This is a genomic window from Microcoleus sp. N9_B4 (genome assembly GCF_036701635.1).
In the GTDB taxonomy this organism is placed as follows: domain Bacteria; phylum Cyanobacteriota; class Cyanobacteriia; order Cyanobacteriales; family Microcoleaceae; genus Microcoleus.
In genome coordinates this window covers 1-57,355 of sequence record NZ_JAUBRC010000035.1, presented here as the reverse complement: position 1 = coordinate 57,355, position 57,355 = coordinate 1, and the positions used below count along the sequence as shown (strand labels likewise).

Here is a 57,355-nt window from a genome sequence, read left to right as displayed (position 1 = left end):
CCCTAAATCCCCCTTAAGAAGGGGGACTTTGAGAATACTCTTGTCCCCCCCTTAAGAAGGGGGGCTAGGGGGGATCTGGGCCTAATCGTTAAACAGTATACCGCTACTACATTTGACGTTAAGTTGACACCAATGCCCAATTCCCAATGCCCAATTCCCAATGCCCAATTACCAATTACTAATTACCAATTCCTTACTTAATCACTTGCCAATCCATAATCCGCCACTGTCCGTCTTGACGGATCAAGTCGTAGCGCACCCGCAGGTTTTCATTGCGCGAAGAAACGAGTTGAGAACGATCGAACACTTCGGCTTTTTCCGCGACTTGGGCTTCAACTTGGGCGCGATCGGGATTAGTCGGATTTGTGGTAACTCCATTAACTTGCAACTTGTGTACATAACGCTGGTGAGCGTTGTTACGCTGTTGAGCTTCTGCCATCAATTGCCAGCGAGACAAAGCCGGTTCTGTCAGAACTTGCCCTAATTCTGCGACAGCGTGATTGGGGCCCAAAGCCGCTGCTTTCGCCGATAGCCAGCTTTGAACTATTTGTCGGGCTGATTCCTCAGTGATTGCTCCCGACACTGCGCCTGTGGCACTCGGCTCTGGGGTCGCGGCCAAGGCAGGGATTTCTAGAGGCGGTTCTTCCAGGCGGACGAGGGCTTGCTCTCCTTGGAGGGGGCCCGATAGGGCTTGCATCGCGCTAGCCAACAGACTGAGTATTAACCACAGGAATAACAGGCTCAGGACACCTGCGACTAGAAGCAAAGCCAGCCTGTTTGGAGGCATGGACTTGACTTGGGTGGTAATTTCTGCAGCCTTGGTGCGCGCCCGATCGACAAAATCGCCCTTTAGCCCATTGCCACTGGCTCCGCTGCGCCCTGAATGTTGGCGTCTGCGATGTTTGGAAGTCGAGTCTGCGGGGTGTGGCACTGTAGCTATCGGGAGAGAGACGGCGGCAGCAGCGGGGCTCGGCGCGGCCACCGTTGCCGGGGATTTAGCGCCCGAGGTTGCGGTGGAAGCGTCGCCCGGTACGGGTGTCAAGGTGACGGTACTGGCTCCCTGCTTGGCTGTGGGTGGCTGTGCGGGTATGGCAGCGGGCGATCGGCCTGCTGTCGGCTGCAGTCGCCCTGGGGGCTTGCCGGAGCGGGGCTGCACGACGACCCATTCGTTGGCGGTTTCTGCGTCCTGTGGCAAAGCTTCTAGGTAAGCTTGTACTTTCGGGTCGGCAAAATAGTCTTTCAAGGACACTGACTCGTTGGCCAAGTCCCGGAAGTGGGGAAACACTTCTTCTTGTAGCCAGTGTTCGGCGTACAAGCACAGTCCGGGCAACAAGTCGGGTGAATCTTGGGAATGTTCGCGAATGAAGGCCAGGGGTTCTTTTTCCGAACTGAGTTCGAGGGCTCTGCTGGCTTCTTCTGTCTGGCCCAGAAGCAGGGAACAGACGGCTTTTTCCAGGTGAACGTCTTGGCGGCGACCGAGCTGCATCAGCATCAGCTTGGCCCGACGGATCATCGATGGCTGTCTGGCGGCAAATCCTTGGGCTAACAGGGTGTAGACCGAGAGGTAAGTGGCGACTGCGGAGGGGCGGCCGGCTTCGGCTTCAAATAGCGCCTGCTGCTCGCTGCTGGTTAGGTGTTTACGCATTTGCTGCACGAACCGGAGGAAGTCTTCTATTCCTAAACCCGATCGATCATCTCCCGAACCGTCGATACCGCCTCGTTCTTGAAGCATTTCTCGCAGGATTTGCAGTCCCCGGCGACGCTCAGCGACTTTTTCTTCGGGGAGTGATAATAGCTCTAAAATGTTGTACGGACGGAGTTTGTATATGTCGGCTTGCATTTCACCCCTCACGCTTGCAAATAGGCTTTCGCGCAGCAGCAATTCTTGACCTGCTTCTAATGATTTTGCGGCATTTTCGTACTGACCTTGCTGCCACTGTTCGCGGCCGAGTTCTAGACAGGCAAGGCTGACGGTTAAAACTATATCTGGCCTCACGAGCTGGGGGTCGCCGAAACGACCTTCTGCGATCGCGATGCTGCCATTGTTAAGATACGGGCGACCCAGCTTCTGTACGAGTTCGTATTCTCCCAGTTCTTGCAGTATGAGCAGGGCTCCTACGAATTGGTTGTCATCGATTTCAATACTTGGAGTGTGGGGGTCGGGAGCAGCCTCTAAAGCCTTGGACTCTGCCGGAGCGGTTTCTCCTGCGTCTTGCAGGACTGTGGCCGTGCCTGCTGAGGTTTTTGACCTCTGGTGCTTGGCTTCCTGTGCGGCTTCCGACTCTCGATCGTAAGTTTTGGCTAAAAAACTGGCATCGTAAGCTTTGCGCCCCTCTGAGTCTGACAGAACGGCGCAGGCTTCATCGAGCAGTTGTTTGCGGGCGACGATCGCAACTTCGGAATACTCCCGGCGCGGAAGCTGTAAAGTTCGATCGCGGTGAGCCTGCTGCAACTGTTCGGCAGTAGCTTGAATCGGTAGACCCAAAATCCGGTAGTAATCTAGTGGAATTAACATAAGTTAAAGAACTGTCCACTTCCCCAAAGCGCTAGCAACTGAATTAGCCTATCTTAAGTGACATACTCCCGCAAACCAAATCAAAAATTCTGGTGTTGGCTTCCAACCGCCCCATTCACGGTATGTTGGACTTGCCGTAGAGATACTCTGATTTTTTCCCTCTACAGCGTTTTACAGTGAGGAAAATGCAAAGGCCCACTGCCCGTCAGCTAAATGAGTTGTCCAACTCTTGAGCATTTTCGGGTTTGAGAGTAATGGAATTATATCATTCGTGTGCATGGGGTTTAGATGGGAGTTGCCTCTCCGAGTCCCGGCAATCCGCCCCGCCTGCCAAACTCATTTTAACAATTGGTGAACTGCTGCGGAGCCAAGGTGCGATCGTTTTCTGCTGCGGTTGTGTCCCATCTCGGTTTAAATTTAGATGTCTAGGAAGCCGATCGTCGGGTATTAATTATTTATGGTTCAGGAACGGACTTTACCAGTTTTTGACGCGCAAAGCGTAAACATTTCTCGGGATGAGGGCTTAATGCTCTACGAGGATATGGTCTTGGGGCGCTACTTTGAGGACAAGTGTGCTGAGATGTACTACCGGGGCAAAATGTTTGGTTTTGTCCACTTGTACAACGGTCAGGAAGCTGTCTCTACTGGCGTGATTCGATCGATGCGCCGAGATGACACTGATTACGTCAGCAGCACCTACCGCGATCACGTTCACGCTTTGAGCGCGGGCGTCCCGGCGCGGGAAGTAATGGCGGAGTTGTTCGGGAAGGAAACTGGTTGCTCGAAGGGCCGCGGCGGTTCGATGCACATGTTTTCGGCCGAACACCGACTGTTGGGAGGTTATGCTTTTGTGGCTGAGGGGATTCCTGTAGCTACGGGGGCGGCTTTTCAATCGAAGTACCGCCGCGAAGCTTTGGGGGATGAGAGTTCTGATGGCGTGACTGCTTGTTTTTTTGGCGATGGTGCTGCAAATAACGGGCAGTTTTTTGAGTGTTTGAATATGGCGGCTTTGTGGAAGTTGCCGATTATTTATGTTGTGGAAAACAACAAATGGGCGATCGGGATGGCCCACGAGCGAGCTACTTCTGACCCGCTAATTTACAAGAAGGCTCATGCTTTTGGCATGGCTGGTTTTGAGGTTGACGGGATGGATGTTTTGGCGGTGCGGGAAGTGGCGAAAGAAGCTGTAGCGAGGGCCCGGGCAGGCGAGGGGCCGACTTTGATCGAGGCTTTGACTTATCGCTTTCGCGGCCATTCTTTGGCTGATCCTGATGAGTTGCGTTCTAAGGAAGAGAAGGAATATTGGTTCCCCCGCGATCCGATTAAGAAGTTGGCTGCTGATTTGATCGATCGAACTTTGGCAACTGCTGAAGAATTGAAAGAGATCGATAATAAAATTCAAGCAGTAATTGATGATGCAGTGGATTTTGCTGAGAAAAGCGCTGAGCCAGATCCTAGCGAATTGTATCGGTTTATCTATGCAGAAGATGAGTAAGCTGTTGTGCATTTAACTTGTATGTTTAGGGCAACCAGGATGCCCAACCCCTACTCCCCACAATAGTGATAGAAGCCCGTAGGGACACGGCGAAAGCCTTTGTCCCTACAGCACTTCCTAAACCTGGAATACGCTGTAAGACTTACGTACAAACTCTACTTGTAGGGGGTGCACTGCGAACCTTACTACCATAAATTGTGGCTATAATCAAAGGCAGACTTTATAGACGAAAAGAGAGGCGATATGATAAATCTCGATCGCGATCTAACTCAAGCCAGCAAAAATATGGGTGCAGTTCGAGTCAAAGTCAAGCTAACGAATGCCATTGATGAAGCCTTAGTGAGTCGAGGAGTTCTCAATCCAAATCTGTTGCGCGTTTACGAAGCAGAAGCACTGATAGATAGTGGCGCAGTCAGAACTGCGTTACCTGCGGATGTAGTAGAGCAGCTCGGTTTAAGAATTCGGAGTCAGGAAATAGCAAAATATGCTGATGGCAGACAAGAAACAGTAGGATTGACTGAACCTATTATCATTGAAATAGAAGGGCGCGAAACGATTGAGGCGGCAATGGTTTTAGGCGATATGGTGCTAATCGGCCAAACTGTGTTAGAAACTTTAGATTTGCTAGTAGATTGCAAAAATCCGCGTTTAGTTCCCAATCCCGAAAATCCCGACAGGCTTGTATTGAGAGTTTAATACTAAATCCAGCTTAAATACCTCCCCGGCGGCTAGCGAATTTTGGATAACCTGCTTTCCCGGAACGATATCGACTAAACGCATCTTTCAAGTCAATCAAAGCATTTTGATAAACTCGACTAGACAACTGGTTCATCCAAACGAATTTAGGCTGTTTCTTGACGTGGTTGGTGAGAACTTTTTTGACTTCGTTGAGTACCTTCGAGTCGGAAAGCTTCCCCTCACCATAGATTTGGGTTCGCAGGCTTAATCCAAAATTAAATACTACGCGCCAAAATCCTACGTGTTTTGCCATCAAGGTCGCTTCATTGTTATTCAATTTTAGCGCTCGTTAGACGCCAAACATAGTTATACTTACTCGGAGCTGCTTACTTGATTAACTATAGAGGAATCCGAACAAGGATCTATACCCTCTACAATATTCTTAACTTTTGCTTTATATTTCCGCAGTCCGTAGAGGCGGGAAGAAAAACAGTGGATTATTGAAAGCAAGTCTTGAGTCAATTCTTCATGCGGTGAAAGGCTTTCGGCGTTGGCGACGATAATTGTCCCGCCATTCCACTCTAGAATTTGCTCGACAAGTTCAAAACCAAATCGGCACAGCCTATCTTTATGGGCCACGTACAGCACCCTAACATCGCCCAGCATCGCCCATTGTAAGATTTGCAGGAATTTGGGACGTTTGAAATTGAGTCCACCCCCAATCTCCTGAATGGAGTCTGTGATAGCAACTCCTTGCGCCAAGCAGAATTGTTCCATAGCTTGTGTCTGACGAAGTAAGTCTTGTTTTTGTCCAGTGGACGAGACGCGACAATATACAATCACCCGATGGGGTGGCGTTTTACCGGTCTTTAGGTTCCGGACTATATTTAGGTGACTTTCTGAATAAACACGCTGATTGCCCAGTGTCCTCTCAGGGATTAACTTGCCTTCCCTTTCCCAGCGCCGTAACGTAGAGCTTGAGACTCCCACTAATTTTGCGAATTCTGCCACTTTCCACATAGAACTTTCTCTCGGCGATTAACTATGGATAAGTTTAGCAAATTATTTGGCACTTAAGTCTTGCTCAAATGCCATAGTAGCCCCTAATCATAAGGATGGTCGCATCGGGTGAGCGGCATCCCCTAGTAAGGTGATTCTCTCTATCCCCCCATTGGGATACTGGTTCCCGCTCAAAGACGCCAGTTTCCACAATGGTGGTAGGAGCAGTTGCTCGAATAACCCTTTCAACAAAGGGAGTCCATTGGTCAAAAACTTGCAGAACCATTTAAAAGTAGTTGCCTTTGGAATCGAATCAAGCTGACAATCGAGAGGTTCTGAAAATGGCGTGAGATTGTCAGAACCAAGCTGATCTTTAAATAATTGTGCTTGATCCCTTACCATCTCCCTCGACTTCCCAAGTCCTAACTTATTTCTTTTATCTGCTATTCCTTGATTTAGAGAAGGATAAACGCCAGAGAAGTAGGCGCGAAATAAACACAGTAAAACCCCGACTGGACACTCTCAGTTATAAGCTTGTTAAATATTGTTATCCAAGGAACTTTAGCCCAAGAACCATTCCAGGCTGAAGCTTTTACGCTATAGATTTCGGGTAATTCCAATTAAGCACTTATTGATTTCGCCACTACATTTCTGACATAACTAGCAAAGAAATGTCCCTTGAAGTTGTCATTACTGACTAATGGATATTTGCAAAGGATTTTTTCAATGGACTCTGTAAGCGCCCGAATCAATAATTAAGGTTGCATCTTCAATTTAATTATCGTGCCTCACCAACCAGGGCGAACGCATCTAAATTGTATGTTAGCAGAACCTGGTATATTGGAGAATGATTATTGAGTACCTACCAAATATTTAATCAAAGTTCGTTCTTATGAAGATCAAACCTAAAATCACCATTGCCGACCATTTTGCCGACTTAGAAGATCCAAGAATTGAGCGAACAAAACGCCATCAATTAACTGATATTATTACCATCTCAATTTGTGCCGTGATTTGTGGTGCTGATACATGGGTGGATATCGAAAGTTACGGTCACTCTAAATACGAATGGTTAAAGAAATTTTTAGAATTGCCGAATGGCATACCGTCACATGACACAATTGCGCGAGTATTTTCTCGCCTCAAGCCGGAACAGTTTCAGAAATGTTTTTTGAACTGGATTCAATCTATTAGTTGCTTCAATCCAGGAGAAGTGATCGCAGTTGATGGCAAAACTCTTCGCCATTCTTACGATCGGGGAGGAGACAAAAAAGCCATTCATATGGTAAGTGCTTGGGCAACCAGTCAAAGATTAGTTTTAGGGCAAGTTAAAGTCGATAAAAAATCTAATGAAATTACGGCAATTCCGGCTTTATTAAAAGTATTAGAATTAAATGGAAGCATTGTCACCATTGATGCGATGGGCTGTCAGAGGTCAATTGTAAAGTTAATTGTTGAACAGGGGGGAGACTACGTAATCACCTTGAAAAAGAACCAGCCATCCCTATATGCCAGAGTAGAGGAGTTGTTTAAACAAGCAATTAGCCAAGGATTTTCTGGCTTTACACATACGGTTTATTCGCCCAAACAAGAAAACAATCACGGTCGCTCAGAAATCCGACATCACAACCATGTTAAGTGATATCAAAGAGCTGATTGACCCCGACAATCAATGGGAGAAACTTGACAGCATAGGTATGATAGAATCGGTGCGAATGGTGAAGGGGAAAACGACTATCGAAATTCGTTATTACATTAGTAGTTTACCAAATAATGCTCAAAAGTTTGGTGAATCAGTACGCAGCCATTGGGGGGTTGAAAATTCCTTACATTGGGTATTAGATGTGGGTTTTCGCGAAGATGATTGTCGGATTAGAAAAGATAATGCTCCGCAAAATTTTGCGATTCTTAGACATATCTCTCTCAATCTTTTAAATCAAGAAAAAACCTCAAAAACTGGAGCAAAGAACAAGCGACTTAGAGCCGGGTGGGATGATGAGTATTTGACTAAAATCCTCGCTGTTTCAGTCAACTAAATTCTCACAAACAACTCATTGCTAACTATTATACAACTTGTAAACAGTGGTTGTAAGCTTTTTATTGTCTCAAAAATGGCAGCCAGTAAAAATCACCATTAATTAGTTCCTCTTTTCTCTTAAAAGTCATTACAAAGTGTGTTTATAGCTTCTAACAATGGTGAATTTATCTTAAAATATACTCATCACTGATGAACAGTGTTCAATAAGATGCGTTCCCCCTGCCTCACCAACAGCTTTCAAATATTAACTCTGCCGATAACCCTTGATGATACCGCAACTGCGGTATAACATTCTATACTAGGTGTTAACTGCAGCAAACAAACACAACATTAGCCGATCGCCCCTCCTGTTATCGCAGTAAATACAGCGCCGCCCCCAACCCGCAAATCTCCCTTGCAGAAAGTACCAGAAATGTGATACGGTTGAAGCTTGTGTCCAAATAACACCAGTCCATGCCAAAACTCAAAACTCGCAAAGCAGCCGCAAAGCGCTTTAGAGCGACCGGCAGCGGTAAGATCGTGCGCCGCAAAGCTTACAAAAGCCACTTGCTACAGCACAAAAGTTCAGCTCGCAAAAGCCGTCTCTCTAAGCTGGTCGTCATTGACGAGACCAACGACGCTAACGTGCGGTTAATGCTTCCATACTTGTAAAGTTTAACGGAAATTAAAGATGACACGGGTAAAACGCGGTAATGTCGCCAGAGCGCGCCGCAAAAAAATTCTCAAATTAGCCAAGGGTTTCCGAGGCGCACAGTCGAAACAGTTCCGCACAGCTAACCAACGGGTGATGCAGGCCCTGCGTAACGGTTATCGCGATCGCAAAAAACGCAAACGCGATTTCCGTCGCCTGTGGATTGCTCGGATCAATGCCGCCTCGCGCCAACACGGCACGAGCTACAGCAGACTGATCGGCAACATGAAAAAAGCCAACATCGAAATCAACCGCAAAATGCTGGCACAAATGGCGATCATTGACCCCGCAACATTCGGTAAAGTCGTGGAAATGGCTAATCGAGCCGCAGGCTGAAAGTTCGCTTGATTTTCAGAAGGCAGAAAGCAGAAGTAAGAAAGATTTAACTGTCTGCCAGAGAAGGAAAACTCCTGATAAATTTAGGAGGTTGAGACAAACTTTCCTTCTTTGTTCTTACTTCTGGGATCTTGCTTTTTCAGAAATCGCGATCGGGTCAGTCGATCGCTATTTCCTTGTTTTTTATACAGTTGCAGAGGCAGATATCAGAGATTTCTACCGCCTTAAAATAAATAAAACCTTCCACAGACCTACCTAATTTTAAGAAAAACATGGATAGTAATTTGCTCATTATTTACTTGTCAGTCCTGCTCGCTATACTCGGCAGCACTTCCTGGTTTGTGGTGCGCCAGATTCTCAAAACTCGGAAACTGGAAATGTCTTTGGAACGCTTAGAAAATAAGCTGACAGTTGAAAAAGGAACAGCACAGGAATACTACGAATTAGGAAGTATCTATGTAGATAAAAAGCTTTACTCCCAGGCGATCGTACTGTTTCAAAAAGCCCTGAAAGCCAAAGACTTAGAAGGGGAAGAAAATCAAGCCGTTATTTACAACGCCCTCGGTTTTGCACACTTTGGTCAAGAACAGTACGACATCGCAATCCGCCACTACAAAGAAGCCCTGAAGTTGCAGCCAGAATACGTTACATCTCTCAATAATCTGGGTCACGCCTACGAGCGCAAGAAATTAACAGCTCAAGCCTTGGAAATGTACGAACAAGCTCTCGCCTGCGATCCAGACAATGCCACTGCCAAACAGCGAGTCGAGTCCCTCCGGAAGCGTTTGGTAATCTATAATTGAGTGCCCATGTTAGGAGCAATAGAGATCCCGCAAACCTGGTTTCATTCAGAAACCGGGTTTTTTCTTCACATAGTTCAAGATACTAAACTATCCAACACATTAATGCGTTAGTTTTTAAGAACAGGAATTCCGAGTCAAGCTCGATCGCACACCGTCCCCGCACTTTAAATTAATGTCAAGATAAAAGCAGTACCTGCAATACCGGTCAGTCCTAACAATAGAAGGAGGAGAACGTAGTGACATCAATTCTCGTTGTCGAAGATTCGTGGTTGACTCGCAGGGTAATCTGCAAAATTCTCCGAGCAGAAGGATACGAGACTTGGGAAGCATCCAGCGGCCCTGAAGCTCTAGAACTGCTCGGCACTAAAACCCCAAACTGTATGCTCTTAGATCTGCTGATGCCGGAAATGGAAGGTCGGGAAGTCCTGCAAGCCATGCGCGATCGAGGATATAAAATTCCAGTGATCGTAATTACCGCAGACATCCAAGCAAGCACCCGCTCCGAGTGCATGGAACTCGGAGCGATGGCTGTCATTCACAAAATGCCCAACTCAGACGAACTAATCGGGTGGATCAAAAAAGCTCTCAGTGTCAGCCAGGAGGGCACCCAATGAAATTAAGCACTCGACAGCTCGATGCTTTGCAGGAACTCGTCAACATCGGGATCGGTCAAGCCGCAGGGGTTTTGAACGACATGATCGACTCCCCGATTCGCTTGCAAATCCCCTACCTTCAAATTCTGACTCCCACCGACGTGGAAGAAGAGTTAGAGCAGCACCTCAACGGCGAGCAAATCGCCGCCGTCCAGCTCAAATTCACAGGCTCCTTTGGAGGCATTGCCCAGCTAGTCTTTCCCACCAACAGCGCTGCCTTGCTGGTGACCATGCTCACAGGGGAAGAAGTTGGAACTCACGATCTCGATTCAGTCAAAATTGGTACGCTGAGTGAAGTGGGAAATATTGTAATTAACGGGGTTATGGGTGCAATCAGCAACGTACTTCAGCAGCGCCTGAACTACTCAATTCCCACTTATAGCGAAGGGACGATTGCTAGTTTGCTGATCTCTGGCGGTTTAGCTACTGATACAGTTGTTTTATTAGCCCAGACCAGTTTTATGATTGAAAGGCTTCACATTGAAGGAGATATTATTCTTATTTTCAATGTTAATTCCTTTGACACCTTGTTGACTGCTATCAATCAACTTGCCGGGGGTCTATGATTGAGGAAAGCAAAAGTATTAAGGAAAAGTTTGGGGTTCTCGACAGCGTACCAGTCGGCGCCTGCTTGCTGCAAGATGATTTTGTGGTGCTGTTTTGGAACACTTGTCTGGAAGAGTGGACAAAAATTCCCCGCAGCCAAATATTGGGAACAAAGATCACAACTCATTTTCCTCACCTCAGTCAGCTAAAGTACGCCACTCGCTTCAAGCAAATCTTTGCAGGAGGCCCACCAACAATTTTTTCTTCTCAAATTCACAAACACCTGATTCCGGCAACTTGGCAAGACGGCCAACAGCGAATTCAGCAAACTACTGTGACTGCTGTGCCAGCCCTAGAGGCCGGCATAGAAGAACAGGAGATTAGAGACTGGGTTCTCCAGACTCTTGAGTTAAAACCAGACGGTACTGTCGGAGTCGGATCACCAAGAAGTGCTTTTGTGTCTAGGGAATCTCCACCCTCAGTTTCGTCATCAATATGGCCGGGCGTCAATTCCCCATCGTTCTACGCGCTGCTGGTGATTCAAGACGTGACCGACCTCACCCATCGCATCCAAGCTTACCGCACAATGCGGGATCAAGCTTTGGAAGAAGTGCAAGTGCGTCAGCGGGTGGAGGAAGAATTGCGATCGAGCCAGCATTTCATCCAGCAGATTGCTGACGCGGCGCCTTATTTACTGTACATCTACGATTTGACCGAACAGCGAAACGTTTATGTCAACGGTCAAGCTTCTAAATTGCTGGGCTACACTCCCTACGAAATTTTACAGATGCAAACTGCTTTGTACTCCAGTTTGGTGTACCCAGAAGATTTGCCGAGGCTCAAAGCCCATCAGCAAAAATTTCCCTCGACCCAAGACGGGCATATTTTGGAGTTGGAGTATCGCCTCAAACATCGATCGGGCGAATGGCGCTGGTTTCGCTGCCGCGACCAAGTTTTCGCCCGCACAGCCGACGGCTGCCCCAAACAAATTTTCGGCACTGCTCAAGATATCACCGAGTACAAGCGGGCAGAAGAGACGCTGCGGCAGCAGAACGAACGAGAACTGCTGATGGCGACGATTACTCAGCACATCCGCCAGTCTCTGGATTTGGGCGAAGTGCTCAACACGACTGTCACAGAAGTGCGCCAGTTTCTTCAGGCCGATCGAGTGATGATCGTCCGCTTCAACTTCTGTAAAGGCTGTCTCTGCGCCGGCCCGGCGACGGGGGCGGTGACAGTGGAATCTGTAGCTGCCAACTGCCGGCCGATGCTGGGAGAAACCTTGGAAAATTTCTGTTTTGACGAGTTCTATCTCGAAGCGTACCAACATCGAGCGATCCGACCGATCGCCGATGTCTTGGCCGCGGATTTGCCGCAATATCAAATTGACTTGCTCGCACAATTCGCGGTGAGAGCTTATTTGGTAGTGCCTTTAGTGCAAGGAGAAGAGTTGTGGGGGCTGCTGATGGCCCACCAATGCAGTCCCCGGCAGTGGATGCAGTTAGAAGTAGAGTTGCTGTCTTCTCTGGCCACCCAGTTGGCGATCGCCATCAAGCAAGCAGAACTATACCAGCAGTTGCAAGCCGCCAACCTCAAGTTAGAGCGTTTGGCAACTTTAGACGAACTCACGCAGCTAGCAAACCGCCGCCGTTTCGATCAGTATTTAGAAATGGAGTGGCGCAGACAAGCGCGGGAACAAACGCCCATGTCCCTAATTCTGTGCGATATTGATTCTTTTAAAAGTTACAACGATACTTACGGGCATCAAGGCGGAGACGAATGTTTGCGACAAGTCGCCGCAGCGATCAGCAATGCAGTCAATCGCCCCGCCGATTTAGTAGCTCGCTACGGAGGCGAAGAATTTGCCGTTATTTTGCCCAATACCGCGATCCAAGGCGCTGTGCTGGTAGCCGAACACATACAGCTCAAAATCGCAGCTTTGCAGCTTCCGCACGCTGGTTCTCAGGTGAGCCCGTACGTCACTCTCAGCCTGGGCGTAGCGAGTATTGTTCCTGGATCTGAATCTGGAGCCGAAATTCTGATTGCAGCAGCCGACCAAGCGCTTTATCAAGCTAAACGACTTGGGCGCGATCGTATCCAACTTTACCAGCCTGATCCTGCTGCTGGCAAGGCGAATGGTACAGGCACTTCGATACTTCCTGTAGATTTTTCTCTACCCAACAGTAATTTGCCATCTCCCACCAACGCTTGACGAATTGCCATATTTGTGGATTCCGAGTAGTTATACCACTCCGCAAAAAAAAATGCCACTGTAAGCCCGTGATCCAAACCCTAATATCCCTCTGCTGTAACTTATCGCCACAACTCCAGCACAACCAACTTTCTTTCTGAGCTCCGTTACATCAGAAGAAAGCGAATCCGTTGCCGAACTTCCTTCTTCAACATCTGCTATATCCTTGAGGGTTGCAGGTTCGGGATGCTAAAATCGAGCCGTACCATTTATCTATTGGTATTTGCTTTCCGATCCGAAATCCTAAGTCTTCAATAATTTGTCGGGTTTCCGCGTGAGTGTGACCAGACCACAAGTGATATTATAAAGAAAGGTTTTGCACAAGTTGCCAAGTATCTCGATCTTCAAATAACAGCCCTTCTGCACCTTCGCAGTCTACTTTGGCTAAATCGACGTTACCACCAATTCGCTCGATCGCCCTGCGAAATGATATCATTGGTATTTCGCCGCTTTCGCTAACTGTCGATCGGGTTTTTCCCGAAACTTCCCGAATGTCGAGGACTACTTTACCATCTCGGTCTCCTACTGCTTCCATAAAATATGTAAAATTTGCGATTTGAGATTGATGTTTGAGGTAATTTTCTAGGTATGGATTAGCTTCGTAGGCGTGAATTACGGCCTGGGGAAACCTGTTCCTCGCAGCAATCGGAAATAAGCCCACATTGGCTCCAATATCAATAATTGTCATCAGCGATTCAGATAGTTGCTCGACTCCGTAGCAGTCGTCTAAAAGCACTTCTATAAATTCTCCGTCCATGCCTTTCTCTGAAGGCACGTTTACTTGATGCAGTTTTCCTTGCACAATTAATTGTTCGGGCAATTGAAAGTTATACCAATTTTAAAAAAGAATGCAACAGTATTCTTGTCCCCCCCTTAGCAAGGGGGGGCTAGGGGGGGTCGAAGAGTGTTGCACGATTTTAGAGAAATGGTATTAGCAACTCTGTTAAATTTAATCCCTAACTTTTTGGCTCGAATTTGGCGCTGCACGAGTTGCTGAAGTTTATGGACAAGCATAGGGAGAGATGGAGATTTGTTTTAATTTTAAAATAACGTTAGATGATGGAAAAGCCTGTAGGTAATAATTCACATTTTGCACCGCTTGTAAATCGAGTTTAAGTCTGGAAATTGAACCTGAAGGGAAGAGTTTTAGTCAACAAATCCGGCTGATTGCGAGTTTGTTGAGAAGGCGCTAGACATCATTACAGAGAGTTATTTTTTTGTTCATAAGAAGAGGAAATCGAGAGTAAATATGCTTTAATATATGTCAAAATGCGCTTCAAAACACGGAATTGAAAAATGTTAGAGTTCGATGGACTGCTCCCAACAATTGAAGAGTTAGTAATGCTCCACCTTCCCAGGGCTGGGGAGTCGGAAATTAACTAGCGGTTGAGGGAAAAATTCGCCAGCCCGCGAGTGAATGCTTGGCTCGATCGTGCAAACAATGCGATCGCCCTAATTCCCGACCGCAATCCCCAAAAGTCGATCGCCATTACCGCTGACAAAGACGAAATTCGCACCCTAGAGAATCTAGCACTGATGCAGGCTCTACTCGATAACAACTCAGAGTGCTTCCTATTTTTGACACAGTAGACTTTTTGCCTGAATCTTGAACACCTGGGTTTTAGTACCTGCTTATACGTCCGGTGAGGCTGGCCACCACCGCCACTAACTCGGCAGCATCTACGGGTTTGGTCAAATGCATCTGAAAACCGGCTAATAGTGCCTGCTGACGATCGTCATTTCGGGCATAAGCCGTCAGCGCGATCGCGGGTAGCCTACCGCCCCGCAGCGCTTCAAGTTGACGCAACTTGCGGATCAGCGAGTAGCCATCCTCATCCGGCATCCCAATATCGCTCACTAAAACATCGGGGCTGCGATCGGTTCCGGTTTCGATAATGGTCAAGGCCTCCTTGACGGAAGCCACAGCCATGACATCAGCACCATACTTTTCGAGAATCGTGCTCAGCAACTCTAGCGCGTCAGCCTCGTCCTCTACAACTAAGATTTGTAAGCCTTCAAGGGTCGGCGAGGCCTGAAACCTCCCATGCGCCTCGACGATCGAGTTTAATGGCTCTGGATCGCTCGGTGGTAGATGGATAATCATCACGGGCAGTTTGACTGTAAAGGTCGTCCCCTGTCCTATCCCTGGACTCACTACCGTTACAGTCCCGCCATGTAATTCAACTAATTGACGCACAATGGCTAACCCTAAACCCAACCCCCCATAACTGCGAGTAGTCGTGCTGTCGTGCTGGCTGAAGCGATCAAAGACAAACGGTAGAAATTCCGAGCTGATGCCTGCCCCAGTATCGCTGACAGTAATTTCAACATGGGAATTAACCCGCTGCAAACGAATCTGGACTCGCCCGTCTTTAGGCGTAAATTTGAGGGCATTAGAAAGTAGATTCCACACAACTTGCTGCAACCTATCGGCATCACCCAAGAGCGGGGCAACTTCAGAATCGAGCACGCTTTGCAGGCGAATTGACTTTGCCTCAGCCGCCAACTGTACAGACTCAATCGCCGATTCAATCACCGACACGAGGTTGACAGGACGGACTCGGAGGCGCAGTTTACCTGTGATGATGCGAGAAACATCCAGGATGTCTTCGATGAGCTGGGCTTGAGACTTCGCGTTTCGCTCGATCGTCTCCAAAGCCCGCGCCACCTTATCCTCACTCAGGTTTTTCTGCCGTAACATCGTTGACCACCCTAAGATGGCGTTGAGAGGAGTTCTGAGTTCATGAGAAAGAATCGAGAGAAACTCATCCTTGGCACGGTTGGCTGCCTCTGCCTCTGCCCGAATTATTTGTTCACGCATCAATAATTCATCTTTGGTGCGATTAGAAGCTTCCAGTTGGGCAGTGCGTTCCTGCACCCGTTGCTCTAGCTCCACATTAATCGCCTGGATACGGCGGCGACTCTCTTCTAGTTCCTGGTTTGTAAGGGCAAGTTGGGCTGGACTGGGCGTATCGAGTGCCACTGGAATTAAGGGAATCAATAAAAAGGTGAACGTATAGAAAGACCAAACACCAGTGATAGCTTTGATCAGTCCTGAAACCCAATAAATGGGGTGCCAAAGTGTCACTATTTCCATCAGGTGCGTCGTGCCACATAAGGCAAAGATAAAAAAGAAACCCACCAGCAGCGTCACCGTGTCGGCAGGCAGATCCTTACGCTCATTTGTAAAGTAAACAATGGCAACCGCCACCGAGTAATAAGCGAGGGTAGTCAAGGCATCGGACGTTATGTGCAGCCAGACTAACTCCGGTTTCCAGAGGTAACAATGCCCGTGAGGAATGAAATTATTAGAAAAGAAGGTGCTCAAGAAGTCAGGCATATTAGTTTACGGCACTGTCAAGTTAATTTAGGGGGTGTCATCAATTCAACCAGATGACCGCAGCAGCCAGAAGAATCGCACGCCGGAAAGTTCACCGCCCTAGGGTGACAGCGCGTCGCGATTGCCGGATACTGCTTCAGCTTGGGAAAAAAGTTCTCAATCAAATGACGGGCTTTGTACAATTGAGCATCGTAAGTTTCCAGGGTCTTGCAATTGCGGCGAGGTGAAATCACGGTGGTCTTGCCCTCGGATTTGAGGCGGTCAATCACACGCTGATCAGGATCATAGCCCTTGTTAGCCAGCAGTGTATCCGCCACCAGTAATGGCTGCAGTTGGTCGCCTCCTACTCGCGTCACCAGTTTGTCGGGGGTGAAGTGAAACCCCAACGGATTGCCCAACGCATCCACGCGCTCGCATGAATCTTGTTACTCAATCGCCCTTTGCTGCCTCCAATTGCTTCATTCCTACGCTCCTCAAAAAGCTCAGCAGGAAGATGTTTCTTTAAAGTGGGAAAATGCCTGAATTAAAACTAAGTGTACCGCCGGGGAAATAGAGAGTAAATCTGCTTTAATATATGTCAAAATTCGCTCCTAAAAACGAAAATCAAAAATGTTAGAGTTCGATCGCCTGTTCCAAACAATCGAAGAATTAGTAATGCTGCACTCACCCAGCGGTGCGGAATCGGAAATTAACCAGCGGTTGATGGAAAAATTCGCCGCCCTAGGAGTGAATGCTTGGCTCGATCGCGCGGACAATGCGATCGCCCTAATTAAGGGTCGCAATCCCGAAAAGTCGATCGCCATTACCGCCCACAAAGACGAAATTGGCGCCCTAGTTAAAACAATAGGCGAGAGTGGCCGGGTGGAAGTCCGCAGATTGGGCGGCTCGTTTCCTTGGATTTACGGCGAAGGCGTGGTGGATTTGCTCGGAGACAAGCAAACAATTAGCGGCATTCTCAGCTTTGGTTCCCGCCATGTTTCTCACGAATCTCCTCAGAAAGCTCAGCAGGAAGATGTTTCTTTAAAGTGGGAAAATGCCTGGATTGAAACTAAGTGTACCGCCGAGGAATTAGCCGAGGCCGGAATTCGACCGGGCACGCGGATGGTGGTGGGAAAGCACCGCAAGCGCCCGCTGCGGTTGAAGGATTGGATCGCGAGCTACACTCTGGACAACAAGGCTTCAGTGGCGATTTTGCTGGCTCTGGCGGAATGTTTGAAAGAGCCTGCGGTGAATGTTTATTTGGTAGCGTCGGCGAAGGAGGAGGTTGGGGCGATCGGAGCTTTGTATTTCACCCAGCGCCAGCCGTTGGACGCGCTGATCGCTTTGGAAATTTGCCCTCTGGCACCGGAATACCCGATTCGTGACGGCGAAAACCCGGTTTTGCTGGTTCAGGACGGCTACGGAGTCTACGATGAAGGATTGAACGCCCAATTGCGCGCCGCCGCCGCAGCATCGGATGTAGAGGTGCAGTTGGCGGTAATTAGCGGTTTTGGGAGCGATGCTTCGATCGCGATGAAGTTCGGCCACGTAGCCCGCGCCGCTTGTTTGGCTTTCCCCACCCAGAACACCCACGGCTTTGAAATTGCTCATCTCGGGGCGATCGGCAATTGCGCCGCCATCCTCAAAGCCTACTGTGACGAGCTTTGGGACGAGTAGAAAAAAAAGTTTCGCAAAGTAGTTGACAGATTGGGAAAGATTAGTTAAGGTAATAAAGGTGCGGAACACAAGCAAACGCAACGACGCGCCCCCATCGTCTAGAGGCCTAGGACACATCCCTTTCACGGATGCGACGGGGATTCGAATTCCCCTGGGGGTATTGAAAATTTAACTCTGATATCAAATCGATATCTAGTATGTAGGGTGGGCATTTGCCCGCCCTTATTGCTATTAGGACTTACGCACGGATAGCCAGAAACCGGGTTTTTGCTGAGAAGACACGTGAGATCCCGCAGCAACGGCAAAAATCGGCTTGATTTAGTTTGGTTCCTGGTGCATAGTTGAGCGATTTACCCCGGATTATTGAGCGGATACATGGGCTCAATATAGTTGAACACTTAGACAGCTAATAGCAGCAAAGGGAGTGCGATGTACATACCTGTTACTTTCGACCACAGCGGCATCCAAAGGAACGAAGCAATAGAAATAAAAGTTAGAAACTTTAAAGACTTAAACTTACAGGAAAGACATATTGAAGAGTTCTTACGCAAAAACATTAATTTGCTCTTTGGGGATGACCAAACTCTTCTAGTTGTAGGTCAACAAGTTCGTAATGCGAGTAACGGGATTAGCGACCTGACTGCCATCGATGCAGATGGCAATATTGTTCTAATCGAGATTAAACGCGACGTACAAGACATCAAAGCCAGAAAAGAACCTTTTGAATTTCAAGCTATCAGGTATGCCGCGAGTTATGCCAAAATTTCTACACCTGAATCCCTTGTAGAGTTGGTCTATAGTTCGTATATCGAGATCCACAAAGATGAGTATGAATTAGGTGATTTGACTCCTAGTGAAAAAGCGAGACGAGAGTTGAATAAATTCTTGTCAAGCAATGACGCACTCAAAACCTTTAACAAAAAACAACGAATAATACTTATAGCCTCATCCTTTGATGAGCAAACCCTTTCTGCTGTTGCTTGGTTGATTGCAAATGGGGTAGACGCTATCTGTCTTAATATCACTCCTGTTTTTATAGGAGAGCAAGGTTTTTTGAGTATTGAGAAAATTTTGCCTCCGGCACAACTGGATGATTTTTACGTGGGTTTAGCCGGAGAATCTTCTACAATCAAGGAAGAAATTATATCCACTGCTTCTGCCTTTAATAGAACTTGGCTACCTCGAATGGACCAGTTGTTTGAGTGGGAATTAATCAAAGCTGGGGATAGCCTTGAAATTAAAAATTTTGAAAGCTCTGAAGCTATAATAATTGATGATACATTTGTCAGATTTAATGGGGAAGAAATCTCCTATAATAATTGGGGAAAGAAAGTTACTGGTTGGTCTTCTATAAATATTTATGAATGGGCAATGCTTAGTTCGATTAAGAAGACATTACATGAACTAAGGATGACAAAAATGGCAGAGTTGGAAGCAAAAGCCAGGCAAAGTGAAAAAGTTTAAAACGAAGATGTGGGATAGATTACATACAAAGTTGTGAGAAGGGATATTAGATCGTGTCCGCTCGATCGAAATTCCTGTAGTAGGTTGGGTTGAACTTAGTGAAACCCAACATCAACTGTTGTTGGGTTTCATTATTATATAACAATCATCAATCCTGCAACTTCAGCAACGGTTCAATCTGCTGCCTTTGAAACTGCAATTCATCCGCCAAAGGCTGGTAAATTTCCCGATCGCCCGATTCATTGCAATAATCCCACAAACCATTGTAACAGTGCCTATCGTCGTCCCAACCCGGATGGTTAACAATCGGATACAAGCAGATTCCCTCTATCGGAACTCCTGCTTTCATCGCCGCCATTACCTCAGTGCACACATAATTAAACCAGACAGGTCTAAAATCGTCTTCAGTGCCTGTTTCTGCTACGAATAAGGGGCGGCCGTAGCGCTCAAACACTTCTTGCAGCAGTTCGCGAAACGGGCGGTACAGCGGATCGGTGTATTTCATCGGCTCTTCATTGTGAATCCACTGATTGCGATCGTAATAATTCACCCCAATAATATCGAGATATTTTTCCTTACCGCCCAGTTCCGGGCGAAAACGTCCAGCTAACATATCCCAAGCTTGATATTGAGATAAGCGATAACCTTCCGCTGCGTCCCGATCCTCCGGTTTGTCAGGATCGGCAATAATGTTAATTGTGGGATCGATTTGAACGATGCGAGTGCTGGGATTGACTTCCCAAACTGATTCTATCGCTGCGATCGCAGCTTTGATTAACTGGATTTTGAGCTCGTCTCCCCGCCCTTTCGCAAACGGATTGATGTAGGCGACATCGCCGCCGGCCCAAGCAATAAATGAAATTTCATTGACAGGTGTTACAAAAGGTGTTTGGTCTGTTTCCTCAGTTAGCACTTCCATAAAAGCGCGCACCATGCTTGCAAACCTGGACACAAATTCGGGACTGAAAATATCAATATCGTCAGGCCAGCCGTAGTGAAACAAATCCCAAATTACCTGCATTTTCATGTCGCGGGCGGCGCGGATAATTGGCAGGGAACTGGAAAAATCGTATTTTCCGGGCGACTGTTCAATTAAGTGCCAGCGGAGGCCTTCGCGGACTGTGTAAATGCCTTGCTGTTGCAATCGCTGGTAGTCGGCGACTGCAAATTTATCGTGGCCAGTAGCGGCGGTTACGTCGAGACGCTTTCCTGATAGCAATTTGTGGGTGGAACATTCAAAACCGCCCATGAAAAAACTTTGAAACATCAATCGAATGGGTAATGGGTCATTGGGCATTGGGCATTGGGCATTGGGCATTGGGCATTGGGCATTGGGCATTAGGAATTTAGAAATTGGTAATTGTTAACTAATAACTAATAACTAATAACTAATAACCGATCCCCCATGCCCCATGCCCCATGCCCCATGCCTGATTAGCACTGAGTAATAGCTTGCGGCTGTGAACTTTCTTCGGGAATATCCCAGCCGAGAGTTGCCGCCGCGATCACCTCTAGGGGAAACTTGGGAGTGCGATCGGCATACAGCAAACCGTTAGCTTCTTGGAAAGTATCGGTTAACTGCGTGTAACAAAATCCGCTGAACATTTCCACTCGGTTTACCACCTTCAACAGCGCGCAGTAGCGCCTTTGCAGTTCGATCGTGTCCGACGCGCGCACGTAGCCCCAAACCCTGTAAAAATCAGGGTTTTCGCGACCGGCGCAGGCAATGCCACCAAATTCTGTCAGCATCATCGGCTGTCCTTGGTGCGGGTGGCCGTCGAGGGTGAGGACTCGCCCGCCGGGACGCCCGCGATCGAACAAATCGGCTAGCTGGACTTCGGGCCCGTAGCGCTTGGCTAGGGTTTGCGGGTTGTTGTCGTAGTCGTGAATCGCCAGGATGTCGGTATCGATGCTTTCCCAGCCGTCGTTACCGATGACGGGGCGAGTCGGATCGAGGGTTTTGGTCAAGAAATACAGCGCTTGCACGTAGTTGCGGTGGGCTGCGGCTTCGACTAAATTCGGAACTCCCCAGGATTCGTTGAACGGCACCCAGACTACGATACAGGGGTGGCTGCCGTCGCGGTCGATGACTTCTGTCCACTCCCGCGTCAGCCGTTGCACGGCTTTGGGAGTGAAGCGGTAGGCGCTGGGCATTTCTTCCCAAACTAGGAGCCCCAGCACGTCTGCCCAGTACAAAAATCGGGGGTCTTCGATTTTTTGGTGCTTGCGGACGCCGTTGAAACCCATTGCTTTGACTAATTCGACATCGTGGCGCAAAGCTTCGTCGGAGGGTGCAGTCATCAGGGTGTCTGGCCAGTAGCCTTGGTCGAGTACCAGTCGCAAGTAGTAGGGGCGGCCGTTTAGCATGAAGCGATCGCGCTGGATGCTGACAGTCCGCATGGCGGTGTAGGATTTAATCTCGTCGAGTAGTTTGCCGTCGGCCCACAACTGCACTTGAGCGTTAATTAGCGTCGGCTTTTCGGGACTCCACAGCAGTTCGTTGCGGTAGTCGTCGATACCAGGGTCTGAGAGGGCGATGCGGCGGTGGATTTCGCCGTTGATAACTTCGTAGGTGTCGTTGACTAGCAGCAAACAGCCGATCGACAGTTTAACTTTAATCTGGATTCCCGACTGGCGATCGCCCGCGACAAACGCTTCAAAACCGATTTCCCAGCGTTCAAACTGCGGAGTCCAGCGGATGCGCTCGATATAAGTGTGAGGCACCAATTCTACCCAGACTGTCTGCCAAATACCGGTCGTGCGCGGATACCAAATACTGTGGGGCTCTATTTGCCAGTCTTGCTTGCCGCGTGGTTGCTCCAAATCTTGCGGGTCGTCGTGGGCCCAGACTGTCACCCGCTGCTGCCCGTTGAGGTTCACAACTGCTGTAATGTCTGCGGTGAAAGGAGTGTGTCCGCCTTCGTGTTCTATGACAAACTGACCGTTCACCCAGACGCGGGCGCGGTAGTCTACGGCCCCAAAGTGGAGGAGAACTCTGCCTTCTGTGTGGGGTACGTCAAATTCGCGTTCATACCAGCAGTTGGCGTGAAAATTCGTGTCGCCGATCCCGCTTTTTGCGGATTCTGGAGCAAACGGCACTTCTATAGTGTGAGTCCACTCCGAAATATCGATCGGCTGCACACAGTGGCCCGCGTCATCGTAAGCAAACCTCCACTGACCATTGAGACAAATCCAGTTGCTCCGGCGCAGTTGGGGGCGCGGATAACCTGTTTTCCGTCCTTGAACTGTCACCTTACTATCAAGAGTTGCAGACTCTTCTATCTCGCAGTTTTCTAGTTCTCTACCTAACCAACTCATCGGCACATCTACCCAAAGTTATATTTATAGGTTAGCTACAATTACCACCACTTTGACAAGTTTTTTGCTGATTAATTTGCAAAAGTTCTGCCCATTAAAACAGCCTCATCTGAAGGCTCTCTTGTGCTGAAGTCATTAGTCAGAAGAAGAAACAATAAACCAGGAAGAAAAAACCAGGAAGATTTTTCGTATACCCCCCTCCCCCCCTCTCCCTCTAGCTAGCTAGACTTGGCAAACCTTCTAACGGTTCAGTTAGCTCACTTTTGAGATAAAATTCTTCTGCAAACGGCAAACACTGAAATATTTGCTGTAGTCCCGTGAGTTCAAATAGAATTCTAACTTGTTCGCTCATGGCAGATATCAAAAGTATACATTCGCTGTCTCTAACTAATTTCACGATCGCCACTACAGCCATTAACTCGGAATTTTTCAGGAAATTTATTTTTGAAAAATCCAGCATAAGAATTTTGCCACCGCTTTCAATGAGGCGCTGTATTTCTTTCTGAAACTGAGCAAATTGAGAAACTTCCAAAACCTCATGAGACAAAACTATTTTAACGATAACGTTCATTTTTACCTCAATGCTTGTTTGAATTATTAAATAACTTTTGATAAAAACCTAGTAAGGTGCTCCATCAGCACCTTACCTTTTTACCAGGAACTCGCAACTTCCAGCTACTTGCTAACAGATTTGATGTTGCCGTTGCCGTTGCCGTTGTTGACAGCAGCGACTTCTAGAGAAGCTGCGGCTGGGCGAGGGGCAACTCCATTGGATGAGCTTACATTAGAGGCAGAACCGTTAACATTTTCTACCAATTCAATCATCGGCTTGGTAGTAATTTGTGTGTAAGTTGTCAGAGCTTGAGCAACCACTTGATCCATGTTGTAATACCTGTAAGTGGCCAGCCTTCCCACGAAAGAAACTCCCGGAGTTGCATCAGCCAATGCCTTATATTTCTTGTAAATTTCGGCATTTTCTGGACGCGGAACTGGGTAGTAAGGGTCTCCCTCAGCTTGGGGATATTCGTAGACAATGCTAGTTTTTAGATGCTCTTGTCCGGTGAGGTATTTAAACTCGGTACAGCGAGTATATAAATGCTCGTTAGGGTAATTTACCACCGGTGCTTCTTGGTGTACAGGTACGTTCAGCGTTTCGTGCTTAAATTCCAAGGAACGGTAAGGAAGTTTGCCGTAGCAATAATTGAAATAGGAATCGACTGGCCCGGTGTAAATCATTTCCCCGTAAGGGATAAAACCCTCAATCTCCCGGTAGTCGGTATTCAGCATCACCTTGATGTTTGGGTGAGAAAGCATCTTTTCAAACATCCGAGTGTAGCCGTGCAGGGGCATTGCTTGATAGGTATCGGTAAAATAGCGATCGTCCCGGTTAGTGCGAGTAGGTACGCGCGCAATCACTGAGTTGTCGAGTTCCGACGGGTCCATTCCCCACTGTTTGCGGGTGTAGTTGCGGAAGAATTTCTCGTAAAGTTCGCGACCGACTTTGCTGACAACTACATCTTCGGAAGTGCGAATGTAATCCTTTGGTTCTGCTACTTTCGCAAAGAAATCTTCAACTTCAAATGAGGTGAGATTCAGTCCGTAAAGTTTGTTTACGGTGTTGAGATTGATCGGAATTGGCAGCAGTTGACCGTCAACACTGGCGAGGACGCGGTGTTCGTAGGGCCGCCAGTCTGTGAACCGCGAAAGATACTCGAAAACAGGGCGCGAATTGGTGTGAAAAATGTGGGGGCCGTATTTGTGTACGAGGATGCCATGATTGTCGTAGTGATCGTATGCGTTGCCGCCGATGTGGTTGCGGGTATCAATTATCAGGACTGTTTTTCCGGCTTCATTTGCGAGTCTTTCGGCAATGACGCTACCTGCAAATCCCGCTCCGACGATTAAATAGTCAAACATTAAAACACCTCTGATTTTTAGTAAGGTAATTGGGAATTGGTAATTGGTAATTGGGCATTGGGCATTGGGCATTGGGCATTGGGCATTGGTAACAACTCACAAATAACCAACAGTCAACAGCCAACAGCCAACTGACTACTGACTACTGACTAATGACTACTGACTAATGACTTCTGCCTTGTGCCTTCGATCGCACTTTCGATCAACCCCAGCATTTCGCCCCAGGTATTGTCCCAAGAATTGTCTGCTAAAAAGGCATCTACTTCACTCAGCCACTTGGTGCGAACGTCCGAACTTTCGCTGAGGATTTCTTGGGCACAAGCAACGAATTCTTCCGAATTGCTAGCAATCCGAACCAAGCCGTTGTCTCCGTAAGGCCGCACCACGTCGCGGATAGGAGTAGAAATCACAGGTTTGCCGGCAGCGAGGTATTCTGGAGTTTTCGTCGGACTAATAAACTTAGTCGATTCGTTAATCGCAAAAGGCAGCATGGCGATATCCCATCCGCCAAGATACGCTGGCAATTCTTGATAAGATTTGCCGCCGAGATAGTGGATATTTGGGTGAGTTGGCAGAGTTGTCGGATCGATTTTCACCACCGGGCCAATGATGACTAAATGCCAGTCTGGCCTTGCTTGGGCCATGCCCGCCAGCAGTTCGATATCCATGCGTTCGTCTATGACGCCATAAAATCCCAAACGCGGGTGAGGAATATCTTTTTGATCCGCCGGTTCTTCTGAAAGATTCCTGGCTGTCGCAAAGTGTTCTTTTTCGATGCTGCTAGGGAAGGGGTGAATGTTGGGGTGCTGGTGCTGTTTAGCTTCGTAAAGGTTGTGTCCCCCGGTAAATACTACGCTGGCGCGCTTTAATAATTGGTTTTCATTGGCTTTTAAATCCGGGTGCGCGCCTTGAAATGCTGACAGTTCATCCATGCAGTCGTAGACTAGAGCTAGCGGCTTTAAGTGGCTTGTGAAACTGACAGCCATTGGTGTGTAATACCACAGAATATACTGGCTAATTTCTGCCGCTCGAAACAAATCATCTAGCATGGCTTGCTGAGCAGTTTGTGCTGTTGCTTCGCTGGTTCCTTCGCTCAGGTGGGGTACTATTACCCAGACTCCGCTTTCGTGGATGCTGACATCAAGCCACCAATCTGTAGCCGCGCTAAACACAGGTTCTTCTACAAAGAATACGCGACGTTTTTTGGCACAGCGGCTCAAGAGATGTTGCGGACGCTGATAGACAAAATTCCACCGCAAATGAGACAGGCAAACTAAATCTGGTGCATCTAAAGCCTCAGTTTTTGATAAGTTGGCGCGCAATGCGGGCGAGGCAGCGAATTGAGAGGGCGATTTGGCTGGATCTATAGAGGTAAATCGGATCTCCCATGCTCGATCTTTATTGCTATAATTATTGTTTACTGAGTTTTCTGGGGGCGACATATTAGCCTCTGGAATTTGTCAATGAAAATTTGTCAGTTAAAAGTGGTCAATAGGATATATTTCTCAGCCGTGTCTTACTAAAAGCCGCAAGCATAAATCTGAGAACTTTTATTGACGAGCAAGCGCCGCATTCAGTGAGCCAAACAAAGAAACTGTTTAGCTGCGAAAAAAACAGGCTTATCTACTTTTTTCAGAATTGAAACTTAGAGATAAGTTAATATTGTTAGACTTGCTATTGTTGTTAAATGTAACCCAGTTTTTCTGCCCTAACTTCTATCTGAAGGATGACTTTTATCTCAGGAGACACCTAGCTAGCAAGCTGGGTTCAAAAGCCGTTAAAATGCCGATCTACCTTGTAAAATGACTCTTAACTGGCAGGTACGGGGTGAAACAAGAGCGAGTTTTATTGCTTTATTTGAAGATGATAGAAAATTTGCCATCAAGTTTATGTTGCTTTTTGATTTGACCAACCTTGCTTTTTTTAAATCATCCGATCGCTATTAGGGAAAATTTGTATCCTAATATACAAGGTTTCGTCAAAGATTTCTTACTTCCGATAGATTAACAATTAACAGTTTATGCAGTGGGGTTAAACTGACACAATATCACCTATCTCAACAATATCAAAGAAAACAGGTAACGGCAACGATAAACCTAAGATTTTATGCGAGTCTGTGCCAAGAAACCAAGATGATGACATTTGCCCTGTGGGCGTCAGTTTAACCTCGCGCCCACAGCACAAATGTCAATCATCCCTCTAAGGGCGGGTTCGCCGATATCTGCAATCAAACGCAAAATATCCACGTAAACCCGCGACTAGAAAATAGCAGCAACTTTACAGTCGGCGGCTGTCAATTTTGGCGATTCCCCCTCCAAAGGCAAAATCTTGCACCGTCGAACTCTTTAAGAAATCGTGAGGGAAACCCAATTCAATTGCACTTACTTTGTCTAACTGCTGCATTTGTTCCGGGGTTAATTCAAACTCCAAACAAGCGAGATTTTCCTGAAGTTGCGAGAGTTTGCGCGAACCCACAATCGGAATAACTTTGACTGGCTGTTGTCGCAGCCAATTTAGGGCTACTTGAGAAGCAGGTTTGCCAATTTCGGCTGCTATTTTGCTAACTTCGTCAGCAATTTTGAGGTCTCGTTCGTTAATTTTTCCCGATTCAGGTGAATTCAGCCGTTTAGCTTCGCTGGCTGTTTCTGAAGTGTTGTATTTTCCTGTCAGCAAACCGGCTGCTAAGGGACTCCAAGCTGTGACGCCAATATCAAAGGCTTTTGCCATAGGGATCAAGTCCCGTTCAGGAGTTCGCTCTTTTAAAGAATACTCGATTTGCAAGCCGATAAATGGTGTCCAACCGCGCAGATTGGCGATCGTATTTGCTTGAGAAATAATCCAAGCCGGCGTATCGGAAATGCCGATGTAAAGAACTTTGCCAGCGCGCACCAAATCGTCAAAAGCGCGCATTACTTCTTCGACGGGTGTGGTAAAATCCCAAGCGTGCAGCCACAGCAAATCTATGTATTCAACTTGCAGCCGCTTCAAACTTGCTTCTACTGCTTGTACCATATTTTTGCGGTGGTTGCCGAAACCGTTGATTTCGCCATTCTTCATATTGAGGCTATACTTAGTGGCAACTACCCATTTTTCGCGATCGGCTGCGATGAACTCACCGACATATTTTTCGCTAGTACCGTTGGTGTAGAGATTCGCGGTATCAATGAAATTGCCGCCGGCTTCTGCAAAGGCGTCGAACATTTTCCGGCTTTCGTCGTAGGAACCGCCCCAACCCCACTCTTCCCCAAAAGTCATGGTTCCGAGGCAGATTTCCGAAACGCGAAGTCCGCTGTGACCTAGTAGCTTGTATCTCATGTCACCCTTCCGTTAGTTAGTGGTTGTTAACAGTTTAGATCGGGATTTCCCAAACTGTTGCCATCAGTCGGGGTGGTGGGTTTTACGGGGCCTTAGCGCTGTGCTTAATGTTGAATGTTTTGCCAAGTTAATCAAAATGTCGTAGCACGGGCGATCGGCTTACTAATGTATTTAGGATTACATCAATAAATTAAAATACACTAAAATGGCAAAACAAATATCTACCTTTAGATAGGTATTTTATGAAATGAGTTAAATAAAAAATGCTATCTTAAATAATCAGAAAACCAGACAGAACTAGAGAAAAAATTAATGTAGCTAAATTAACTTTTTAGCGTTATAGTGATTTATAGATTACACAAACTAGGTGACTCACTTGGCTGATATCGTTGATACCGCCGTTTCGGCTGGATCTTTTACAACCCTAGTTGCTGCTGTCAAAGCTGCTGGTTTAGTAGATACTCTCAAAGGCGCTGGCCCCTTCACAGTTTTTGCACCTACTGACGAAGCTTTTGCTAAGCTTCCCGCAGGTACTGTAGACGCACTGCTTAAGGACATTCCTAAGCTCACAAAAATCTTGACTTATCATGTCGTTTCTGGCAAAGTTATGGCTGCTGATGTAGTCAAGCTGACATCTGCCAAGACAGTTGAAGGTTCAGAAGTAAAAATTGATGCTTCCAACGGCGTCAAAATCAATGATTCTACCGTTACAACAGCCGATGTTGCTGCTGATAATGGTGTCATCCACATTATTGATTCAGTCTTGCTTCCTGCGTAAGCACAGATTTAGATAGCGCAATACTATCTTGAGGGCGGTGGCTGTTGTTAGCCACCGCCCTGTTTTAGTTGATAGTTGAGATTTAAATATTTTACGCAGCTCGATAATTAAAACTATCGCTCTTTTATCTGTCTAGGCGGAGGAAAAGTGGAAATCAGGATCATCTTCAATTACAGGAATGGCTCCCTCGGCGCTATTCTAATCAGGGACTAGGTTTCAGCGATTTTCCTTGATTATAGGACTTACGCATTGACAAAAGAGTGATATACCGCTGCTTTAGTTCCTGAGTAAACGCCATAAGTCGGCAAAATCCAACGTGTAACAGACTAAGAAAAATTGATTACCCGTCCATTATGATGAAGCTGAGTTGCCGCCTCTTTAAAATCAAGGAAAACGCCTTGGAGTTGGTTGGAAAAAGCGGAACGTTATAGTTTAATCGCTATCTAATTTATCAATAGTTCCAATTAACCTGTAAAGCGATATTAAACTAGGTTTTTTCGCTCCAATATTCTCATCAAACCTCGCATTAAGCTAAAGTTTATCACCTTGAGTTTCAATTTTTTAAGGGCTATTTTTAGGGTTTTAATAAATTACTTTGACACATTCCTCAAGCCAACAGTTCACTCACAGCTACGCTAAAACCTGTAAGTACCTTTTGAGTGTTAACAACTTCATCCGCATTAAACAACAGCCAGCGCTGCCCTGCATTCACAAATATCAATCTAGCTTCAGGAAATAGCAACCAAACTTCTAAACATCCCGATTCCAAATATTCCTGAGCTTTCGCAAATAACTCTTCGCCACTATCTTCGGGGGAAGCAACTTCCGCTATCAAAGGAAAACTTTGGGAAAATGCTGTAAAATTGCCTGATTCTGGCAGCAGTTGTGGAGTGATGTAAGCAACATCGGGACGGCGACCCTGCTTGCCAGTGCGGCAAAGGACTTCTGTAAGAACTTCTCCTCCCTGTCCGCTGGAATGTTTGTAATTTCTCCAGGATGTAGATAGTTTAGATTGAGCGAGACCGTGCTTGAATGTCATTCCTGTTTTCTCCACTAAGTTGCCGTCAACCCATTCCATTCTATCAGGAGGCTTGACTAAAAACTCTTCGAGAGATATGACTTTTTCTGGCTGAGATTCTGGGTAAATTTCGGGTGTATTTTCTAATTTGGGATGTAATTCTGGCTCTGAGTTTTGGTCGGGATTTTTGGATATAATTATAGTAGCTGTCATGCTAGCAACCTCTCTTTAACGATTATAATTGTACAAGCGATCGCTCTCGATCGCATCTTTACGATCTTATGGAACTTGGTAGATTTTGTCTTTTCAACTTAGCCCGACAATTTATATATCATAGCAATTCAGAAAGGTGACTTTCATGATTCTCTCAAACCGTTTTTCTGAAGCCCTCACCTATGCTGCCGAATTGCACGCTACCCAAGTTCGCAAAGGTTCCGGCGTTCCCTACATTGCCCATTTGTTGGGCACTGCTAGTATAGCTTTAGAATATGGGGCAAATGAAGATGAGGCGATCGCAGCTTTGCTTCACGATGCGATCGAAGATCAAGGCGGCGCCACCACCCGCGAAGCCATCCGCCGCCGCTTTGGCGATACCGTCACAGCGATTGTAGACGGCTGTACCGACAGTGACGCGACGCCGAAACCCCCTTGGCGTCAGCGAAAACAAGCTTATATCGATCGCATTTCTACAGCTTCTGGCTCGGTAAGATTAGTCTCGGCTGCTGATAAACTTTATAATGCCCGATCGATCCTGAAAGATTACCGTCAATTAGGCGATACTGTTTGGGAACGCTTCAAAGGCAAAAAAGAAGGTTCTCTCTGGTATTATCGTTCGTTAGTAGAAGCATTCCGCCAAGCTGAGTTAACGCCGATCGTTGAAGAATTAGACCGCACAGTTTTAGAATTAACCAAGCTTTCTGAAGACAAAAAGTAAAAATCAACAACCAATAACTAATAACCAATAACTACTAACAAATGGCAAATGTTCGCTTAGAAAATATTACCCGACGCTACCAAAACGTCACCGCGATCGAAAACATCAGCTTCAAAATCCCGGACGGGGAATTTTGGGTATTAGTCGGGCCATCCGGCTGCGGGAAATCCACAATTATGCGGACAATTGCAGGTTTAGAAACCGCCACTTCCGGTAATCTTTACATCGGAGATAATTTAGTTAACAACATTCCGGCGAGACAGCGGGATGTTGCAATGGTGTTTCAAAATTACGCGCTTTACCCGCACATGACTGTCGCAGAAAACTTGGCTTTTGGATTGCGGATGCGGAATGTTGACCCAACTAAAATCCAAGAACGAGTCGAAACAGTCGCCCGATCGCTCTCGATCGACCATCTCCTCAAGCGTAAGCCCAAACAGCTATCAGGCGGACAGCAGCAGCGCGTAGCACTGGGAAGGGCGATCGCCCGCGAACCGAAAGTATTTCTTTTAGATGAACCGCTTTCTAACCTCGATGCTCAACTACGAGACGACACTAGAGCAGAACTCAAACAACTGCATCAACGGCTGGGAATTACCACAATTTACGTCACCCACGATCAAGTGGAAGCGATGACTTTAGCTGATAAGATTGTAGTCTTAAATGGGGGAAAAATTCAACAAATTGGAGACCCGCAAAGCATTTATGCCAAACCAGCTAACCGCATGGTTGCCACATTTTTAGGCAATCCCGCCATGAACATTTTGCCTGTAATATATACTAACGACTCCTTTCAAATAGGAAATCAAGCTTTAGCCTGTCCGCCCTCAATTCAGAAAAAATTGCAGGCGAGAGAAGGACAAGGATTTGATTTGGGCATCCGTCCAGAAAATATAGAAATCTTTACCCCACAAGCAGTAGAAGATGATGATTTGAAAAGCGATGTTTGGGCTTTAGAAAAAGTTCCTCTCGATGTAGAGGTAAAAGTAGTGGAACCTCTGGGGCGAGAAACTTTAATTCGGGCTAGTTTGCCTTTGTTGAGCGCTGAAACTACTGTACAGCTACAAATACCTGCGAGTGTTCGCTTGCGATCGGGCGATCGGCTGACGGTACAGCTTGACTTCGATCGACTATTTATATTTGACCCTTCCACAGGTGAGGCGCTGTATCCTTAACTGGATTGAACAGGACTTACGCACGGGTAATCAGCCGCCGGTTTTTTTTAGTCGCAGTGCCTAAGTCCTGTTCAATCTAAAATCTAAAATCTAAAATCTAAAATCTAAAATAGACTGAGCCTTCCAGTGGGAAAGTCTCGATTCTTAGTTATAAAAGTTTACACTTGACATTTATTAATTTACGAAGTAATGATACGATTAGTATTGGCACAACGGCAAAACGTCTCCCCAAAAGCTGATATTTCCTGAATCGGGGCGATCGCGACCCACAACGCCAGCATCTTCGCGCTAAGAAGCGGCTTTACGCCCCGACTTGGGAGCAACTAGCGAACCAAAAACTCAGAAAAACGTTCTAGCGGCATTTTTAGATGAATCCCGACAACCTGCCTCAAATGCTGCAAACAGGATTTCACCTAACTTTAGGTGCAACTTCCTTTTTAATTGAAACATTGCAAGATCCTCTGAAGCGAGAAGAAAATCTTGACAAACTGAAGTCAGATTTTGGCCAGCTAGCCGATGAGCTGCTGGAGAAAGGAGAAATGACTGAGCGAGAAGCCCGGAATTTTGTAGATACTATTTTCTCTCAACCGGGCGATCGGGAGAATGCAGATAGCGAATCTGTCTCGCCCAAGCAATCAGATGCAGCGACTGATGCTCCTCCCGAGTCGGTTGTACAGCCTAACGTAAAGCTAGAGATTCAAGAATTAACTGCACACATGGCAGCGCTGAGGGCCGAGTTGGAAAATTTGCGCGCCGAAAATTCCCAGTATTAAAGAATCAAGAGTCTTTAACACAGCCGGAGTTTACTTGCCAACTTACTTGCAAAGTTATTTGCAAACTTATTTAAGAGAACAAAACTTTAGTCATTGTCCCATTGTTCAGAACCGATCAGGTCGGCGATGCGATCGCGCAGCAAGAAGTCGCATTTTTCTAATTCGCACTCTACACAGGCCCATTCCCGAGGCGGAATGAATTGGCAAAGCGTGTATATAGGCTGTTGGCGGCTCAGCACGCCCTCGTGGACTAGGTGACGCGCTTCATCTTGGATCACATCTAAAGAGTATTGGATTTGGGGAATAGTGGAGTGAATCATAATGCGCCCTCAATGTTTTACTAAAAAATTTTATGGCCCTGGTAATAATATAGTCCAAACTTACGAATATGGAAGTTAAATTTTGTCCGTATACAGCTATACAATTCACTGTCGTAAATAAAAATAAATTATACGAATTATCAATAAGTGATGAGATCTGTCTTAGGATGTGGAGAAGCAGCACATTGTCCCCACAAGCAGGCGGATCTGCTGGAAATCTCTATTGAGAACTTAGGAACCCGCGTCCAATTCCCGGTTTCTGGATACTTCGCCACCAAAGGCAGAATTTGTCGCGAGAAACCGGGTTGATGAATTTAACTCCTCCCCCAGCAAGCAGCAAAGGAAAGATTCAGAAGTCGGGCAACTCAAGCATTACCAGTTCCGTCAATGCCGAATAGCACTTCTAGAACGAGAGATTGCGCTGCCGGCATCTGCCCAAAACAAAATACATAAGGAAGACTCGGAGGCAAGTGTGGCAAAAATTGCTCTAAAACGTAGGGACTGCCGTAAATTAACACAGCTTGCAGTTCTCCCGTTTTTAATAATTTCTTAAACCAATCTTGAGCTGCTTGGGTCAAACCAGCACTGCCTCGGAAGCAATTGCCGCGAATGAAAATTTGCAGCAGTGTCGGAGAAAAATGCTCTGCACCTGTATTATCAGCGATCGCCCCTGTGCGATCGTCAATCAGTTGCAATTCGTAACCAAACTGTTCGGGAAGGGCAATCGCCGGAGTGTGGTTGCCCAAAAACTCGCACCCCAAAACATCATCTACAACAATCAAATTCCGCAAAACCTGGTTTTCTGGGGGTTTTGCAACCTGCAAAGGTAGATTGCCGCCAAATTTCAAAGAATCTCGCAAAATATCGGCAGCAGTTGCCCTGGCATCAGGATTTGCCAGCAAACTTAAGTCGATCGAGTCGATCGATTCTAAATTCTTGCTCCCCCCCTTAGCAAGGGGGGGTTGGGGGGGGTCAGAAATCAATTCTAAATTCTTGCTCCCCCCCTTAGCAAGGGGGGGTTGGGGGGGGTCAGAAATCGATTCTAAATTCTTGCTCCCCCCCTTAGCAAGGGGGGGTTGGGGGGGGTCAGAAATCGGCAAACCCACCTTTATTTTCGCTTTCCAAATGCGCTTGACAGATTCCTTGATTTGTGATATAGAAAGCCGCCCTTGAGTGACCGCTTCGCAGACAGCAAGAATCGCCCCTTCCGGGTCAAGCGGCATCAGCAAAACATCAGCACCAGCCTCAGCAGCCAAAACAGCAGCTTCATTAGCGCCGTACTTATTGGCGATCGCACCCATCACCAAAGCATCCGTCACAATCAAACCTTCAAATCCCAACTCTTCTCGCAGCTTCCCAATCAAAATTTTGCGAGAAAGAGTAGCAGGACACTCCGCATCCCAAGCCGGAATCAGCAAGTGAGCACTCATCACAGCATCGACCCCAGCCGCCATCGCCTCAACAAAAGGAGGCAACTCAACCTGGGCCAATCTCCCTGGGGAATGCGGCAAAACCGGCAATTCCAAGTGAGAATCAACCGCCGTGTCTCCGTGGCCGGGAAAATGCTTAGCTGTAGTCAAAACCGGGTGCTCACCTGCACCTCGAATAAACGCAGCGGCTAATTTCCCGACAATTTCCGGTGTCTCGCCAAAAGCGCGGACGTTAATCACAGGATTGTCGGGATTGTTGTTAACATCAACCACTGGTGCGAGAATCCAATTGAGACCGATCGCCCTAGCTTCGATCGCAGTGACAGCGCCCATTTGTTCAGCATATCGATCGGCTTTACCTGCATCGTGCCGCGCCACTTCGGCAATTGCCATCGGCGGCCCGAACCAAGTCGCCCCCGCGAACCGCTGGCCGACACCTTCCTCAATATCAGCGGCCAGCAGCAGCGGAAACTTGGCCCAAGACTGCAATTGGTGCGATCGAACTGCCAACTCCGCAGCACTTCCCCCGACCAAAATCACCCCACCGACGCCCAAATTTTCCAGATAATAGCGGAGTTTGCTGGCAGTTGGTTCCCATTCGGGATAGCGAATTTGGTGGTCGAACAAGCAGCCAGAAGCGCGCACCACGAACATCTGGGCCACCAGTTCTGGTAAGGAAAGATTGTCAATCATGGGAAATTAGGAATTGTTTGTTGACTGTTGACTGTTGACTGTTGACTTTGGGCTGTTGACTTTGGGCTGTTGACTACCTTCAGACACTAATCCTCGTCTGCTTCTAAATCATCATCATCATCATCATCATTTTCATTGCCATCGGCCAATTCTTCGTCATCAAACATACCCGGTTTGCGATCGGCAGAAAGCTGATTCAGCAGTATCAACATTTTATCGCCCCGTTCTAAAGAACGGTCTTCAAGAAATACTACTTCCGGCGTCCGCCGCAGTTGCACCCGTTGGCCCAACTGGTTGCGGACGTAGCTAGTAGCAGATTTCAAACCTTCCATAGTTTCAGCCTTCGCCTCATCAGTACCGTAGATGCTGACAAAAATTTTTGTATGCTGAAGGTCTCCAGAAACAATTACGTCGGTAACGCTAACCATACCCGCACCTACCCGATCGTCCTTAATGCCGTTCAGCAACATCAGGCTGACTTCCCGTTTAATCATTGAAGCTACACGCTCAATGCGACGACTTGTAGCCATAACACCTACTCCTCTACTTTCCTAATCAGCCATTTTCATCCCGATTGACAATTGTAGCGCGATCGGTCAGGGGTGTTACGGGCGATCGGGGGGGAAATTAGGATTTGAGATTGCAGCGCGCAGCCAATAATGACATAAACTTGCCCAATTTGCTACTTTTGCGATCGCTCAATATAAAATCTGGCAAATACGATCGCCTTTCATTATGCCCGATTCTATCCAACAAGAAGCCCGCCAAATTCTCGACACCCTTGCATTCACCCCCTTCCAGCAATGTCAACCCCTCAGCCGCGACTTTGATACCATTCCTACCAGAGTAGGTTTATACGCATTTCGGCATTCCTCCGAAGGATTGCTTTACATTGGCAAAGCCAAAAACTTGCGAGACAGACTTCGCAACGGACATAAAGCCTTTCTGTGGGGCTGGCTCGATCGCTACAATCCAGACGAAGTAAGGATTGCCTTCGTCACTCTCAACCAATGGCAAAGACCGGGGTTATCATATGAATTAGAAACCCTCATCCTCCAAGCCAGCAACCCTCCCTACAACGTTAAAATCCCCAGAGAGTTATGAATCAAACAATCGCCACGCAACACCTTTCTCCAGAAGCTATTCATCAGTTGGTCGATTATTTGCCTGACTATATAAAAGCTGCCCTCTTGTCCAAGTCCGCTGAACTTGAATGTTCTCTCGAAGCCGCGATCGAAATGGCAATCTCCAGCTTTTTAGACGAAGAATCCTTTAGCTTTGAGGATTGTTTGTTGGCTAAACGCATGAAAGATACTGTCTAAAATTTCATCGCTCTCGATCGCACTCCCAGTTACGATTAGATTATGCCGATCGCCAAAAGGAATAAAACTCATGGAAAAAGAATTTACAATCGGTCAAAAAGTCCGAGTTGTGGCGATGCCACCTTACGTCAAAACTGCCGAACCGATGCCGATGCTGCGGCCTGCGAATTTAATTGCGATCGGCGCTGAAGGCGTTGTGATCGATCGGCGTCCCGGCAATTATTGGGGAATTCGCTTTGAAAAAGGTGCTTTTCTGTTAGACAGTCAGTACATTGAAGCAGCGGAAACAATTGTAGAAGGTAATGGGTAATGGAAAAAGGGGAGTGGGGAATTGAGATCGCAACTTAACATCTCCCTTTTCCTTGTTCCCTCAACATCTCTCCCTTAAATCGGTTAAATCCTATTGCTTGCTCGTTGCCGAACTTCCTTCTTCAACAAGCCAACTTAGCTTCAAAAGCCAACGAATTAACAGGAAACTCCCCCAAAAAATCCTCTAAAATAGGAGATGTGAAGTTACAAGGTTGAGGCTTTCCCAAATGATAACCTTGAGCGTAATCTACCCCAAGTTCATTGAGTTTATCCATAATTGTTTGATTTTCAACATACTCGGCAATAGTTTTAATTCCCATGACGTGAGCGATTTTGGTAATAGCTTCCACCATGGCGATATCAATAGGATTATCGACAATATGCTTGATAAAATTGCCGTCTATTTTGAGATAATCAACAGGCAAACTTTTCAGGTAAGCAAAGGAAGACATCCCGCTGCCGAAGTCATCCAAGGCAAACTGGCAGCCTAGTTCCTTGAGTTGCCAAATCAAGCTGGCTGCCTTACTGAGATTACCGATCGCTACGGTTTCGGTAATTTCAAAACAAATTATTTGCGGCGGTATTTGATGGATAGAAAACTGTTCCTGAATAAACTCGATAAACTTTTCTTCGTTGAGGCTGTCCCCAGAAAGGTTGATTGAATAAAGGTTGGGATATTTGCCAAATGACGATTGCCGATCAGACAAAAGAGAGCAAGCAGGGAAGGTAACTATTTTATCGCTGTCTACTTCGGGGTTTTGGACTAATAAATTTGCCGTGAAAATTTTAGATAAATTGCTAAATAACGTGCGAATTACCCAGCGGTCGATCGCGTGCATCAAGTTGTAGCGTTCTGCCGCCGGAATAAACGCCATCGGCGACACCACCTGACCAGTTTCCAACTGGAGGCGCAGCAGGATTTCGCAGTGGGTTCCGGTGGTTGGAGAGTTCAGCAAAGGTACGATCGGCTGAGAGTACAAGCAAAAGCGATTCTCTTCTAAAGCTTGATTAATTTGCACCACCCACTGCGTTTCGCCGTGCTGTTTAATTAATTCTTGATCGCCTGCTTGATAAATCTGCACCCGGTTGCGGCCTTTATTTTTAGCAGCGTAACAGGCAATATCGGCCGCGCTCAAAATCGCCGATGTGGATGCTGTTTTGGGATTGATTGCTACCAAACCGATACTGACGCCGATCGAAAAAGTTTTGTCCTGCCACGCAAAGCGGAATGCCTGAATGCTTCGCAGCAGCGTTTCAGCAACATTCAATCCTCGTTCGACGGGACAGTGGTACAGGAGTACGGCAAATTCATCGCCACCCAGACGTGCCAAAATATCGGTTTTGCCGATATGACTTTTAAATAGCTGGCTGACTTGGCGCAGCAGTTCGTCCCCTGCAGCATGACCGCAGGTGTCGTTAACTATTTTGAAGCGATCGAGATCCAGGTAAAGCATCACGTGTTCTTGCCCGTAACCTTGAGCGCCGTGTAGGGCGTGCTCTAGCTGGTACTCAAATTCCCGGCGGTTGACTAATTGCGTCAGGGGGTCATGAGTTGCCTGCCAGGTGAGTTGCCGCGCTTGAGTTCGCACTTGGGTGACATCTCGGAACACAACGACGGCGCCGACAATTTCCCCACTGCTAGCGTGGATGGGGGCGACGCAGTGGTCGATCGCAAATTCGGTGTTGTTGCGGGCAATCAGCAAGCTGTTGTGTCCTTGGTCAACAATCCGACCTTCGCACAAAGCAATTTCGGCGATATTTTCGATCGGCCGCCTGGTAGTTTCGTCAACTATTCTCAGCACGCTGGGGAGGGGCCAACCTTTAGCTTCCAATGTAGACCAACCCGTGAGTGTTTCGGCAACTGGATTCAGGGTGGAAATGCAGCCGTCGGGGTCAGTAGTGATTACAGCATCGCCGATCGATTGTAGAGTAACCTGAGCGAGTTCTTTTTCTTCAAAAAATGCTTGTTCCATGCGCTTGCGATCGGTAATATCTCGCTGCACCGACACCCAGTGGGTAACGTTCCCGGAGGTGTCGGCAATGGGTACGCTGTTGAGTTCCACCCAATAAGTTGAACCGTCTTTGCGGTAGTTAATCAATTCCAGACGTAGAGGTTCTCGGCGAGAGAAAGCACGGCGAATTTTAGCAACCTGGGTGGGGTCGCTTTCTGGGCCGCGCAAGCAACTGGGCGTTTGTCCGATGATTTCTTCGGGTAGGTAGCCCGTCATTTGGGTAAAAGCTTCGTTGACATAGATGATGGTGGGGTCGGAGATATCGCTGTCTCCCGCATTCATAATCACGATTGCGTCGTTAGCGTGCACTACAGCAGATTCTAAAAGGTGGAGTCTTGCCTCGGCCCTAACGCGAGTAGCAATTTCGCTTTCTAGTCTGGCGTTAGTCAAGCTGAGGGAGGCGATCGCTTTTTCCAATTCCCTAGTTCTTTCTGCCACTGAATCGTGCAGAACATCGATCGCCCCGGACATTTCCATCGGGTCAAGTACGCGCAGTATGTTGGTTTGAGTAACTATTCCCAGGAGTTCTCCGCGTTCCCCCGTTACTACCAACCTGCGGACTAAACGCTCGTGCATTTCCTGATGAGCTACCCACAGCGAGTCTTCTTGCTTGAGGCTAAATAAAGGGGTACTCATCACTGTTTGGGCGATCGTTTTCGACAAATCTATATCTAAAGCTTGAAATTCGACAATATCCCGTTCTGTGACTATACCTACTGGAATGGGGAACGGTAAATCCATCGATAATTCTGTTGATTCGGTAATTACTACGCAGCTAACGCGGTGTTGCGCCATCAACTCAGCTAAACTCCTAACTGACGCGGAGCGAGGTGCTTGAATGACTTGTGCGGTCATTACTTCTTTCACGCGGCGCATTTTTAAGATATTTGCCGGTTTCAGCATGGCTTGGCGAATGCTTTCCGGCGTAATTACTCCTAATAGTTGACCTTCACTATCCAATATTGGCAGATGCTTAATTCTTCGTTGCCCCAGCAGAATTAGGGCGCTGAAAATGTCTTGAGTCTCGGATTTTGTCAGAGTTGCTGCAGGCTGCCTCATCACTTCTGCGATGGTGACACCTTTTAAGTTTTTGCCCGAGGCAATCAAATCGACAAGATCCCTTTCTGTGAAGATTCCTTGCAATTGAGAAGGTGGAGCAGAGGGCGAGGATAATTTTAAGAGTGATTTTTCTACGACAAAGACGCAGATACCTGTCGCGTCTCTGAATGCACTTGAGGTGGGAGGATTTGCGATTTCTGTTAGTTGCTGATAGATATCCGTTGGTGGAATGGCTGCGTTTAGAGAGCAACTTGGGCGCCGTTGGCCCATCAGGGTAATTACTTCTGCTAGTGGGGTATCGGGCGCCACTGTCAAGGGGTAGCGGTCAATTACTTGAGCTAAGGTTGGCAAATACTTGGATGAATCGTTTTTGAGCATATTTAATTGAGTTTTGCGATCGCGTGGACTCTGCGACATTCCAAAAAAGTGCTGATTTCCAAGCACTAGGTGGATTTTTACGGCGCTGCTGAGACCTAATTAAAATTTATTGTTAAAAATGCAGCCGAGCTTGGGCTGGGGATCGGGCCTGTGACTGCTTTTCCTCTACCTATAAAGTTATAAGCTTATCTTTATTTTAAATTAAATTTTCTGTCTCGTGACACTTTTATTAAAAACAAGGTATTTTTTGTAAACTTTTTGCGATAAGATGCAGCTAAAATCATCCATAGCATTGCGAAGCATCTCCATCTTCAGAAAGACGCATCTGTTGGCTATCCGGGCTAACCTAGAAAAGGTTACTACAAAAAGGCACTGTATTAAGTTCGGCAGTGTTAAGTTTTGCGAAATTTTGTTTTGCAAGCTGGTCGATACCATGTATGCGTTGTTGAGGGCAATCGATATCACAGCCAATGTGTGAATTAGATCGCAACTTGCGAAAACAACCGTGGTAAGATTGTAGATATCAAGACAAGAACTTGAATACAGAGTCTGTGAGGAAAAAGGATTATGAAACGCAATCTATTAGCCGCTACTTTTTTAATTACTCCCCTACTATTGGGCGGCCCGGCTCGCGCTGAAAATCCGGTTCACGTCGAACAGTTATTGTCAACCGGGCAATGTTTTAAGTGCGACTTGTCGGGAGCAGATTTAACGGGAGCTCATTTAATTGGTGCTGATTTGAGAGAAGCAAATTTACGAGGAGCAAACCTATCTCAGGCAAACCTCGAAGGTGCTGACTTGACGGGTGCTAACTTGACGGGTGCTAACTTAACCGCAGTTTTTCTGACTAATGCCAGTTTAAATGACGCAAACCTCGATCGGGCAAATCTGACCGCAGCTATCATTAACACCGCTGACGTATCCGGTGCATCAATGCAAGATATGACCATCACTGATGCCAAAATCTACAATACCCAAATCGGCGTCGGCGGCAGCTACGACCAGTAAACTCGTTAAAAGAATGGAAAACACCAATTTTGAGTTAAAAACCCGGTTTCTCCCCAGAAACCGGGTTTTTAGTCTTTTTGTAGGCTGCCCCGGAGCCTGACATTTTATGTCGTATTTCAAGCGAACAATCTGACGCACCCTAGCCTACCACTACCACTAAAAACCCAAATCAACCGCAATTCGGTGCGCGCAAGCAAACCCAGAAAATGCCACCGCATTTAAACCCTGTCCGGGAAACGTACTGTCACCCACACAATACAAACCAGGCATAGAAGTTCGATTAAAGGGCATTCCCAGCAAACCCATTAGCTTCTGTCGCGGAATCGGCCCGTAAGTTCCGTCTTCGCGCCCCAAAAACCGGCGGTGAGAACGCGCTGTCCCAACTTCCATATAATCCAAACCGGCATCTAAACCGGGAAAAATCTTTTCTAATCTTTCAATAATTCTCCCTGCCGCCTCTTCTTTTTTATCCTCATATTCCTGCTGGGAAAGTCCTTCCCACTGTTCCATCCAACTTGAAGTAAAAGCGTGAACGATGTGATATCCTGCGGGAGCTAAATCCGGGTCGAGCACCGTCGGAATTGACACCAAAACAGTTCCCTCCGCCGCTTCCATTTGGTCCCAATCTTCTAACAAAATGTGGTGGCAGGCGCTACCAGCAGGGATTACGCTTGCTTCGACTCCCAAATGCAAACTCAAGAAACTGGGGGCTTTTTGATAGCGCTGCTGCCATTTTTTCTCGCTAGCGGGCATCTCTTCTGCGGGCAGCAATTTCTCAAAAGTATCCCAGCGCGTGGCGTTAGAAACTATCCGCTTTGCCCGGTAAACTTCGCCGGTTGCTAGCTCGACTCCGACAGCGCGGCCGTTTTCTGTGATAATTTTTTTAGCCTTAGCTTTGTATTGAATTTGCCCGCCGCATTTTTCTAATCCTTCTACTAATTTTTGGGCGATTTGACCGACTCCGCCTTTGGGATAATTTATGCCACCGTAATGTCTGTCGGAAAATACCATTCCGGCGTTAATCATCGGGGTCAAGTCGGCAGGTACTACAGACCAGTAGTAGCATTCCATGTCGATAAATTTCAGCAAAGTAGGGTCTTTTATGTAGCGCCGCGCAATGTCGCCAGTATTTTGAGGCAGATATTTTACTAATCCCAAACAGGCTAAAGGATTCTGAAAAAAGACTCGGACGAGATATCCAGGTTCTTCTAGGGATAGCAATTCCATGCCGTTGAGGCAGTTGAAGACGCTCCAGCATTCGCCGTAAAATTTGTGGATTCCTTCGCGTTCGTGAGGGAACCTGTCAGTTAATTCTTGCAAGTATTTGTCATAAGGCTGGGGAACTTCAAGTTCCAAGCCGCTGGGTAAGTGATAGTGAAGCTGTACAGGGTCGGGAATGGTTTCTAAGGTGACGTTGACTGCTTTCAGGGCGCGGGTGAGGAGGTTGGTGGTGCCCCGCTGTCCGAAACCAAAAATCATGGAGGCGCCGACATCGAATCTGTAGCCTTCTCGATCGAAATATCCCGCGCTACCCCCCGGAATTGTATAGCTTTCGAGCACTAAAACTTTGGCTTTCTTAGCGGCTAGCTGGGTGGCTGTCACCAGTCCACCAATGCCGGAACCGATGACAATTACATCAAACTCTTGCTCTGTTGGGCGGGAGTTGGGAGAAAATAACTGGGATTGGGTAGGAGCTGACATTCGGTTAAAAATCTTAATATTTCTATGATTTTACAGTCGATCGCTCCCGAAGCAAGAAGTTCGGCAACGGATGTCAAGAAGACCGAAGTTCGGCAATGCCCAATGCCCGATGCCCAATGCCCGATGCCCAATGCCCAATGCCCAATGCCCAATGCCCAATGCCCAATGCCCGATGCCCGATGCCCGATGCCCCTGCTTCGCAAAAAAAATGCGGGAACAGTCTACCATTGCCGACTGCCCCCGTCTGTCGATCCTTTGAGAGGAGAACACTAAAAATTACTATAGCCTTGTTGCTAATTTATGTCAATACTATTAGAAAAATATTTCAATAAGCTGATGGAGGTCGATCGGCGAATGGGTTCTAACTCAATCTCTGGCTTGTATGCGCCCTCAAGGATGTGATAAGTTGCACAGAGCGATCGATCGCCGGTTGGCGAAGCCCGCCCCTACGGGGGCTACGCCAACGAAGAAGATCGATCGCACCGCATAAAATCCCTCACACCTAGCAATCTCCCCAATTTCCTAATGTCCCTGCAACTGCGCGTTTACGTTCCTCCACATCCATTAATTAAGCACTGGCTGGCTGTTGCCCGCGACGCCGCCACTCCCTCGGTACTTTTTCGTTCTGCGATGACAGAATTGGGAAGGTGGCTGGCTTACGAGGCGATTCGAGAATGGCTGCCGACAGTGGAAACAACGGTGCAGACGCCTTTGGCAGAATGTCCGGCGACTTTTATCAACCCGGAAGCTCCGTTAGTTGTGGTACCGATTTTGCGGGCGGGTTTGGCACTGCTGGAAGGAATTCAGACGGTTGTACCGCTGGCTTCGGTTTACCACCTCGGCATGGCAAGAAATGAGGAGACGCTGCAACCGACTTGTTATTTGAACAAATTGCCGGCGCAGTTTAACCCGGAAACGCGGGTGATAATTAGCGAGCCGATGCTGGCGACTGGCGGGACGATTATAGCGACTATGCAGGAATTGACTGCACGGGGAATTGACCCAAACTTGATTCGGATTATATCTGTGGTGGCTGCTCCTCCGGCTTTGAAGAGGCTGAGTGCAGAGTACCCGAGTTTGATTATTTATACGGCCACGATCGACGAAATCGTCAACGAACAGGGCTTTATTGTACCTGGTTTGGGAGATGCGGGCGATCGAACTTACGGCACATGAAGCAAGTCAATCGATTTTAGATTTTAGATTTTAGATTTTAGATTGACCCCACGGATAAATGCGGGGGCTTGAGGATTTTCGATTTGGGATTGATTCCACGGATAAATCACGTGGCGGGTACCATCAAGAAATTCGTGGTCAGTCAGTCAATTTGAGATTTGAGATTTGAGATTGACTCGACAGATAAATCTGGGGGCTTGTATCCCTTGTTGGGTGCGGTGAGTGGCTCCAGGAATGGGTTGCTGAAATCTCCGGGGAAAAAGATGACCCTGGTTTGGTAAAAGCAGGCACAGAGAAAGTTAGAATCAAAAGTACAAGTCAAAAATAAATAGCGTTTAGCACTCATTGCCCGTGAAACTTGATTCTGTTCCGCCAAGCTTGTCTGCTTCTGACTCAGTAAACCTCAATTATGATTTGCCACAACAGGTACAACTACAAATAAAAGAGGTTACTGAGATTTGTGCTGCTTTAACCCCGGAGCCCGCTGAACTCTCAGTGACTGTAACTCCCGATATTTGTCAGGAACAAAAGAAACTGAAGCCCAAGCACTGGGCAATTTTTGCTTCGACTTTTGCAACTATTTTTTTAGCTGAAATTGGAGACAAAACTCAGCTCGCGATTTTGCTGATGACGGCTGAATCTCGAAATCCTTGGATTGTGTTTGCCGGTGCGGGTTCGGCTTTGATAGCAACCAGTTTGCTGGGAGTTTTGCTGGGAAGGTGGCTGGCTAGTCGGATTGCTCCGAGAACTTTGGAGAGAGCAGCCGGAGTGATTTTACTGGCGATTTCGGCGGTTCTGCTGTGGGAAGTGCTGAGTTAATTGTCTGCCTTGTCGGTAAGTCCTAGATTTCTACAATAGCTAACTAAGAACTAAAAAAACATGGACTGGCAACTTTTGGGAATCAGTTTTATTACAGTGTTTTTGTCAGAATTAGGAGACAAAAGTCAATTAGCTGCGATCGCCCTGGGCAGTAGTTGTAACTCACCGCGGGCTGTATTTTTCGGTACGGCGTCGGCGCTGTTGCTGGCGAGTTTAATCGGCGTGGGCATTGGCTTCAGCACGGCAGAAGTGTTGCCGGAACGACTGGTAAAGGGGCTCGCGGCGATCGGATTTGCGGTGATGGGCTTGCGCCTGCTGTGGCCAAAATCTGAATTATCTGATGTGTCAGAAGAATCCGAATAAGAGGAAACGGCAGTGCCGTTTCCCTACCCCAATTCATTGTAGGGAAACGGCACTGCCGTTTCCTAATTTTTATCGTTGATTAAACTTGGTTTTGATAGCACCAGCCTAGCAGCGTACCGGCGACAGCCAACTTCAGCGCTTCCAATGCAAAATAGCCTTGGTGCAGTAGATTCATCCCGCCGGGCACTTCTGCTGCGGAATCGAACAGATTTAGCTGCATTCCCAAGGCGCTCATTTGGGGTGTCAGGGCGTAGGTGTCAATCAGGGCGATCGCCAGAAGTACCAATGATAATAAAATTGCTGTGCGGCTGCGCTTGCCGAAGTCACCGACTAAATTGCTTAAAACCATCAAACCCGTTGCCACTAGGCCGGAACAGATTAACTCAACGCGGTTGAATCCCCAGAACATTAAATTCCCGGCCGTTGCAAACTCGGGAGATGTCGTCATGCCAGATACGTAGAGACTGGGCATAATTACTAGATCCAAAATTAGGCTAACGCTGAGCCAGAAAATTAGGGCAACCATGACAATTGCTTGCCAGCGCGGTTTGATTGATTCCACTCTTGATGTTGTAATAGCTGTCATATAATTCCCTCTAAAATTTTCTTCTGCCTTTTCTAGAGTTTAACTAACTTTTTTCTCAAATCGTGTTAAGTATTTTTAAATTAATGGTAAATGTTGTGTAACAGACGCTGAAGAATTGTTAAGCTCACTTATGTTTGTCCTCACCTCGGTTAATTAATACTAATTCGGAAAAAGTACGGAATAAATTAATAATTACTCATAGGACTTATGCACTGCGACCAAAGACATCTGTTTTTGACCCTGATTAAAAACCGTAACGTATTTTTTATAAAAAACCAGGTTTCTGCGTCCAGAAATAACTCCTAATTTAAGTGTATATGCCTAAATTTCAATTATCCTCTTGGTTGCCCCGTCTCCCCCCTCAAGTCTGGATTCTTGCCGCCGGCAGATTCCTCTCGCAAAGCGGCACCGGTTTTACTTTATTTTACGCGCCGATATTTTTTGTCGATCGCGTCGGTTTATCTGCTACTGCTGTTGGGATTGGTTTGGGTAGCGGTTCAGTTTCGGGAATTTTGGGCAGAATTTTGGGCGGTTCTTTTTGCGATTCTAAATTTTGGGGAAGGCGCCGAACTTTACTGCTGGCGACAATAATAGCGGCGGCGGCTTCTTTTGTACTGGCGGCGACTAATGATTTCGCTGGCTTAATTGCGGGCAATTTACTGATGGGTTTGGGTGTGGGTTTGTATTGGCCTCCAACCGAGACAATGGTGGCGGATTTAACTGAGGGCGAACAGCGACAGGAGGCTTTTGCTTTGACGCGGCTTGCTGATAATTTGGGTTTGCAAGTTGGGATTATTTTGGGCGGTTTGTTGATTGCGGTAACGGGGAATTATCGATCGCTCTTTATTATTGATGGTATCTCGTTTTTAGTGCTGTTTGCAGTAGTTGCGATCGCGATCGCCGAAACCTACAAACCAGCTAATTCAGCCGATATAGGCAAAAAAAGTCTAAAAAATGGCTGGATGGTGGCGCTGAGCGATCGCAGTCTTCTAGTTTATGCTTTAGTAAATACCCTGTTCACATTATATATTTCCCAAATCCAAACCACAATGCCGCTGTACTTTAGCAAGTTTGTCGCGGTAGGGACATCGGGAAAAGGCTTTTCTACAGGTACAATTACGGTTTTGTTTGCTTTCAGCACGTTTTTAACTGTGGCTTTGCAATTGCCGATTGTTAAAGCTTTGAGGCGGTTTTCCCATCCGAAAGCTTTGATGATTTCTGCGCTGCTATGGGGAATGGGATTTATCGCGATCGGCTTGACGGGAATGGCTGCAACTGGCAATCTATTTTTAGCTGTTTTAGGCTTGAGCTTTTTGTCGGTGGCGACTGTTGCTTATACGCCTTTTGCTTCGGCTTTGGTGGTGGATTTAGCGCCAGAGTCTTTGCGGGGCGTGTATTTGGCCGTTAGTTCTCAGTGTTGGGCGATCGGTTATTTAATCGGGCCGCCACTGGGCGGTTTGGCTTTGGATGGAGGTAAATGGGCGGCAGATACTTTTTGGTTGGGTTTGGCTTTGAGTGTGGGCGCGGCTATTTTTATTTTGCAAAAGCTCGATCGAATGTTGAAAAATAGCAGTCATTAGTTATTAGTCATTAGTCATTAGTCACCAGTCATTAGTTATTAGTCATTAGTCTTTTGTTGATGCTACCAATGCCCAATGCCCCATGCCCCATGCCCAATGCCCCATGCCCAATAACCAATAACTAATTTATTTTCGTCGATCGCCCAATTTGCGGTAAACTGCTCTTAAATCAACTTGATGGTGAGCCAAAGCAACCAAAGCGTGATAAAATAAATCCGCGACTTCTCCAGCGATCCCCTCTTTGTCGTCATCTTTGCAAGCCATCACAACTTCCGCCGACTCTTCGCCAATTTTCTTGAGAATCTTGTTGTCGCCGCCCTCGAACAATTTGCAAGTATAAGAACTTTCGTTAGGATGGTCGCGCCGATCGCAAATTACCTCAAATAATTGAGATAACATATCCCCAGGCGGCGGTGAAATCTCCCCGTCAACTTGGTGAAAACAACTTCTTTCTCCGGTGTGACAAGCAATATCTCCGACTTGTTCGACTGTCACCAACAAAGCATCACTATCGCAGTCGTAACGCAGCCCTTTGACATTTTGAACGTGTCCCGAAGTCGCGCCTTTGGGCCACAATTCGGAACGAGAACGACTCCAAAACCAAGTTTGGCCGGTTTCCAGGGTTTTTTGCAGCGACTCCCGGCTCATCCATGCCATCATCAACACCGTACCGTCCAAATAATCTTGGACGATCGCCGGTACTAAACCGCGATCGTCGTAACGAATCTTTTCAATTGGGATCGATCGGCTCAAACTCGATAAATCAGTAGTAGACATAATTTTATTTCAACTTGGTAATATAGATTAACGCTTTCCTGTCGGAGATTGTTTTTTTATTAACCGCAGAGAACGCAGAGGAGGCAGAGGAAGAGAGAAGATTAACCAAGTGATGGCTAAATTGTCAAGAACTATTTTACAAAAAATTACATTTTAGGGCGATTCCCTACGGAATAGCTTCGCTTCACGGTGCTAGTGCGACAAAGCCTAAAAAACCCAAGCTAGTATTGCTACTGATTGGTTTCTACCCTAAAATCTACTAGAATAGTTTCCTTGAATCGACCTAACCTTTATGTTGAACTGGCTATAAAATTATTCTACCAACAACAGACCTTCACTAAGGAGAAAACATTGGTTTCCACAACCTTGAAAACGACCAAATCAGAAGAAATTTTCGCCGCAGCCCAGAAGTTGATGCCAGGTGGCGTCAGTTCCCCCGTCCGCGCCTTCAAATCCGTAGGCGGACAGCCCATCGTCTTTGACAGGGTAAAAGGAGCCTACATTTGGGATGTTGACGAAAACCAATACATTGACTACGTAGGCACTTGGGGCCCGGCTATCTGCGGCCACGCCCACCCGGAAGTCATCAAAGCCCTGCACGAATCTTTAGAAAAAGGTACGAGTTTCGGCGCACCATCGCTGTTGGAAAACGTACTCGCCGAAATGGTCATCGATGCCGTTCCCAGCATTGAAATGGTGCGATTTGTCAACTCCGGCACCGAAGCCTGTATGGCGGTTTTGCGGCTGATGCGAGCTTTCACCGGACGCGATAAACTGATTAAATTTGAAGGCTGCTATCACGGGCACGCCGATATGTTCTTGGTAAAAGCCGGTTCCGGTGTCGCAACTCTGGGCCTTCCCGACTCCCCGGGCGTCCCGAAAGCCACTACTGCCAATACCCTCAACGCTCCCTACAATGACTTAGAAGCAGTCAAAGCTTTATTTGCCGAAAATCCCGGCGAGATAGCAGGCGTAATTCTCGAACCAGTGGTGGGGAATGCCGGTTTTATTACCCCGGATGCAGGTTTTCTCGAAGGTTTGCGGGAAATTACTAAAGATAACGGTGCTTTGTTAGTTTTTGATGAAGTAATGACCGGTTTCCGCATCGCCTACGGCGGAGCTCAGGAAAGATTCGGTGTCACCCCGGATTTGACTACTTTGGGTAAAGTTATCGGTGGCGGTTTGCCGGTGGGAGCTTACGGGGGAAGGCGGGATATTATGGGGATGGTGGCTCCTGCTGGGCCGATGTATCAAGCGGGTACGCTTTCGGGAAATCCTTTGGCGATGACTGCTGGGATTAAGACTTTGGAATTGCTGCAAAAACCCGGCACTTACGAACAGTTGGATAAGATTACCAAAAAACTCTCTGACGGATTGCTAAAAATTGCTAAGGAAACCGGACACGCTGCTTGTGGTGGGCAAATTAGCGGGATGTTTGGCTTGTTTTTTGCGGCTGGCCCTGTTCACAATTACGATCATGCGAAGAAGTCGGATTTGACGAAGTTCAGCCGCTTTCATCGGGGAATGTTGGAGCACGGTATTTATCTGGCTCCTTCGCAGTTTGAGGCTGGATTTACTTCTTTGGCTCATACTGACGAAGATATCGATCGAACTTTGGCTGCAGCGCGTGAAGTGATGGCAAGTATTTAACGTGTGTAGTAAGGACATTCGTCCTTACTACTCAGGAATAAATAATTAAAGTCCTTGCTGTTTTTTGGCAGTAAGGACTTTAATTTTTAACTGCTTTATCAAATAAATTCCTGAATCATACAGACTATTCAGGGCTAGCTTTTAATCAGGCTTACAGGCTTTTTTAGTAAATCTGCACGGGGTAATTCCTGTTTAAGGCTGTGAGGAAATTAAAAATTAGTAATTATAGGAACTCTCTACTTTGCGGTAGCAATCCCTAACTTAGCTCCCTTAATTCGGCGTAGTCGATCCATAACTTCCACAACATTTCCGTGATTGACGCTTTTATCCGCATTCAACACAATTAATGAGTTCTGATTTGACCCCATCACCTGTCGCACCGTACTCTCAATCTGGTCTAAGTTGACTAACTTTTTATCAACCATTAATTTTCCATTAGCATCAATGGTGACGGTAATTTTAGCAGGCGAGTCCTGAACTTGAGAGGTTGATGCTTGCGGTAAATTTACGGGCAAACCCTCGGATTTGGATAAAGACAGAGAGGAAACAATTAAAAACGTCAATATGGCGAAGACCACATCAATCATTGGCACGATGTTAATCTGGGGAATACTATCAGGTTCATCGGGTAGGCGCATAATTAGATTCTCTTGGTAGTTTTTCGTAGCGGTGACGGTACATTAACTCTAGCTGACCTCCAGCTTCCTGAATAAAAGCAATCTGCTGTAAGTAAAACCCGCGAAACATATTGGCAAATAAGAGTGTAAAAATTGCCACAACTAACCCTATTGCTGTAGAAACGAGGGCTTCGCTAATCCCAGAAGTAACGCCTGCGGCATTGGTGCCCGTGGCATTCCCCAGTTTGAGAGAACTAAAGGTAGTAATTAACCCTAAAACAGTTCCGAGCAACCCAAATAGTGGGGAAAGGCTGATAATGGTGTCAAATATTGTATTGAATCGCTTCAGGATGGGGATTTCTGCCTGAGCGCCACTCTCTAGGGCCAAACGAAATTCTTCGATGTTGGGGCAGTCTAATTCTAAAGCTTCTAAAAAAATCCGGGCCAGGGGCAAATCGCTGTTTACTTGTAACTTTTTGATGGCGGAATCGGGGTTTTGGCTGTAAAGCTGTAGCACTTCTCGCACGACTCGCCGCTGCCGCCGATTTACCCTAAACCAAAAGGCAAGACGCTCTATGATCAGCGCGACTGCTGCGATTGACGAGGCAAACAGCGGCCAAGCAACAATGCCTGCAGCGCGAAAAATGTAAATGAGACTATCCATTGGTTTGTACTCTCGCTAGCTCTGTTGAATGATCGCAAGCTGCCTAATGGTGCAATTAGCCCGAAGGCTGGTAGAGTTTCTGCGTCAAGTCGGTATAAGTGATTCAGACTGCGAATTGTTTCACTCAAGCGCGATCGCAAGCGCGATCGCGATCGCACAAACGCACTACCTGTATGTGACTATCTTCGTCTGTACCCAAAATGCTCCTACTGCGATCCCGATCGAGATCGCGACAGATTGTTCTGCCAGTGCTTCTTTGCTAAATATTTGCGTTAGGACTTGACAATAATCTTCAATAATTTAAAAGATTCTCAACTAGGTTTTCACAAACTTCAGGGTTTGTCAAGTCATGAGCCACACCTTTACATAACTATTATTTATAAATTGAACATATAAACTCGATCTGACTGATTAATTGATTTTTATGAAAAGCTTGAGAATGTGGAAATTTGTTGGTAGATTAGGGTCTAGAGTATTGCAGTTAAGGCATCTTGGAACCTTGCCCTGCCAGAATCAGAACATTGACACCGCCCATAAGAGCAAAGTAGACGCCCCCAAAAGAAATGCTGATTGGTAGCCTCTAGTCGGAATCTAAAAATTAAATAATGAAAATTAATTGCAAGAGTCTTGAACAGGGTGACAGTCTTCTTATAGGATGGGTAGGTTCATCATTGATAGCAAGCTCAACAGGCTATTGGTAGCTTGTTTTGGGTTATGTCGGGGAGCCAGCGAGGATGTTGCCATCCATAAAGGAGAGTGAGAAGGCATGAGTTTTTCAAATATTTCGGCGACGCAAAGACAACAACAAGAAGAAGCTCTCAAAAAAGTTCTGGCGATCAGTCTGTTAGCCTCAACCTTACTGCACGGTGTCGCGCTGCCGTTGAGCCTCAAGTTGGTCAAACCTGCTGAATTTGAAGAGGATGCAATTGAAATTGTTGTGCTTGATGAGCCCACAGTAGAGGAAACCCAGCCAGAGCCGGTGATTCCAGAAAAGGTATCTCCCCCACCTGAGACGCTCAAACCAGAAACGCTACCAGAGCCAACTCCCCCAGAGGAGCAACCGGTAGCGGCAACGCCACCACCAATTTCAGAGGAGCAACCGATAGCGGCAACGCCACCACCAATTCCAGAGGAGCCACCGGTAGCGGCAACGCCACCACCAATTCCAGAGGAGCCACCGGTAGCGGTAACGCCACCGCCGATTCCAGAGGAGCAGCCGGTAGCGGTAACGCCACCACCAGAGATTAAGAAAGAGCTGCCCTTAACGGAAACTCCGCCACCAATTCCTGTGGAGCCTTCCCCCGCACCTCAACAGGATTTCAATTCCCCAGAAACTCCTAAAACTCCGATCGCCAAGGAACCCGAAACCCCTTCGCCCGATCCTCCAAAAAGCGAACCACCCGTTACCGCCTCCCGCCCCAAGGGTGCTGCGAGTCTCCCAGACTTTACAAAAGATGCTGGAAATCCCAACTCCTCCGACAGCCCTGAAAAAAATAACCCGCTTTCGTCATCTGCTTCGGCGGGTAGCGGGGAGCCTTCCTCAGAGCCATTAAATCCTTCTTCCGGGCCCATACAGCGATCGCCCGGGGCTGGCTCGCCAGTCACAGCTACCAGGCCAGGAGGCGGTGGAAATTCTGGAAGTGCGATCGGGGATCTCACAAACCCCTCCTCCTCTGATAGCCCCGGAGCAAGTGCGTCCAACTCACCATCCGGTGCCAGCGAAAATGGCAACATACCTTCTGATGAGCCATTTGCGGCTGGTTCGGGGCGATCGGCCCGAACGTCTGGGGCGGGTTCGCCAGTCACCGCCACCAGGCCAGGAGGTGGCGGCAATTCTGGAAGTGCGATCGGAGATGTAGGAAACCTCCCCTCCTCTGGTAGCCCGGTTGGAAGTGCGTCCAACTCATCACCCGGTGGAGGTGGAAATGGTGGCGGGGGTTCGTCAGGCCCATTTGGCAGCGGTTCCGGGCCAGTGCCGAAACCGACAAATCCAGGAAGAGGGAGGAGTCCTTCAGGCCCTTCCGGTCGGCTTCCCGACACTTGCATTAGCTGCGGTAGACCTGAATATCCGAGCGCAGCCAGAGAAGAAGGGCGGCAAGGCGAAGTGGAAGTCGTGTTTGACATTGACCCCAACGGTAAGCCATTCAACATCAAGATCTCGACTCCTAGCAAATACAACGACTTGAATAAGGCAGCGATTAAAGCAGTAGAAAAATGGAAACTTGCCTCATCAGAGAGTGGCATTCAAGGAGAAAGAGCATCCATTACCTTCCGGCTCACTGACTAGGGATTTTTTTGAAACTCTAGCAATTTGGCTGGGAATTCTATAGCACCGTGCAAGGAATAGCAAAGTTAAAAGTTAAATTTTTTGTGAATTATGAATTTGGGAATGTCGTCAGCAATATTAAGTAAACTTCAGCGAGTTGGACTCGCTCTATTACTTGGTTCCAACTTGGGAATGGCTTTGTTGTTTGCCAACCCTCACAGCGCAATGGCAGGAGTAATTACTTTACCCGATGGCGGACGTTGCGAGGGAGAATTGAGTGAAGGAAAACTCAGCGGCCCCGGCATTTGTCAATATGCCAACGGCGATCGCTACGAAGGCCAATTTCTCAACGGCAAACCTCACGGTCAAGGCATCTATACCTTTAAAGAAGAAGGGCGATACCAAGGAGAATTTGCCGATGGTGAATTCAACGGTCAAGGTGTCCGCGAATTTGCTAACGGCAACCGCTACGAAGGCACTTTTAAAAACGGTGAGTTCGACGGTACAGGCACTTTTACCTCAACTAACGGCATTCGTTACGAAGGCTCTTTTACCAATGGTTCTCCCAGCGGTCGCGGGGCTTTTACGTTCAGTAATGGCACTCGTTGCGAAGGAGATATTAAAGAAGGAAAAGTTAGCGGCAAAGGCGTCTGTCAATATGCTAACAAGAACCGCTACGAAGGAGAGTTGCTGAATAATCTACCTCACGGGCAGGGAATTTATACTTTTGCTGAAGGAGGCCGTTATGAGGGGCAATTTAGTGAAGGGCAGTTTCACGGTAAAGGGGTTCGCGAATATCCGAACGGCAACCGCTATGAAGGAGAGTTTGTGAAGGGCAACCTTCAAGGTCAGGGGTTGTTTACTTTTAAAGAAGGGGGACGTTATCAAGGGCCGTTTGACAATGGAGAATTTAGTGGTGAAGGTGTCCGTGAGTTCGCCAATGGAAATAGCTATAAAGGCACTTTTGTCAAGGGTAAGATGAGCGGGAAAGGAGTTTACGTTTTTGCGAATGGCGATCGCTGCGAAGGCGAATTTAGCGAGGGTCAGTTCAACGGCAAAGGTACTTGCATTTACGCCAATGGCGATCGCTATCAAGGTGAATTCCTCAACGGGCAGAAACACGGGCAAGGTTCCTACATTTATGCAGATGGAACGAAAGTAGAAGGAAATTGGCAACAGGGTCAAATTAAAAAATAACCTTATAACCTATCTTGCCCTACTTGTTTTTCCCCCCTCCTCACCAATGACATTAATGCGCTTTACAGCCGGCACACCGGCTTTTATAGCAATCGTAAATAAGTCGTAAATTTTTTACCCCACCCCAACCCTCCCCTTAGTAAGGGGAGGGAGTAAGAAATTCACAAATGATTTAGGATTGCTATATACCGCTTTTCACTTTGGTGAGCCTAGGGGAGGGCTTTTCAATACCAGATCCGATTTACACAGGGTCTTTTTTCGGATTTTCTGGATTGCTCGAAGAGGGGTTATTTTTTTAACCGCAGATGGACGCAGATGGACGCAGATAGGTTAGCTTTTTGGGCATCGGATTTGGTATATAGCAATTCTTGCAGGAGTCGTAAACTTTTTACCCCACCCCAACCCTCCCCTTATCAAGGGGAGGGAGTAAGAAATTCACAAATGATTTAGGATTGCTATAGTTTTCTCCCTTGTTCTCCATAAAAGGGATTTAAATCCTCGGCGTTTTGTTCGTGCAGCTTGTTGAAAATGCTGCAATGTCTCAGTTTAACCCTAGCCAATTAATTTCCAGTGTTTCTACAACTAAAAAAACAAGGCCGGCGGATTGTCTCGTTATTAATGAGTTTGATTGTTGTTTTGCTTCTAAATAATGGGGTTCAATCCTCGCCTCAAATCGGCAATCAAATTCTTTGGGATACCTATGGAATTCCACATATTTATGGAGAGAATACTAAAAGCCTTTTCTACGCTTTTGGGTGGGCGCAGATGCAAAGTCACGGTGATCTAATTTTACGTCTTTACGGACAAGCTCGCGGGCAAGCTGCCGAGTTTTGGGGCGAAGATTATCTGGAATCCGATCGCTGGGTGCAAACTATGGGAATTCCTAATCGCGCCAATGCGTGGTATGAAGCACAAAATCCCATTTTTCGCAACTATCTCGATGCTTTTGTTGGCGGAATGAATGCCTATGCAAAAGAACACCCAGAGGCGCTCACTGAAGAATTAAAGATAGCATTGCCCCTCAAACCGGCAGATGTATTGGCACACGAGCAACGTGTCATCAATTTTACTTTTATAGTCGAGCCAGATCGCGTTGAAAATATCGCTGGAAATGACACTCCCAAAGGCTCTAATGGTTGGGCGATCGCTCCTTCGCGTTCTGAAAGCGGCAATGCCATGCTATTGGCAAATCCTCACCTTCCTTGGTCGGATTTATATTTATGGTACGAAGCACAACTGGTTGCCCCAGAAATTAACGCTTACGGAGCGACTCTCGTCGGATTTCCTGTATTAACGATCGCCTTTAATGACAACTTGGGATGGACTCATACTGTCAACACTCACGATGGCTGGGATGCCTACGAATTGCCCCTAGCTAACGATGGCTATCGCTTCGATGGCAAAATCCGCAGTTTTGACAGGGAAGAGAAGGTTTTAAAAGTCAAAGAAAAGAATGGGAATTTGCGATCGGAATCTCTAGTAGTGCGGCGTTCTGTTCACGGGCCGATTCTCACAGAAAAACAGGGCAAAGCGATCGCCCTGCGCGTTGTCGGACTCGAACAGTCCGGTGCTTTAGAAGAGTGGTGGGATATGGCACGAGCCCGGAATTTCAATGAATTTGAGGCTGCTTTAAAGCGCTTAGAAATTCCCATGTTTACCGTCATGTATGCCGATCGTGAGGGGCATATCATGCACTTGTTTAACGGTCAAGTCCCCATTCGCAAAAACGGAGATTTTAAATACTGGTCAGACACAATCCCAGGCGATACGTCAGAGACTTTGTGGAGCAAAAATCATCCCTATGCGGATTTGCCGCGCGTTGTCGATCCGCCCAGCGGTTGGTTGCAAAATACCAACGATCCGCCTTGGACGACGACGTTTCCCAGCGCGATCGCACCCGATAATTATCCCGCCTACATGGCACCGCGCGGCCCGATGGATTTGCGATCGCAGCGATCGGCAAAAATGCTCTTAGAAGATGCAAAAATCTCTTTCGATGAATTGATGCAATACAAACATTCCACTCAGGTAGAACTCGCCGATCGCCTCCTCGATGATTTAATTCCCATAGCACGGCAAGGCAGTGAAAAAGCGCGTCGCGCTGCAGAAGTTCTCGCGAATTGGGATCGCAAAGTCGATGCTAAAAGTCGTGGTGCGGTGCTGTTTGCCTTTTGGAAACAAGCGATGGATGCTAATGAGTTATTCGCTAAACCTTGGAGCGAAGATGCGCCACTAACGACGCCAGACGGGTTGGCAAATCCTGCGGAGGCGGTGCGGGTGCTGGAAGCGACAGCAACCAAAGTTGAGCTAACTTATGGCGCGTTAGATGTCGCATGGGGGGAAGTCTTCCGATTGCCTGGGGAGGCGAATCTGCCTGCAAATGGAGCTGACGGTGCTTTGGGTGTATTTCGCTCAGTCTGGTTCGCTCCTGGGAAGGACGATCGCTTTCAAGCGGTTGCGGGCGATTCTTTTGTCGCTGCGATTGAGTTCTCCAATCCGGTGAAAGCGATGGCGCTAAACAGTTACGGCAACGCCACTCAACCTGGTTCGCCCCACGCAGGCGATCAGTGGCAGCTCTTTGCTCGCAAAGAATTGCGCCCTGTATGGCGATCGCGATCGGAAATTGAAGCTCACCTGAGTTCGCGCCAGAAACTTTAGCAGAAGGAAGAAGGAAGAAGGAAGAAGGAAGAAGGAAGAAGGAAGAAGGAAGAAGGAAGAAGGAAGAAGGAAGAAGG

At 47.2% G+C, this 57,355-nt stretch carries 53 protein-coding genes, 1 tRNA gene and 1 pseudogene; 32 read left to right on the top strand and 23 right to left on the bottom strand.

The genetic code is table 11. The features are described from left to right. Positions 1-193: 193 nt before the first annotated feature. Positions 194-2,515, bottom strand: coding sequence for an IMS domain-containing protein (locus QUA43_RS21755; protein ID WP_333376412.1), 2,322 nt, complete (start codon positions 2,513-2,515; stop codon positions 194-196). 457 nt (positions 2,516-2,972) lie between these two features. Here QUA43_RS21755 and pdhA point away from each other — a divergent pair, with 457 nt between their 5' ends. After that, positions 2,973-4,010, top strand: coding sequence for a pyruvate dehydrogenase (acetyl-transferring) E1 component subunit alpha (gene pdhA, locus QUA43_RS21750; RefSeq protein ID WP_006634162.1), 1,038 nt, complete (start codon positions 2,973-2,975; stop codon positions 4,008-4,010). Positions 4,011-4,253: 243 nt separating this feature from the next. Beyond that, positions 4,254-4,706, top strand: a complete 453-nt coding sequence (locus QUA43_RS21745) for a retroviral-like aspartic protease family protein (protein WP_333376410.1) — start codon at positions 4,254-4,256, stop codon at positions 4,704-4,706. Between the two features lie 13 nt (positions 4,707-4,719). Here QUA43_RS21745 and QUA43_RS21740 read toward each other — a convergent pair whose 3' ends face one another. From QUA43_RS21740 to QUA43_RS30925, 3 genes are all read right to left on the bottom strand, one after another. Then, complete coding sequence (locus QUA43_RS21740) at positions 4,720-5,025, bottom strand: helix-turn-helix domain-containing protein (RefSeq protein WP_333376408.1); 306 nt, start codon at positions 5,023-5,025, stop codon at positions 4,720-4,722. Positions 5,026-5,060: 35 nt separating this feature from the next. Next, positions 5,061-5,708 (bottom strand): IS607 family transposase, encoded by a 648-nt coding sequence (locus QUA43_RS21735; RefSeq protein ID WP_333376406.1) that lies wholly within the window; start codon positions 5,706-5,708, stop codon positions 5,061-5,063. Positions 5,709-6,142: 434 nt separating this feature from the next. Next, entirely contained in the window at positions 6,143-6,307 is a 165-nt protein-coding gene (locus QUA43_RS30925) for an MrcB family domain-containing protein (protein WP_445301991.1), read from the bottom strand. Between the two features lie 272 nt (positions 6,308-6,579). Between QUA43_RS30925 and QUA43_RS21730 the strand changes: the two are divergent. The 7 genes and pseudogenes from QUA43_RS21730 (at position 6,580) to QUA43_RS21700 (ending at position 12,966) form a co-directional block, all read left to right on the top strand. Then, positions 6,580-7,723 (top strand): annotated as a pseudogene (locus tag QUA43_RS21730) (ISAs1 family transposase). Positions 7,724-8,178: 455 nt separating this feature from the next. Then, entirely contained in the window at positions 8,179-8,376 is a 198-nt protein-coding gene (gene rpmI, locus QUA43_RS21725; protein WP_006634164.1) for a 50S ribosomal protein L35, read from the top strand. A gap of 19 nt (positions 8,377-8,395) precedes the next feature. Beyond that, entirely contained in the window at positions 8,396-8,752 is a 357-nt protein-coding gene (rplT, locus tag QUA43_RS21720; RefSeq protein ID WP_333376405.1) for a 50S ribosomal protein L20, read from the top strand. A gap of 272 nt (positions 8,753-9,024) precedes the next feature. Continuing rightward, on the top strand, positions 9,025-9,555 hold the full coding sequence (locus tag QUA43_RS21715; protein ID WP_333376403.1) for a tetratricopeptide repeat protein: 531 nt from the start codon (positions 9,025-9,027) through the stop codon (positions 9,553-9,555). 236 nt (positions 9,556-9,791) lie between these two features. After that, complete coding sequence (locus tag QUA43_RS21710; protein WP_333376401.1) at positions 9,792-10,169, top strand: response regulator; 378 nt, start codon at positions 9,792-9,794, stop codon at positions 10,167-10,169. Then, positions 10,166-10,774: a chemotaxis protein CheC gene (locus tag QUA43_RS21705; RefSeq protein ID WP_242719468.1), complete on the top strand. Its 609-nt coding sequence runs from the start codon at positions 10,166-10,168 to the stop codon at positions 10,772-10,774. The genes QUA43_RS21710 and QUA43_RS21705 overlap by 4 nt, the downstream gene beginning before the upstream one ends. Continuing rightward, a complete protein-coding gene (locus tag QUA43_RS21700) occupies positions 10,771-12,966 on the top strand; it encodes a diguanylate cyclase domain-containing protein (protein WP_333376399.1) in 2,196 nt (731 codons plus the stop codon). Before QUA43_RS21705 ends, QUA43_RS21700 begins: the two co-directional genes overlap by 4 nt. A gap of 340 nt (positions 12,967-13,306) precedes the next feature. Here the strand turns inward: QUA43_RS21700 and QUA43_RS21695 are convergent, their stop codons facing one another. Then, positions 13,307-13,825 (bottom strand): FkbM family methyltransferase, encoded by a 519-nt coding sequence (locus QUA43_RS21695; RefSeq protein ID WP_333376397.1) that lies wholly within the window; start codon positions 13,823-13,825, stop codon positions 13,307-13,309. A 566-nt stretch (positions 13,826-14,391) separates the two neighbouring features. Between QUA43_RS21695 and QUA43_RS21690 the strand changes: the two genes are divergently transcribed. After that, positions 14,392-14,595 carry a hypothetical protein gene (locus tag QUA43_RS21690; RefSeq protein WP_333376396.1) on the top strand — a complete coding sequence of 68 codons (204 nt, stop codon included), beginning with the start codon at positions 14,392-14,394 and terminating at the stop codon, positions 14,593-14,595. 31 nt (positions 14,596-14,626) lie between these two features. On the opposite strand, the gene QUA43_RS21685 is transcribed toward QUA43_RS21690, so the two are convergent. Together QUA43_RS21685 and QUA43_RS21680 are read right to left on the bottom strand one after the other, a co-directional pair. Next, a complete protein-coding gene (locus tag QUA43_RS21685; RefSeq protein ID WP_333376394.1) occupies positions 14,627-16,345 on the bottom strand; it encodes an ATP-binding protein in 1,719 nt (572 codons plus the stop codon). A gap of 17 nt (positions 16,346-16,362) precedes the next feature. Then, on the bottom strand, positions 16,363-16,752 hold the full coding sequence (locus tag QUA43_RS21680) for a hypothetical protein (RefSeq protein ID WP_333376392.1): 390 nt from the start codon (positions 16,750-16,752) through the stop codon (positions 16,363-16,365). 202 nt (positions 16,753-16,954) lie between these two features. Between QUA43_RS21680 and QUA43_RS21675 the strand changes: the two genes are divergently transcribed. From QUA43_RS21675 to QUA43_RS21665, 3 genes are all read left to right on the top strand, one after another. After that, positions 16,955-18,001, top strand: a complete 1,047-nt coding sequence (locus QUA43_RS21675) for a M42 family peptidase (RefSeq protein ID WP_333376390.1) — start codon at positions 16,955-16,957, stop codon at positions 17,999-18,001. A gap of 87 nt (positions 18,002-18,088) precedes the next feature. Continuing rightward, a tRNA-Glu gene (locus QUA43_RS21670) sits at positions 18,089-18,161 on the top strand. A gap of 269 nt (positions 18,162-18,430) precedes the next feature. Beyond that, entirely contained in the window at positions 18,431-19,465 is a 1,035-nt protein-coding gene (locus QUA43_RS21665) for a hypothetical protein (RefSeq protein ID WP_333376388.1), read from the top strand. A 148-nt stretch (positions 19,466-19,613) separates the two neighbouring features. On the opposite strand, the gene QUA43_RS21660 is transcribed toward QUA43_RS21665, so the two are convergent. The 6 genes from QUA43_RS21660 to QUA43_RS21635 form a co-directional block, all read right to left on the bottom strand. Continuing rightward, positions 19,614-20,762, bottom strand: a complete 1,149-nt coding sequence (locus QUA43_RS21660; protein WP_333376386.1) for a beta-glucosidase — start codon at positions 20,760-20,762, stop codon at positions 19,614-19,616. Positions 20,763-20,899: 137 nt separating this feature from the next. Beyond that, positions 20,900-22,783, bottom strand: coding sequence for a glycoside hydrolase family 2 TIM barrel-domain containing protein (locus tag QUA43_RS21655; RefSeq protein ID WP_333376384.1), 1,884 nt, complete (start codon positions 22,781-22,783; stop codon positions 20,900-20,902). A 214-nt stretch (positions 22,784-22,997) separates the two neighbouring features. Beyond that, entirely contained in the window at positions 22,998-23,354 is a 357-nt protein-coding gene (locus tag QUA43_RS21650; RefSeq protein ID WP_333376383.1) for an STAS domain-containing protein, read from the bottom strand. A gap of 104 nt (positions 23,355-23,458) precedes the next feature. Next, entirely contained in the window at positions 23,459-24,700 is a 1,242-nt protein-coding gene (gene glf, locus QUA43_RS21645; protein WP_333376381.1) for a UDP-galactopyranose mutase, read from the bottom strand. A 149-nt stretch (positions 24,701-24,849) separates the two neighbouring features. Continuing rightward, the gene (locus tag QUA43_RS21640; RefSeq protein WP_333376379.1) at positions 24,850-26,142 is read right to left on the bottom strand and encodes a glycosyltransferase family 1 protein; all 1,293 of its coding nucleotides are present in this window, start codon (positions 26,140-26,142) and stop codon (positions 24,850-24,852) included. 835 nt (positions 26,143-26,977) lie between these two features. Then, positions 26,978-28,015: an aldo/keto reductase gene (locus QUA43_RS21635; protein ID WP_333376377.1), complete on the bottom strand. Its 1,038-nt coding sequence runs from the start codon at positions 28,013-28,015 to the stop codon at positions 26,978-26,980. A gap of 376 nt (positions 28,016-28,391) precedes the next feature. Here QUA43_RS21635 and QUA43_RS21630 point away from each other — a divergent pair, with 376 nt between their 5' ends. Continuing rightward, positions 28,392-28,793, top strand: a complete 402-nt coding sequence (locus QUA43_RS21630) for a fasciclin domain-containing protein (protein ID WP_333045778.1) — start codon at positions 28,392-28,394, stop codon at positions 28,791-28,793. Positions 28,794-29,400: 607 nt separating this feature from the next. Here QUA43_RS21630 and QUA43_RS21625 read toward each other — a convergent pair. Further along, complete coding sequence (locus tag QUA43_RS21625) at positions 29,401-30,024, bottom strand: Uma2 family endonuclease (protein WP_333376375.1); 624 nt, start codon at positions 30,022-30,024, stop codon at positions 29,401-29,403. Positions 30,025-30,169: 145 nt separating this feature from the next. Here QUA43_RS21625 and QUA43_RS21620 point away from each other — a divergent pair, with 145 nt between their 5' ends. From QUA43_RS21620 to QUA43_RS21610, 3 genes are all read left to right on the top strand, one after another. Beyond that, the gene (locus tag QUA43_RS21620) at positions 30,170-30,745 is read left to right on the top strand and encodes an HD domain-containing protein (RefSeq protein WP_333376373.1); all 576 of its coding nucleotides are present in this window, start codon (positions 30,170-30,172) and stop codon (positions 30,743-30,745) included. A 41-nt stretch (positions 30,746-30,786) separates the two neighbouring features. Further along, positions 30,787-31,920 (top strand): ABC transporter ATP-binding protein, encoded by a 1,134-nt coding sequence (locus tag QUA43_RS21615; protein ID WP_333376372.1) that lies wholly within the window; start codon positions 30,787-30,789, stop codon positions 31,918-31,920. Between the two features lie 368 nt (positions 31,921-32,288). Continuing rightward, the gene (locus tag QUA43_RS21610; protein ID WP_333376370.1) at positions 32,289-32,693 is read left to right on the top strand and encodes a hypothetical protein; all 405 of its coding nucleotides are present in this window, start codon (positions 32,289-32,291) and stop codon (positions 32,691-32,693) included. A gap of 86 nt (positions 32,694-32,779) precedes the next feature. On the opposite strand, the gene QUA43_RS21605 is transcribed toward QUA43_RS21610, so the two are convergent. Continuing rightward, positions 32,780-33,013: a DUF4327 family protein gene (locus QUA43_RS21605; RefSeq protein WP_015178688.1), complete on the bottom strand. Its 234-nt coding sequence runs from the start codon at positions 33,011-33,013 to the stop codon at positions 32,780-32,782. A 150-nt stretch (positions 33,014-33,163) separates the two neighbouring features. Here QUA43_RS21605 and QUA43_RS21600 point away from each other — a divergent pair, with 150 nt between their 5' ends. Further along, the gene (locus QUA43_RS21600) at positions 33,164-33,322 is read left to right on the top strand and encodes a hypothetical protein (protein WP_333376368.1); all 159 of its coding nucleotides are present in this window, start codon (positions 33,164-33,166) and stop codon (positions 33,320-33,322) included. Positions 33,323-33,378: 56 nt separating this feature from the next. On the opposite strand, the gene QUA43_RS21595 is transcribed toward QUA43_RS21600, so the two are convergent. Continuing rightward, positions 33,379-35,136, bottom strand: coding sequence for a glycoside hydrolase family 3 N-terminal domain-containing protein (locus tag QUA43_RS21595; RefSeq protein WP_333376366.1), 1,758 nt, complete (start codon positions 35,134-35,136; stop codon positions 33,379-33,381). 86 nt (positions 35,137-35,222) lie between these two features. Next, positions 35,223-35,666: a 30S ribosome-binding factor RbfA gene (gene rbfA / locus QUA43_RS21590; RefSeq protein WP_333376364.1), complete on the bottom strand. Its 444-nt coding sequence runs from the start codon at positions 35,664-35,666 to the stop codon at positions 35,223-35,225. A gap of 205 nt (positions 35,667-35,871) precedes the next feature. Here rbfA and QUA43_RS21585 point away from each other — a divergent pair, with 205 nt between their 5' ends. From QUA43_RS21585 to sipA, 3 genes are all read left to right on the top strand, one after another. Beyond that, the gene (locus QUA43_RS21585) at positions 35,872-36,240 is read left to right on the top strand and encodes a GIY-YIG nuclease family protein (RefSeq protein WP_242719663.1); all 369 of its coding nucleotides are present in this window, start codon (positions 35,872-35,874) and stop codon (positions 36,238-36,240) included. Continuing rightward, positions 36,237-36,458 carry a hypothetical protein gene (locus tag QUA43_RS21580; protein WP_242719660.1) on the top strand — a complete coding sequence of 74 codons (222 nt, stop codon included), beginning with the start codon at positions 36,237-36,239 and terminating at the stop codon, positions 36,456-36,458. The genes QUA43_RS21585 and QUA43_RS21580 overlap by 4 nt, the downstream gene beginning before the upstream one ends. A 70-nt stretch (positions 36,459-36,528) precedes the next feature. After that, a complete protein-coding gene (sipA, locus tag QUA43_RS21575; protein ID WP_333058291.1) occupies positions 36,529-36,768 on the top strand; it encodes a regulatory protein SipA in 240 nt (79 codons plus the stop codon). A 121-nt stretch (positions 36,769-36,889) separates the two neighbouring features. On the opposite strand, the gene QUA43_RS21570 is transcribed toward sipA, so the two are convergent. Next, a complete protein-coding gene (locus tag QUA43_RS21570; RefSeq protein ID WP_333376361.1) occupies positions 36,890-40,255 on the bottom strand; it encodes an EAL domain-containing protein in 3,366 nt (1,121 codons plus the stop codon). A 528-nt stretch (positions 40,256-40,783) separates the two neighbouring features. Here QUA43_RS21570 and QUA43_RS21565 point away from each other — a divergent pair. Continuing rightward, positions 40,784-41,224: a pentapeptide repeat-containing protein gene (locus tag QUA43_RS21565; RefSeq protein WP_333376359.1), complete on the top strand. Its 441-nt coding sequence runs from the start codon at positions 40,784-40,786 to the stop codon at positions 41,222-41,224. Positions 41,225-41,380: 156 nt separating this feature from the next. Here the strand turns inward: QUA43_RS21565 and crtH are convergent, their stop codons facing one another. Next, the gene (crtH, locus tag QUA43_RS21560) at positions 41,381-42,925 is read right to left on the bottom strand and encodes a carotenoid isomerase (protein WP_333376357.1); all 1,545 of its coding nucleotides are present in this window, start codon (positions 42,923-42,925) and stop codon (positions 41,381-41,383) included. Positions 42,926-42,949: 24 nt separating this feature from the next. Between crtH and QUA43_RS21555 the strand changes: the two genes are divergently transcribed. The 4 genes from QUA43_RS21555 to QUA43_RS21540 all read left to right on the top strand — a co-directional run bounded on the left by QUA43_RS21555 (position 42,950) and on the right by QUA43_RS21540 (position 45,283). Next, positions 42,950-43,198 carry a hypothetical protein gene (locus QUA43_RS21555; RefSeq protein WP_333376356.1) on the top strand — a complete coding sequence of 83 codons (249 nt, stop codon included), beginning with the start codon at positions 42,950-42,952 and terminating at the stop codon, positions 43,196-43,198. 252 nt (positions 43,199-43,450) lie between these two features. Further along, positions 43,451-44,101 (top strand): uracil phosphoribosyltransferase, encoded by a 651-nt coding sequence (upp, locus tag QUA43_RS21550; protein ID WP_333376354.1) that lies wholly within the window; start codon positions 43,451-43,453, stop codon positions 44,099-44,101. Between the two features lie 351 nt (positions 44,102-44,452). Beyond that, positions 44,453-44,920 carry a TMEM165/GDT1 family protein gene (locus QUA43_RS21545; RefSeq protein ID WP_333376352.1) on the top strand — a complete coding sequence of 156 codons (468 nt, stop codon included), beginning with the start codon at positions 44,453-44,455 and terminating at the stop codon, positions 44,918-44,920. A gap of 60 nt (positions 44,921-44,980) precedes the next feature. After that, complete coding sequence (locus tag QUA43_RS21540; RefSeq protein ID WP_333376350.1) at positions 44,981-45,283, top strand: TMEM165/GDT1 family protein; 303 nt, start codon at positions 44,981-44,983, stop codon at positions 45,281-45,283. Positions 45,284-45,362: 79 nt separating this feature from the next. On the opposite strand, the gene QUA43_RS21535 is transcribed toward QUA43_RS21540, so the two are convergent. Then, positions 45,363-45,869, bottom strand: coding sequence for a hypothetical protein (locus QUA43_RS21535; RefSeq protein WP_333376348.1), 507 nt, complete (start codon positions 45,867-45,869; stop codon positions 45,363-45,365). A gap of 317 nt (positions 45,870-46,186) precedes the next feature. Between QUA43_RS21535 and QUA43_RS21530 the strand changes: the two genes are divergently transcribed. Then, the gene (locus QUA43_RS21530) at positions 46,187-47,449 is read left to right on the top strand and encodes an MFS transporter (RefSeq protein ID WP_333376346.1); all 1,263 of its coding nucleotides are present in this window, start codon (positions 46,187-46,189) and stop codon (positions 47,447-47,449) included. A 126-nt stretch (positions 47,450-47,575) separates the two neighbouring features. Here QUA43_RS21530 and hisIE read toward each other — a convergent pair whose 3' ends face one another. Beyond that, positions 47,576-48,226 carry a bifunctional phosphoribosyl-AMP cyclohydrolase/phosphoribosyl-ATP diphosphatase HisIE gene (gene hisIE, locus QUA43_RS21525; protein WP_333376344.1) on the bottom strand — a complete coding sequence of 217 codons (651 nt, stop codon included), beginning with the start codon at positions 48,224-48,226 and terminating at the stop codon, positions 47,576-47,578. 351 nt (positions 48,227-48,577) lie between these two features. On the opposite strand from hisIE, the gene hemL reads away from it, so the two are divergent. Continuing rightward, complete coding sequence (hemL, locus tag QUA43_RS21520; protein ID WP_333376342.1) at positions 48,578-49,876, top strand: glutamate-1-semialdehyde 2,1-aminomutase; 1,299 nt, start codon at positions 48,578-48,580, stop codon at positions 49,874-49,876. A gap of 236 nt (positions 49,877-50,112) precedes the next feature. Here hemL and QUA43_RS21515 read toward each other — a convergent pair whose 3' ends face one another. After that, positions 50,113-50,514 (bottom strand): biopolymer transporter ExbD, encoded by a 402-nt coding sequence (locus tag QUA43_RS21515; protein WP_333376340.1) that lies wholly within the window; start codon positions 50,512-50,514, stop codon positions 50,113-50,115. Next, positions 50,498-51,157 (bottom strand): MotA/TolQ/ExbB proton channel family protein, encoded by a 660-nt coding sequence (locus QUA43_RS21510; protein WP_333376338.1) that lies wholly within the window; start codon positions 51,155-51,157, stop codon positions 50,498-50,500. The genes QUA43_RS21515 and QUA43_RS21510 overlap by 17 nt, the downstream gene beginning before the upstream one ends. A 46-nt stretch (positions 51,158-51,203) precedes the next feature. On the opposite strand from QUA43_RS21510, the gene QUA43_RS21505 reads away from it, so the two are divergent. From QUA43_RS21505 to QUA43_RS21490, 4 genes are all read left to right on the top strand, one after another. Continuing rightward, on the top strand, positions 51,204-51,440 hold the full coding sequence (locus tag QUA43_RS21505) for a hypothetical protein (RefSeq protein ID WP_333376337.1): 237 nt from the start codon (positions 51,204-51,206) through the stop codon (positions 51,438-51,440). Positions 51,441-51,923: 483 nt separating this feature from the next. After that, positions 51,924-53,444, top strand: a complete 1,521-nt coding sequence (locus QUA43_RS21500) for a TonB family protein (RefSeq protein WP_333376335.1) — start codon at positions 51,924-51,926, stop codon at positions 53,442-53,444. Between the two features lie 102 nt (positions 53,445-53,546). After that, entirely contained in the window at positions 53,547-54,620 is a 1,074-nt protein-coding gene (locus tag QUA43_RS21495; RefSeq protein ID WP_333376333.1) for a hypothetical protein, read from the top strand. Between the two features lie 618 nt (positions 54,621-55,238). Continuing rightward, positions 55,239-57,278, top strand: coding sequence for an acylase (locus QUA43_RS21490; protein ID WP_333376331.1), 2,040 nt, complete (start codon positions 55,239-55,241; stop codon positions 57,276-57,278). Positions 57,279-57,355: the final 77 nt, after the last annotated feature.

What these genes read in the sequence shown, in the direction of transcription:
- QUA43_RS21755 (WP_333376412.1), bottom strand. Translation starts at nt 2,515, where the DNA reads ATGTTAATTCCACTAGATTACTACCGGATTTTGGGTCTACCGATTCAA.
- pdhA (WP_006634162.1), top strand. Translation starts at nt 2,973, where the DNA reads ATGGTTCAGGAACGGACTTTACCAGTTTTTGACGCGCAAAGCGTAAAC.
- QUA43_RS21745 (WP_333376410.1), top strand. Translation starts at nt 4,254, where the DNA reads ATGATAAATCTCGATCGCGATCTAACTCAAGCCAGCAAAAATATGGGT.
- QUA43_RS21735 (WP_333376406.1), bottom strand. Translation starts at nt 5,708, where the DNA reads ATGTGGAAAGTGGCAGAATTCGCAAAATTAGTGGGAGTCTCAAGCTCT.
- rpmI (WP_006634164.1), top strand. Translation starts at nt 8,179, where the DNA reads ATGCCAAAACTCAAAACTCGCAAAGCAGCCGCAAAGCGCTTTAGAGCG.
- rplT (WP_333376405.1), top strand. Translation starts at nt 8,396, where the DNA reads ATGACACGGGTAAAACGCGGTAATGTCGCCAGAGCGCGCCGCAAAAAA.
- QUA43_RS21715 (WP_333376403.1), top strand. Translation starts at nt 9,025, where the DNA reads ATGGATAGTAATTTGCTCATTATTTACTTGTCAGTCCTGCTCGCTATA.
- QUA43_RS21705 (WP_242719468.1), top strand. Translation starts at nt 10,166, where the DNA reads ATGAAATTAAGCACTCGACAGCTCGATGCTTTGCAGGAACTCGTCAAC.
- QUA43_RS21700 (WP_333376399.1), top strand. Translation starts at nt 10,771, where the DNA reads ATGATTGAGGAAAGCAAAAGTATTAAGGAAAAGTTTGGGGTTCTCGAC.
- QUA43_RS21685 (WP_333376394.1), bottom strand. Translation starts at nt 16,345, where the DNA reads ATGCCTGACTTCTTGAGCACCTTCTTTTCTAATAATTTCATTCCTCAC.
- QUA43_RS21675 (WP_333376390.1), top strand. Translation starts at nt 16,955, where the DNA reads ATGTTAGAGTTCGATCGCCTGTTCCAAACAATCGAAGAATTAGTAATG.
- QUA43_RS21665 (WP_333376388.1), top strand. Translation starts at nt 18,431, where the DNA reads ATGTACATACCTGTTACTTTCGACCACAGCGGCATCCAAAGGAACGAA.
- QUA43_RS21660 (WP_333376386.1), bottom strand. Translation starts at nt 20,762, where the DNA reads ATGCCCAATGACCCATTACCCATTCGATTGATGTTTCAAAGTTTTTTC.
- QUA43_RS21655 (WP_333376384.1), bottom strand. Translation starts at nt 22,783, where the DNA reads ATGAGTTGGTTAGGTAGAGAACTAGAAAACTGCGAGATAGAAGAGTCT.
- QUA43_RS21650 (WP_333376383.1), bottom strand. Translation starts at nt 23,354, where the DNA reads ATGAACGTTATCGTTAAAATAGTTTTGTCTCATGAGGTTTTGGAAGTT.
- glf (WP_333376381.1), bottom strand. Translation starts at nt 24,700, where the DNA reads ATGTTTGACTATTTAATCGTCGGAGCGGGATTTGCAGGTAGCGTCATT.
- QUA43_RS21640 (WP_333376379.1), bottom strand. Translation starts at nt 26,142, where the DNA reads ATGTCGCCCCCAGAAAACTCAGTAAACAATAATTATAGCAATAAAGAT.
- QUA43_RS21635 (WP_333376377.1), bottom strand. Translation starts at nt 28,015, where the DNA reads ATGAGATACAAGCTACTAGGTCACAGCGGACTTCGCGTTTCGGAAATC.
- QUA43_RS21625 (WP_333376375.1), bottom strand. Translation starts at nt 30,024, where the DNA reads ATGACAGCTACTATAATTATATCCAAAAATCCCGACCAAAACTCAGAG.
- QUA43_RS21620 (WP_333376373.1), top strand. Translation starts at nt 30,170, where the DNA reads ATGATTCTCTCAAACCGTTTTTCTGAAGCCCTCACCTATGCTGCCGAA.
- QUA43_RS21615 (WP_333376372.1), top strand. Translation starts at nt 30,787, where the DNA reads ATGGCAAATGTTCGCTTAGAAAATATTACCCGACGCTACCAAAACGTC.
- QUA43_RS21610 (WP_333376370.1), top strand. Translation starts at nt 32,289, where the DNA reads ATGAATCCCGACAACCTGCCTCAAATGCTGCAAACAGGATTTCACCTA.
- QUA43_RS21605 (WP_015178688.1), bottom strand. Translation starts at nt 33,013, where the DNA reads ATGATTCACTCCACTATTCCCCAAATCCAATACTCTTTAGATGTGATC.
- QUA43_RS21600 (WP_333376368.1), top strand. Translation starts at nt 33,164, where the DNA reads ATGAGATCTGTCTTAGGATGTGGAGAAGCAGCACATTGTCCCCACAAG.
- QUA43_RS21595 (WP_333376366.1), bottom strand. Translation starts at nt 35,136, where the DNA reads ATGATTGACAATCTTTCCTTACCAGAACTGGTGGCCCAGATGTTCGTG.
- rbfA (WP_333376364.1), bottom strand. Translation starts at nt 35,666, where the DNA reads ATGGCTACAAGTCGTCGCATTGAGCGTGTAGCTTCAATGATTAAACGG.
- QUA43_RS21585 (WP_242719663.1), top strand. Translation starts at nt 35,872, where the DNA reads ATGCCCGATTCTATCCAACAAGAAGCCCGCCAAATTCTCGACACCCTT.
- QUA43_RS21580 (WP_242719660.1), top strand. Translation starts at nt 36,237, where the DNA reads ATGAATCAAACAATCGCCACGCAACACCTTTCTCCAGAAGCTATTCAT.
- sipA (WP_333058291.1), top strand. Translation starts at nt 36,529, where the DNA reads ATGGAAAAAGAATTTACAATCGGTCAAAAAGTCCGAGTTGTGGCGATG.
- QUA43_RS21570 (WP_333376361.1), bottom strand. Translation starts at nt 40,255, where the DNA reads ATGTCGCAGAGTCCACGCGATCGCAAAACTCAATTAAATATGCTCAAA.
- QUA43_RS21565 (WP_333376359.1), top strand. Translation starts at nt 40,784, where the DNA reads ATGAAACGCAATCTATTAGCCGCTACTTTTTTAATTACTCCCCTACTA.
- crtH (WP_333376357.1), bottom strand. Translation starts at nt 42,925, where the DNA reads ATGTCAGCTCCTACCCAATCCCAGTTATTTTCTCCCAACTCCCGCCCA.
- QUA43_RS21555 (WP_333376356.1), top strand. Translation starts at nt 42,950, where the DNA reads ATGATTTTACAGTCGATCGCTCCCGAAGCAAGAAGTTCGGCAACGGAT.
- upp (WP_333376354.1), top strand. Translation starts at nt 43,451, where the DNA reads ATGTCCCTGCAACTGCGCGTTTACGTTCCTCCACATCCATTAATTAAG.
- QUA43_RS21540 (WP_333376350.1), top strand. Translation starts at nt 44,981, where the DNA reads ATGGACTGGCAACTTTTGGGAATCAGTTTTATTACAGTGTTTTTGTCA.
- QUA43_RS21535 (WP_333376348.1), bottom strand. Translation starts at nt 45,869, where the DNA reads ATGACAGCTATTACAACATCAAGAGTGGAATCAATCAAACCGCGCTGG.
- QUA43_RS21530 (WP_333376346.1), top strand. Translation starts at nt 46,187, where the DNA reads ATGCCTAAATTTCAATTATCCTCTTGGTTGCCCCGTCTCCCCCCTCAA.
- hisIE (WP_333376344.1), bottom strand. Translation starts at nt 48,226, where the DNA reads ATGTCTACTACTGATTTATCGAGTTTGAGCCGATCGATCCCAATTGAA.
- QUA43_RS21515 (WP_333376340.1), bottom strand. Translation starts at nt 50,514, where the DNA reads ATGCGCCTACCCGATGAACCTGATAGTATTCCCCAGATTAACATCGTG.
- QUA43_RS21510 (WP_333376338.1), bottom strand. Translation starts at nt 51,157, where the DNA reads ATGGATAGTCTCATTTACATTTTTCGCGCTGCAGGCATTGTTGCTTGG.
- QUA43_RS21505 (WP_333376337.1), top strand. Translation starts at nt 51,204, where the DNA reads ATGGTGCAATTAGCCCGAAGGCTGGTAGAGTTTCTGCGTCAAGTCGGT.
- QUA43_RS21500 (WP_333376335.1), top strand. Translation starts at nt 51,924, where the DNA reads ATGAGTTTTTCAAATATTTCGGCGACGCAAAGACAACAACAAGAAGAA.
- QUA43_RS21495 (WP_333376333.1), top strand. Translation starts at nt 53,547, where the DNA reads ATGTCGTCAGCAATATTAAGTAAACTTCAGCGAGTTGGACTCGCTCTA.
- QUA43_RS21490 (WP_333376331.1), top strand. Translation starts at nt 55,239, where the DNA reads ATGAGTTTGATTGTTGTTTTGCTTCTAAATAATGGGGTTCAATCCTCG.